The sequence below is a fragment of the Nakamurella sp. genome, from assembly GCF_048594475.1.
Taxonomy (GTDB): Bacteria; Actinomycetota; Actinomycetes; order Mycobacteriales; family Nakamurellaceae; genus Nakamurella.
Genome location: NZ_JBMDXT010000121.1, coordinates 1 through 43062, shown reverse-complemented (window position 1 = coordinate 43062; position 43062 = coordinate 1). Strand labels below are relative to the sequence as shown.

41 protein-coding genes and 1 pseudogene are annotated in these 43062 nt (G+C 72.0%); 28 read left to right on the top strand and 14 right to left on the bottom strand.

What is annotated here, in order from left to right; translation table 11 throughout:
- Nucleotides 1–15 precede the first annotated feature (15 nt).
- From ACOJUF_RS06355 to ACOJUF_RS06345, 3 genes and pseudogenes are all read left to right on the top strand, one after another.
- Nucleotides 16–1080 (top strand): ATP-binding cassette domain-containing protein, encoded by a 1065-nt coding sequence (locus ACOJUF_RS06355; protein ID WP_420121019.1) that lies wholly within the window; start codon nt 16–18, stop codon nt 1078–1080.
- Complete coding sequence (locus ACOJUF_RS06350) at nt 1077–1907, top strand: ABC transporter permease (protein ID WP_420121018.1); 831 nt, start codon at nt 1077–1079, stop codon at nt 1905–1907. Before ACOJUF_RS06355 ends, ACOJUF_RS06350 begins: the two co-directional genes overlap by 4 nt.
- Before the next feature lie 176 nt (nt 1908–2083).
- Nucleotides 2084–2146 (top strand): annotated as a pseudogene (locus ACOJUF_RS06345) (excalibur calcium-binding domain-containing protein); the annotation flags it as partial.
- 26 nt (nt 2147–2172) lie between these two features.
- Here ACOJUF_RS06345 and ACOJUF_RS06340 read toward each other — a convergent pair.
- The 6 genes from ACOJUF_RS06340 to ACOJUF_RS06315 form a co-directional block, all read right to left on the bottom strand.
- Nucleotides 2173–3024 (bottom strand): ABC transporter ATP-binding protein, encoded by an 852-nt coding sequence (locus tag ACOJUF_RS06340; protein ID WP_420121017.1) that lies wholly within the window; start codon nt 3022–3024, stop codon nt 2173–2175.
- Nucleotides 3021–4085 (bottom strand): FecCD family ABC transporter permease, encoded by a 1065-nt coding sequence (locus tag ACOJUF_RS06335; RefSeq protein ID WP_420121016.1) that lies wholly within the window; start codon nt 4083–4085, stop codon nt 3021–3023. The genes ACOJUF_RS06340 and ACOJUF_RS06335 overlap by 4 nt, the downstream gene beginning before the upstream one ends.
- 202 nt (nt 4086–4287) lie before the next feature.
- Nucleotides 4288–5316, bottom strand: a complete 1029-nt coding sequence (locus ACOJUF_RS06330; RefSeq protein ID WP_420121015.1) for an iron chelate uptake ABC transporter family permease subunit — start codon at nt 5314–5316, stop codon at nt 4288–4290.
- A gap of 11 nt (nt 5317–5327) precedes the next feature.
- Entirely contained in the window at nt 5328–6212 is an 885-nt protein-coding gene (locus ACOJUF_RS06325; RefSeq protein ID WP_420121014.1) for a siderophore-interacting protein, read from the bottom strand.
- Entirely contained in the window at nt 6209–7216 is a 1008-nt protein-coding gene (locus ACOJUF_RS06320; protein WP_420121013.1) for an ABC transporter substrate-binding protein, read from the bottom strand. Before ACOJUF_RS06320 ends, ACOJUF_RS06325 begins: the two co-directional genes overlap by 4 nt.
- A gap of 130 nt (nt 7217–7346) precedes the next feature.
- Nucleotides 7347–8126 carry an AraC family transcriptional regulator gene (locus tag ACOJUF_RS06315; RefSeq protein ID WP_420121012.1) on the bottom strand — a complete coding sequence of 260 codons (780 nt, stop codon included), beginning with the start codon at nt 8124–8126 and terminating at the stop codon, nt 7347–7349.
- A 54-nt stretch (nt 8127–8180) separates the two neighbouring features.
- On the opposite strand from ACOJUF_RS06315, the gene ACOJUF_RS06310 reads away from it, so the two are divergent.
- Both ACOJUF_RS06310 and ACOJUF_RS06305 read left to right on the top strand, forming a co-directional pair.
- Nucleotides 8181–9905: an ABC transporter transmembrane domain-containing protein gene (locus tag ACOJUF_RS06310; protein WP_420121011.1), complete on the top strand. Its 1725-nt coding sequence runs from the start codon at nt 8181–8183 to the stop codon at nt 9903–9905.
- Nucleotides 9902–11692, top strand: coding sequence for an ABC transporter ATP-binding protein (locus ACOJUF_RS06305; protein WP_420121010.1), 1791 nt, complete (start codon nt 9902–9904; stop codon nt 11690–11692). Before ACOJUF_RS06310 ends, ACOJUF_RS06305 begins: the two co-directional genes overlap by 4 nt.
- A 24-nt stretch (nt 11693–11716) precedes the next feature.
- On the opposite strand, the gene ACOJUF_RS06300 is transcribed toward ACOJUF_RS06305, so the two are convergent.
- Together ACOJUF_RS06300 and nhaA are read right to left on the bottom strand one after the other, a co-directional pair.
- Nucleotides 11717–12283 (bottom strand): DsbA family protein, encoded by a 567-nt coding sequence (locus ACOJUF_RS06300; protein ID WP_420121009.1) that lies wholly within the window; start codon nt 12281–12283, stop codon nt 11717–11719.
- A gap of 45 nt (nt 12284–12328) precedes the next feature.
- Complete coding sequence (nhaA, locus tag ACOJUF_RS06295) at nt 12329–13723, bottom strand: Na+/H+ antiporter NhaA (protein WP_420121008.1); 1395 nt, start codon at nt 13721–13723, stop codon at nt 12329–12331.
- Nucleotides 13724–14017: 294 nt separating this feature from the next.
- On the opposite strand from nhaA, the gene ACOJUF_RS06290 reads away from it, so the two are divergent.
- The 4 genes from ACOJUF_RS06290 (at nt 14018) to ACOJUF_RS06275 (ending at nt 18546) form a co-directional block, all read left to right on the top strand.
- Nucleotides 14018–15889 (top strand): beta-glucoside-specific PTS transporter subunit IIABC, encoded by a 1872-nt coding sequence (locus ACOJUF_RS06290; RefSeq protein WP_420121007.1) that lies wholly within the window; start codon nt 14018–14020, stop codon nt 15887–15889.
- 70 nt (nt 15890–15959) lie between these two features.
- Nucleotides 15960–17387, top strand: coding sequence for a glycoside hydrolase family 1 protein (locus ACOJUF_RS06285; protein WP_420121006.1), 1428 nt, complete (start codon nt 15960–15962; stop codon nt 17385–17387).
- Nucleotides 17388–17440: 53 nt separating this feature from the next.
- Nucleotides 17441–18310: a PRD domain-containing protein gene (locus ACOJUF_RS06280; RefSeq protein ID WP_420121005.1), complete on the top strand. Its 870-nt coding sequence runs from the start codon at nt 17441–17443 to the stop codon at nt 18308–18310.
- Complete coding sequence (locus ACOJUF_RS06275) at nt 18307–18546, top strand: PTS transporter subunit EIIB (protein WP_420121004.1); 240 nt, start codon at nt 18307–18309, stop codon at nt 18544–18546. The genes ACOJUF_RS06280 and ACOJUF_RS06275 overlap by 4 nt, the downstream gene beginning before the upstream one ends.
- 9 nt (nt 18547–18555) lie before the next feature.
- Here ACOJUF_RS06275 and ACOJUF_RS06270 read toward each other — a convergent pair whose 3' ends face one another.
- Nucleotides 18556–19377 (bottom strand): DeoR/GlpR family DNA-binding transcription regulator, encoded by an 822-nt coding sequence (locus ACOJUF_RS06270; RefSeq protein WP_420121003.1) that lies wholly within the window; start codon nt 19375–19377, stop codon nt 18556–18558.
- Between the two features lie 183 nt (nt 19378–19560).
- Between ACOJUF_RS06270 and ACOJUF_RS06265 the strand changes: the two genes are divergently transcribed.
- From ACOJUF_RS06265 to ACOJUF_RS06255, 3 genes are all read left to right on the top strand, one after another.
- Complete coding sequence (locus ACOJUF_RS06265) at nt 19561–20052, top strand: ribose-5-phosphate isomerase (protein WP_420121002.1); 492 nt, start codon at nt 19561–19563, stop codon at nt 20050–20052.
- A 68-nt stretch (nt 20053–20120) separates the two neighbouring features.
- On the top strand, nt 20121–20435 hold the full coding sequence (locus tag ACOJUF_RS06260; RefSeq protein ID WP_420121001.1) for a hypothetical protein: 315 nt from the start codon (nt 20121–20123) through the stop codon (nt 20433–20435).
- Complete coding sequence (locus ACOJUF_RS06255; RefSeq protein ID WP_420121000.1) at nt 20432–20755, top strand: cold shock domain-containing protein; 324 nt, start codon at nt 20432–20434, stop codon at nt 20753–20755. Before ACOJUF_RS06260 ends, ACOJUF_RS06255 begins: the two co-directional genes overlap by 4 nt.
- Before the next feature lie 6 nt (nt 20756–20761).
- On the opposite strand, the gene ACOJUF_RS06250 is transcribed toward ACOJUF_RS06255, so the two are convergent.
- Nucleotides 20762–21391, bottom strand: a complete 630-nt coding sequence (locus ACOJUF_RS06250) for a TetR/AcrR family transcriptional regulator (RefSeq protein WP_420120999.1) — start codon at nt 21389–21391, stop codon at nt 20762–20764.
- A 224-nt stretch (nt 21392–21615) separates the two neighbouring features.
- Here ACOJUF_RS06250 and ACOJUF_RS06245 point away from each other — a divergent pair, with 224 nt between their 5' ends.
- The 11 genes from ACOJUF_RS06245 (at nt 21616) to ACOJUF_RS06195 (ending at nt 34036) form a co-directional block, all read left to right on the top strand.
- Nucleotides 21616–22449 carry an enoyl-CoA hydratase-related protein gene (locus tag ACOJUF_RS06245; RefSeq protein WP_420120998.1) on the top strand — a complete coding sequence of 278 codons (834 nt, stop codon included), beginning with the start codon at nt 21616–21618 and terminating at the stop codon, nt 22447–22449.
- 34 nt (nt 22450–22483) lie between these two features.
- Nucleotides 22484–23626 (top strand): acyl-CoA dehydrogenase family protein, encoded by a 1143-nt coding sequence (locus ACOJUF_RS06240; protein WP_420120997.1) that lies wholly within the window; start codon nt 22484–22486, stop codon nt 23624–23626.
- Between the two features lie 173 nt (nt 23627–23799).
- Nucleotides 23800–24558 carry an SDR family NAD(P)-dependent oxidoreductase gene (locus ACOJUF_RS06235; RefSeq protein WP_420120996.1) on the top strand — a complete coding sequence of 253 codons (759 nt, stop codon included), beginning with the start codon at nt 23800–23802 and terminating at the stop codon, nt 24556–24558.
- A 16-nt stretch (nt 24559–24574) separates the two neighbouring features.
- On the top strand, nt 24575–26215 hold the full coding sequence (locus ACOJUF_RS06230) for an AMP-binding protein (RefSeq protein WP_420120995.1): 1641 nt from the start codon (nt 24575–24577) through the stop codon (nt 26213–26215).
- Nucleotides 26212–27426: a 3-oxoadipyl-CoA thiolase gene (pcaF, locus tag ACOJUF_RS06225; RefSeq protein ID WP_420120994.1), complete on the top strand. Its 1215-nt coding sequence runs from the start codon at nt 26212–26214 to the stop codon at nt 27424–27426. The genes ACOJUF_RS06230 and pcaF overlap by 4 nt, the downstream gene beginning before the upstream one ends.
- Nucleotides 27427–27551: 125 nt before the next feature.
- The gene (locus ACOJUF_RS06220) at nt 27552–28796 is read left to right on the top strand and encodes an acyl-CoA dehydrogenase family protein (protein WP_420120993.1); all 1245 of its coding nucleotides are present in this window, start codon (nt 27552–27554) and stop codon (nt 28794–28796) included.
- Between the two features lie 5 nt (nt 28797–28801).
- The gene (locus ACOJUF_RS06215; protein WP_420120992.1) at nt 28802–29605 is read left to right on the top strand and encodes an enoyl-CoA hydratase/isomerase family protein; all 804 of its coding nucleotides are present in this window, start codon (nt 28802–28804) and stop codon (nt 29603–29605) included.
- A 1-nt stretch (nt 29606) separates the two neighbouring features.
- On the top strand, nt 29607–30515 hold the full coding sequence (locus ACOJUF_RS06210; protein WP_420120991.1) for a 3-hydroxyacyl-CoA dehydrogenase family protein: 909 nt from the start codon (nt 29607–29609) through the stop codon (nt 30513–30515).
- Nucleotides 30512–31762: an acyl-CoA dehydrogenase family protein gene (locus ACOJUF_RS06205; RefSeq protein ID WP_420120990.1), complete on the top strand. Its 1251-nt coding sequence runs from the start codon at nt 30512–30514 to the stop codon at nt 31760–31762. The genes ACOJUF_RS06210 and ACOJUF_RS06205 overlap by 4 nt, the downstream gene beginning before the upstream one ends.
- A 104-nt stretch (nt 31763–31866) precedes the next feature.
- A complete protein-coding gene (locus ACOJUF_RS06200; RefSeq protein ID WP_420120989.1) occupies nt 31867–32799 on the top strand; it encodes a hypothetical protein in 933 nt (310 codons plus the stop codon).
- Nucleotides 32800–32842: 43 nt separating this feature from the next.
- Complete coding sequence (locus ACOJUF_RS06195; RefSeq protein ID WP_420120988.1) at nt 32843–34036, top strand: MFS transporter; 1194 nt, start codon at nt 32843–32845, stop codon at nt 34034–34036.
- A 77-nt stretch (nt 34037–34113) separates the two neighbouring features.
- On the opposite strand, the gene ispF is transcribed toward ACOJUF_RS06195, so the two are convergent.
- The gene (ispF, locus tag ACOJUF_RS06190; protein WP_420120987.1) at nt 34114–35307 is read right to left on the bottom strand and encodes a 2-C-methyl-D-erythritol 2,4-cyclodiphosphate synthase; all 1194 of its coding nucleotides are present in this window, start codon (nt 35305–35307) and stop codon (nt 34114–34116) included.
- A 40-nt stretch (nt 35308–35347) separates the two neighbouring features.
- Nucleotides 35348–35830, bottom strand: coding sequence for a CarD family transcriptional regulator (locus ACOJUF_RS06185; RefSeq protein ID WP_395728347.1), 483 nt, complete (start codon nt 35828–35830; stop codon nt 35348–35350).
- Between the two features lie 364 nt (nt 35831–36194).
- Between ACOJUF_RS06185 and ACOJUF_RS06180 the strand changes: the two genes are divergently transcribed.
- From ACOJUF_RS06180 to disA, 3 genes are all read left to right on the top strand, one after another.
- Nucleotides 36195–36794: a hypothetical protein gene (locus tag ACOJUF_RS06180; protein ID WP_420120986.1), complete on the top strand. Its 600-nt coding sequence runs from the start codon at nt 36195–36197 to the stop codon at nt 36792–36794.
- Nucleotides 36795–37024: 230 nt separating this feature from the next.
- Nucleotides 37025–38449, top strand: coding sequence for a DNA repair protein RadA (gene radA / locus ACOJUF_RS06175; RefSeq protein WP_420120985.1), 1425 nt, complete (start codon nt 37025–37027; stop codon nt 38447–38449).
- A 79-nt stretch (nt 38450–38528) separates the two neighbouring features.
- Nucleotides 38529–39617, top strand: a complete 1089-nt coding sequence (gene disA, locus ACOJUF_RS06170) for a DNA integrity scanning diadenylate cyclase DisA (protein WP_420120984.1) — start codon at nt 38529–38531, stop codon at nt 39615–39617.
- Nucleotides 39618–39694: 77 nt separating this feature from the next.
- Here disA and ACOJUF_RS06165 read toward each other — a convergent pair whose 3' ends face one another.
- Nucleotides 39695–40552 carry a hypothetical protein gene (locus ACOJUF_RS06165; protein WP_420120983.1) on the bottom strand — a complete coding sequence of 286 codons (858 nt, stop codon included), beginning with the start codon at nt 40550–40552 and terminating at the stop codon, nt 39695–39697.
- 59 nt (nt 40553–40611) lie between these two features.
- On the opposite strand from ACOJUF_RS06165, the gene ACOJUF_RS06160 reads away from it, so the two are divergent.
- Nucleotides 40612–41154, top strand: a complete 543-nt coding sequence (locus ACOJUF_RS06160) for a beta-class carbonic anhydrase (protein ID WP_420120982.1) — start codon at nt 40612–40614, stop codon at nt 41152–41154.
- The gene (locus tag ACOJUF_RS06155; protein WP_420120981.1) at nt 41138–42064 is read left to right on the top strand and encodes an A/G-specific adenine glycosylase; all 927 of its coding nucleotides are present in this window, start codon (nt 41138–41140) and stop codon (nt 42062–42064) included. Before ACOJUF_RS06160 ends, ACOJUF_RS06155 begins: the two co-directional genes overlap by 17 nt.
- Before the next feature lie 401 nt (nt 42065–42465).
- On the opposite strand, the gene ACOJUF_RS06150 is transcribed toward ACOJUF_RS06155, so the two are convergent.
- Nucleotides 42466–43062: AAA family ATPase (locus ACOJUF_RS06150; protein WP_420120980.1), on the bottom strand; the 597-nt coding region annotated here is incomplete at its 5' end.

Sequence of the window (43062 nt, the reverse complement as noted above, 5' to 3'; positions counted from 1 at the left end):
CGCCGCCCCCCCGCCGTGGCGCTCGCGGGGCGCGACCTGCGCCCGCACGCCGGGGGGCCGGGGGGCCCGGCCGGCCCGGCCGGCGTCCACGGCATCGACCTGCAGGTCGAGCCGGGCACCGTCCACGCCCTCCTGGGCCCGAACGGCGCGGGCAAGACGACCACCATCCGGATCCTGACAACCCTGCTCCGGGCGGACGCCGGCACGGCCAAGGTCGCCGGGTACGACGTGCGCACGCAGGGCCGGGCGTTGCGCCGGCACATCGGCCTGGTCGGGCAGGCGGCCGCGGTCGACGAGGTGCTGACCGGGCGGCAGAACCTGCTGTTGCTCGGCCGGCTCAACCACCTGCCGCGGCCGGCCGACCGGGCATCGGCCCTGCTCGAGCGGTTCGGTCTGACCGATGCGGCCGACCGGAAGGTCTCGACCTGGTCCGGCGGCATGCGTCGCCGGCTCGACCTGGCGGCCGCGCTGATCGTCGATCCCGCGGTGCTGTTCGTCGACGAGCCCACCACCGGGCTCGACCCGCGGGCCCGGCTGGACGTGCGGTCGGCCCTGCGGGAGCTGGTCGCGGGGGGCACGACCGTGCTGCTGACCACCCAGTACCTGGAGGAGGCGGACGCGCTGGCCGGCCGGATCACCCTCCTGCGTGGCGGCCGGGTCGCCGCGACCGGCACGCCCGACGACCTCAGGGCGAGGGTCGGCGGCGACTGGCTGGAGATCACCCCGAGCGACCCCGCCGACCTGCCCGCCCTGACCGGGATCGCCCGCCGGATCGGCGATCCGGTGGAACGGGAGGGGGTGATGACGGTCCCGGTCGCCGACCGGACCCGGGACCTCGTCGCCGTGTCGGCCGCGGTCGCGGCGGCCGGCATCGACCTGCTCGACCTGGCCGTCCGGCGACCGACCCTGGACGAGGTGTTCCTGCACCTCACCGCGCCGGCCGGTGGCCGGCCCGCGACCCGGGAACGGGACCCGGAACCGGACCGGGAACCCGGTGACGCCCCGCCGACCGCCCCGGGCGCGGGCCCGGCGACCGCCCCGGGCGCGGGCTTGGCGACCGCCCCGGAGGCGACCCGATGAGCACCCCCACCCGCCATCGCCCCGGGCCGCGCACCCCCACCCCGGCCGCCGAGTCGCTGGTCGGCGACGCCTGGATCCTGACCCGTCGGCAGTTCTCCCACTGGCGGGCCCAGCCGGGCGCCGTCGCCGTCGGGCTGCTGTTCCCCGTCCTGGTCACGGTCATGTTCGGCGCCTTCTTCGGCGGGGCGATCGCCGGACCCGGCGGCGACTACTACTCGTTCCTGATGCCCGGCATCTTCGTCATGGCCATGCTTTTCGGCCTGGAGACGACCATGGCGGGCGTCTGCGCCGACGCCGGGCGAGGGGTGACCGACCGGTTCCGGTCGCTGCCGATCCACCCGGGGGCGGTCGTGCTCGGCCGCGCCCTGGCCGACCTGGTCCTCGCCGTCCTCGGGTTGCTCGTGCTGATGGCCGCGGGCCTTTCGCTCGGCTGGCGCTGGACCGGCGGGATCGCCGGCGCACTGGCCGCGGTGGGCCTGTTGCTGGCCCTACGATTCGCGCTGCTCTGGGTGGGCATCGTCATCGGGCTGGTCGCCCCCGGCGCCGAGACCGTCGCGGCGGTCCAGATCCTGGTCTGGCCGCTCAGCATGCTGTCGAACATCTTCGTCGACCCCGCGACGATGCCGGGCTGGCTCGGCACCCTGGCGTCCTGGAACCCGTTGTCCGCCACCGCCACGGCCACCCGGGAGCTGTTCGGCAACCCGACCTGGGCGGCGCCGACCTGGGTCGACCAGCACGCGACCGCGCTGGCGATCGGCTGGCCGGTCCTGCTCACCGCGATCTTCGCCCCGCTGGCGGTTCGGCAGTACCGGCGTCTGGGTGGGTGACGAGGGAGCCGAAGCGGGGCCTCATCACATGACCTGACGGCCGGCAGGCATCCGACCCATCGAACGGGCCACGTCGGCCAGCAGTACCGTCGCTGTCGCGGCGGACGTCACCGCGATCCGGGTGACCACCACCGTCACCGCGGCAGCGGCCGACCCCGGGGCGCGCCGCGGTACCGGGTGAGCCGGGCCACCGGTCGGCCCTGGACCGGGACGACGGCGGCATCGCGTGCGAGACCTGATGTGCTGGAGAGTCTCTCGTCCCGGCTCAGGGCCGGGGCACCACGAGCGGCGTCCCGCTCACCGGGTCGCGGATGACAACGCTGCCGATGCCGAAGACCTGCTCGATCAGGTCGGCGTCGACGACCTCGCCGGGCGGGCCGGTCGCGACCACGCGTCCGTCCTTCATCACCACGAGCCGGGAGGCGTAGCGGCAGGCCTGATTCAGGTCGTGCAGCACGGCGATCAGGGTGCGCCCGGACCGGTGCAGGCGGCGCAGCATCTCGAGCAGCTCGTACTGGTGGGCGATGTCGAGGAAGGTGGTCGGTTCGTCCAGCAGCAGGGTCGGCGTCTGCTGGGCGAGCACCATGGCGACCCACACCCGCTGGCGCTGGCCGCCGGACAGCTCGTCGACCAGCCGGCCGGAGAGATCCAGCGTGTTCGTCGCCGCCATGGCCTCGACCACAGCGTGCTCGTCGGTCACCGTCCACTGCCGGAACAAGCCCTGGTGGGGATACCGGCCGCGAGCGACCAGGTCCGCGACGGTGATTCCGTCCGGGGCGGCCGACGTCTGCGGCAGCAGCCCGAGCCGCTTGGCCACCTCTTTCGACCTCAGGGAGGCGATGTCCGCGCCGTCGAGCAGGACAGAACCGGCGCCCGGGGTCAGCAGCCGGGCCATCGCGCGGAGCAGGGTCGACTTGCCGCACGCGTTGGGTCCGACGATGACGGTGAACGAGTCGGCGGGGATGGCCAGGTCGAGATCCCGCACCACCACCCGATCCTCATAGGCCAGGGTGATCCCCGACGCGGTGAGCGGCGTCGCGATCGCGCCGTACGGTCGCACGGCCGTCGCCGCGGGGGGCGGAGCGGGCGTCGACGTCGTCGTCACGTGCTCGGTCATCGGCGGGCCTGCCGGATGAGCAGCCATATCAGATACATCCCTCCGATGCAGACGGTCACCAGGCCGAGGGGCAGTTGGGTCGGGGCGAAGGCATGCTGGGCGACGAAGTCGCTGGCCGCGAGCAGGCAGGCGCCCATCGCCGCGGCACCGGACAACGTCACCCCGGCCGACCCGGTCAGCCTGCGGGCCAGTTGCGGGGCGGCCAGCGCGACGAACGCGATCGGCCCGGCGACGGCAGTGGCGGTCGCGGTGAGTGCTACCCCCACCACCACCAGCGCCAGCCGGGACGCGTCCAGCCGCACCCCGAGCGCGCGGGCCGCGTCGTCGCCGAGACCGGTCGCGTGCAACGGCCGGGCCAGCAGCCCCAAAGCCGACCACAGCACCGCCAGGACGAACGCGGACGGCACCACCTGGCCCCACCCCACGGTGTTCAGCGACCCGGCACCCCAGGCCGCCGCCGAGATGGCCAGGTGCAGATCGGCCGACAGGATCAGCCAGGTGTCCAGCGACGCGAGCATCGCCGACACCGCGATGCCGACGATGATCAGCCGGAAACCCTGGAGCCCGCGTCGATAGGCCAGCCCGTACACCAGGAGCGCGGTCAACAGACCGCCGGCCAGCGCCGCGGCGGCAACCGGCCCGGCGGCCGTCGTCCCGGCAATGATCACCAGGAGCGCACCGGTGTAGGCGCCGACGTCGAGGCCGAGAATGTCGGGACTGCCCAACGGGTTTCGGGTCAGCGACTGGAAGACCGCCCCCGCAGCGCCCAGGGCGGCGCCAAGCATCAGAGCCAGCAACACCCGCGGCATCCGCCAGTCCATCACCACCAGTTCCGCCCGCGGTGACGCGTTCCCGACGATCGCGGCCAGCACATCGGGAATCGGCACCACGAAGTCGCCGGTGGCCAGGCTGACCACGCCGATCGCCAACGCGACAACCACCAGGACGGCGGTCACCAGCACCGCCCGCAGCCCGAATCGGAGGGAGATCCGCCCACCGGCCAGGCGCACCGGCACCACCCGGTACCCCGGGTCGACGACCGGCGACTGCGCCACCGTCATCGCCTTCACGACGCCGCCCGGGCGCGTCGGTGGACCTGGGGGTTCGCCCGGCCGTCGTCACTCGGCGGCTCACCCGCCCCACCGGCCCGCAGCGGACGCGGGCCGGTGGCGCCTGGCCGGCGCCCGTGCGCCGGTCCCGCGCCGACGGGCCCGGCCAGCGGGTGCGGGCCCGGCACCCGCCGATCCGGAACGGCGATCCGCGTCACAGCCCGCTCACCTTCCGGCGGCGCACCAGCATGATCAGCACCGGCGCCCCGATGAACGCGGTGACGATGCCCGCGGGCAACTCGCCGCTGGGCAGCACCAGGCGACCGGTCACGTCGGCCACCAGCAGCAGCACCGGCCCGGCCAGCAGGCTGACGGCGACGATCCACCGCTGATCGGGCCCGACGAACCAGCGGACCGCATGCGGCACCATCAGCCCGACGAACGCGATCGGGCCGGTCAGCGCGGTCGCCGCGCCGCAGAGCAGGGTGACCGCGACGATGGACCCGCTCCGAGCCAGCGTCGTCCGCGCGCCGAGGGCGGCGGCGACATCGTCGCCGAGGGCCACCGCGTTGAGCGGGCGGGCGACCAACACGGCCAGCACCAGCCCGACCACGACGAACGGCACCACGTCGGCGATCAGGTCGAGATCGCGGCCGGCCAGGGTGCCGGCGCCCCAGTACCGCAGCCGATCGAAGACGCTGGGCAACAGCAAGCTGATCGACGCGGTGAATCCGGAAAGGACGGCGCCCATGGCGACGCCGGCCAGGGTCAGCCGCAACGGGTCAGGGCCGCGCCGGCCGGCGGCGCCGATCGCCACGACCAGCACGGTGGCCGCGATCGCCCCGGCGAAGGAGAACCAGATGTAGCCGGACGGCGAGGTCTGTCCGAAGAATGCGACGCCGACCACGATCGCGAACGCCGCGCCGGAGTTGACGCCGAGGATGCCCGGGTCGGCCAGCGGGTTGCGGGTGAACGCCTGGATCAGCGCCCCGGCGACCGCGAGGGCCGCGCCGACGACGATCCCGGCGATGGTCCTGGGCACCCGTTGTTCGCGCATGATCGAGCCGGCCTCACCGCCCGCACCCCACAGACCGTCCATCACCTCGCCGAGGGACAGGCCCTTGGAGCCCACACCCAGACTCAGGGCGACGGCGAGCAGCAGCGCGCCGACGCCGAGCAGCGCGGCGGCGAGCCGACGGGCGGCCAGTGGCCGAACCGTCGGCCGGGTCGCCGGATCGCTCACCGTTTGCGACGTCACAGCCCCAGCCGCTCCAGCGCGTCCTGGTACTCGTCCTCGATCTCTTCCTCGTCGCGGGTCGCGTCGTCCCACATCGCGGCCAGCGCCGACCGGGTCTCCTCGGGCAGCGCTTCGTACTTCTCACGCCACGCCTCGGCGTCCTCGGTCCAATAGCCGACGACCTTGTAGGCGGTGCCGGGCAGTCCGAGTTCGCGCCGCAGGTACTTTCGCACCGACCGGGCGGCCCCAGCCTCCCCGGCCACCCAGACATACCCCTGACCGGTGGGAAGCTCAGCGCTGCGGACGATCTCGTCCAGGCGGCTCGGACCGTGCCCGTTGCCGCCGTACACCCACCGCACCTCCGCGTCGGTCGGCACGTCGATCGGCTGCCGGTCCGCGGGTGAGGCCACCTCCAGCACCGCCCGGGTGCGTACCCCGGGCGGCGCCTGCTCCAGCAACCGCGCGGCCGCCGGCAGCCCGGTCGCGTCGGCGACCAGCAGCCGCCAGGTGATGTCCGCGGCCGGCTCGTACAACCCGCGCGGGGTGTTCGACGCCAGCACGTCGCCGGGCTGCGCCCGGAGCGCCCAGGCCGCCGCCACGCCGCCGTCGTGCACCACGAAATCGATGGTCAGCTGCTTGTTCTCGGCGTCCCAGGCGCGGATCGTGTAGCAACGCACGGGCGACGGTTCCGCGCCCTCCGGGAACGCCCAGTACCCGTCGTCGGTGGCGATCGGCATCGTCGGCGCGGACTGCCCGGGGCCGGGCAGGAACAGCCGGACATACTCGTCGCCGATCCCGCTGGATTCGAAATCGCCTAGGTCGCCGGTGAACTCGACCCGAAGCAGGCCCGGGGTCAGCCGCCGGGCGGACGTCACGATGATGCGGTGGATGCGGTTGATCATCCGAGCAACGCCTGCTCGACGACGTCCAGGAAGGCCAGTTGCCCGCTGGGCGAGCCGTAGATCATCTCGTAGTCGTACGGGTGCACCGCCCCGGCCCGGACCGCCGGCAGTCCCTGCCAGATGCTGTTGGCGGCCACCGTGGGCTCGTCGACGACGGTTCCGGTGATGCTGCCGTCGGCGGCCGGCGAACCCTGGCTGAACATCACGTCCACCGTGGACAGCTCGCCCAGCTGCTCCAGGGTGAACGTGCGGCCGGTGGTGTCGCTCTTGCCGTCACCGTCGCTGTCCCCCAACGGGGAGATCTCCAGCCCGAGATCGGCGAACACCAGGCACGGCACGCCGTAGCAGCCGAGGTTGACCTGGCCATCCCAGTAGGAGACGTCGGCGACGACGGGGTGGACGCCGGCCGCGGCCAGCTTGCCGCGGACCTCGTCGATCCGGGCCTGGTACCGGTCGACCCACGCCTGGTACTGCTGGGAGCGGCCGAGGTCGGCCGACAGCTGCCGGAAGCTGTCCCGCCAATCGGCGTTCTCCGCGAACGCGTTGTACGTGTAGGTGGGCGCGATATCGGACAGCCGCTGATGAAGCTCTTCCGCATAGCCCAGGCCGTTGAGGATGAAGTCGGGGCCGACGGCCAGCACCTTCTCGAAGTTGAACTCCGGGTAGTTGTGGAAGCCGGTGATGCCGGCCAGCGCGTCCTTGGGGAAGAACGAGGGAAATGCGCTGTAGTCGTCCCGGATCGGTTGTTCCTTCGCCAGCCGGTAGCCCAGGGTGATCAACATGTCCAGGTCGGTGGTATAGAAGCCGAGCGCCGCGGTGGGCTCGGTCGGCACCGCCACCGTTCCGAAGGTGGTGTCGATCGTCGTGGTGACCGGTGCGGTCGGCGCAGCCGCGGCCGACGCGGTGGACCCGGCGGCCGGCCCCGCGTTGCTGCTGCCACAGGCGGACACGACGAGGGCGCAACAGAGGCCGAGGGCCACACCGAATCGGCGGTGGACACGCATGCGGAGTTCCTCACTGTTCGGACCAGGACAGTTAGCCAAGGCTTGGCTAACTGGCCTGCCCAGTATGGAGGGATCGTCTGTCGCCAACGCGCCAGTCGGTGTCGCCGACCGGCCGAAACTGGGGCGGTTCTCAGCCCGATCGGGTGTACCGGTCCACCTCGGCATCACCGCCGGTCGCAGTGAACGCCCCTGGAGTGCAGCCGAACCGCAGCCGGAAGGCGTGCACGAACGCGCTGGAATGGCCGTACCCGACCCGCCGGGCGACAGAACCGACCGGCACCCCGGCGACCAGCAGTTCGACCGCCGCCCGCATCCGGACATCGGTGCGCCAGCCGACGAACGAGCGACCGGTCTCGGCCCGGAAGATCCGGGACAGATTCCGCTCGCTGGCGCCGACGAGCCGCCCCCACTCGGCCAGACTCCGCGGATCGGCCGGGTCGGCCAGCAGGGCCCGGGCCACCCGGCGCGCCCGGTCGTCCAACGGCGAGGTGACATCCAGGCGGGGATGAGCGACCGGGACCAGCAGCGGCGGCACCAGCCGCTCGGCCTGGTCCCGCACCGGCGGGTCGAACCCGTCCCGCCCCAACTCGGCCAGCAACTCGGCCAACAGTCGCGAGACATCCACGGTCGTCGTGCGCGTCAGGTGCGCGGCCAGGTCGGGGCGCAGGTAGCTGCAGAAGAACGTGGTGCCCGACGCGGCCGTCACCCGGTGCACCACCCGGGCCGGGATCCACAGCCCCTGGTGAGCGGCCACGGCGAAGAACCCGTCATCGGTTTCCGCCGTGAGTGTGCCGCGAGTACCCCAGAGCAGCTCATGCCACCCGTGATCGTGGTCCGACCATTCCCGGGCCTGCACCATGGCGAACTCGTGGGTGTAGATCCCGGTCTCGCTCTGTCCGGTTGACGACATCACCTGTCCGACTGTCGAATACTGTATTAACTGAGCCAATCCTAAGCTGAGCCGGTGCCGTCGGAACATTCCCCTTCCACCAGCTGGACGCCGCTTCGTCGTCGCTGGCCACTGCTCCTGGCGACCGTCGCCGGCCTGGTCCTCCATCAGGTGTGCGAGGCGCTGGTACCGGTGGTCATCGGCGCGGTCATCGACCGGGCGATCGAACCCGGCGACGGCCCGGCGCTCGCGGCCGGGCTGGCCGGGCTGACGCTCCTGTTCCTGGTGCTGGCCCTGGCCTGGCGGTTCGGCCGCATTGCCGGAGCACGGGCGGCCGAAGCGGCCGGGTTCGAGCTGCGGCACGGCCTCGTGCAGCGGGTGCTCGATCCGCGCGGCATGGCTCGCCCACGACGACCGGGCGAGGTGGTCGCCATCGCCGGCGGGGACGTGGACCGCACCGTCCGGGTCGTCTGGGTGATCGGTGGCGCGGTGGCCAAGGCGGCCGCCGTCGCGACCGTGGCCCTCTCCCTGCTGCTGATCTCCGTTCCGCTCGGCATCGCCGTCCTGGTGGCCACCCCGGTACTGCTGGTCGGCATGCACCTGGTGGCCGGGCCGCTGGAGCGACGCAGCGACGCCGAACAGGAGTCCATCGCGTACGCCGGTGCGGTCGCCGGTGACCTGCTGACCGGCCTGCGCACCCTCAAGGGCCTGGGCGCGGAGCAGGCCGCGGTCCGCCGCTTCGACACGGCCAATCAGCAGTCCTGGCGGCACGCCCGCCGGGCCGCCGACATGGTCGGCGCGTACGTCGGCGTGAGCTCGGCCCTGTCCGGATTGTTCCTGGCCGGGCTCGCCTGGTTCGCCGGGGTGCAGGCGATGGACGGCCACATCACGATCGGCGAGCTGGTCGCCGTGCTCGGCCTCGCCCAGTTCGTGCAATGGCCGATGTCCGGCCTAGCGTTCGTCGGCGCCGAGCTGGCCACGTCCCGGGCGTCCGCGACGCGCGTGGCCCAGGTCCGGCAGACCGCGCCGGTGTGGGACCGGTCGACCGATCACCACCCCGGGTCGGCCCGCGACGCGGGTGTGGAGCTGCGGGGGCTCAGCGGTGCGAAGTTCGGTCCGATCGACCTGTCGGTGCCCGCCGGGTCGATGGTCGCGGTGTGCGCCGACGAGTCCGCCGCGGCAGCCGAATTCGTCGACGTGCTGGCCCGCCGGATCCCACCCGCCGGTGGCGCCATGCTGGTCGGCGGGGTCCCGCTGACCGGGCCGGACCGGCTCGACGGCTCCCGTGCCGGCATTGCGGGGGCCGCACCGACCGGTCCGTTGATGCTTGCGCCCCCACACCACGCCGCGATCCTCTCCGGCACCATCGCCGACAACGTGCTGCCCGGTGGGCCGGTGGACGACCCGCGGCTGGCCGCCGCGTCCGCCGCGGCGGCCTTCGACGACGTCATCGGGGAGGCCGACGGCGGCTGGTCGGCCCGGGTCGGTGAGGGCGGGCTGACCCTGTCCGGTGGGCAGCGTCAGCGGTTGGCCCTGGCCCGCGCGTTGGCCGCCGACGCCGCGGTGCTCGTGCTGCACGAGCCGACCAGCGCGGTCGACTCGGTCACCGAGATCGGCATCGCCGCGGGCCTGCGCGAGCTGCGCCGGGGCCGGGCCACCGTACTGGTGACCTCCAGCCCCGCGCTGCTCGCCGCGGCCGACCATGTGCTCGTGCTGAGCAATGGCCGGGTGGCCGAGGCCGGCCGGCACCACGATCTGGTCGCCCACAGCGACAGCTACCGCGAACGGATCGCCGGATGACCACCGACCCGTCCACCGCCCTCCCGGTCGCCGATGCCCGGGCCACCCTGCGCGAGCTGGTGCGCGGCCTGCGCGCCCGGCCGGTGGCGCTCGGCGGCACCGTGCTCCTGCTGATCACCGCGTCGGTCGCCGCGCTGGCCATTCCCGCGCTACTGGGCGCGATCGTCGACGCGATCACCACCGGGGATGCGTCCGCGATCGCCCGGCTGGCCCTGCTCGTCGGGCTGGCCGGGGTGGCTCAGGGCGCACTCAGCGGCGGCGCGGCGGTCGGCGTCGCCCGCATCGGCGAGCGCATCCTGGCCGACCTGCGCGGCCGGGTGGTCGAGCGGGCCCTGTCGTCCCCGGTGACGAGGGTGGAGACGGCCGGCCGAGGCGATCTGGTCGCCCGGGTTACCGGAGACGCCCGGGTCGTGGGCGACGCGGTCTCCGAACTGATCCCGACGTTCGTCGGCGCGGCGTTCGCGATCGCGGTCACCGGTGCCGGGCTGGCCGTGATCGACGGCCGGATGCTGCTCGCCGCGCTGCTGGCCGCGCCGATCCAGGTGGTCGCGCTGCGCGCCCACCTGCGCCGGTCCACCCCGGTGTATGCCCGGGCGCGGGCCGCCGTCGGGGACCGGGCGCAGCGCACCCTGGAGGCGGTCGACGCCACCGACACCATCCGGGCGATGGGCTGGGGGCGCCGCACCGGCGAGGCCGTGGACGACGCCGGGGCGCGTGCGGTCGACCTGGAGCTCCGGGCGGTGGGGCTGGAGGTCCGGTTCTGGAACCGGCTGAACCTGGCCGAGCTGGTCGGCCTGGCGGCGGTTCTGACGGCGGGATTCCTGCTGGTCAAGGCCGGCACCATCACCGTCGGCCAGGCGACGGCGGCCGCCCTGTACTTCCACCAGCTGTTCGGGCCGATCGGCACGGTGCTCGGCGGCTTCGACGAGCTGCAACGGGCCGCCGCCGGCCTGGCCCGGCTGGTCGGTGTGCTGGAGCTGCCGGCCCGGCCGGCCGTCCCACGGCTGGTCGGCCGGCCCGCGGCCACCGTCGAGCTGCAGGGCGTCGGCTACCGATACCCGGGGTCCACCGGACCGGCCCTGCACGGCGTGGACCTCGCGCTGGCCGCCGGTGAGACCGTCGCTGTCGTCGGACGGACCGGGGCCGGCAAGACCACCATTGCCGCCCTGGTCGCCGGGGTGCTGGACGGGCACACCGGGCGCATCGTCATCGACGGCCGTCCGGTGGACGGCGCCGGGAGCGGGCCGGGTGACCGCGGGGTCGCTCTGGTCACCCAGGAGGCCCACGTGTTCAGCGGACCGCTGCGCGAGGATCTTCGGCTGGCCCGCCCGGACGCTTCCGACGCCGAGCTGACCGATGCCCTGGCCACCGCCGGGGCGCTGGACTGGTGCCGCTCGCTGCCGGACGGCCTGGACACCGTGGTCGGCATCGGCGGCCGCGCGCTGTCCCCGTTCGAGGCGCAGCGGCTGGCCATCGCCCGCTCGTACCTGACCGCGGCCCGGGTGCTGGTGCTGGACGAGGCCACCGCCGAGGCGGGCAGTTCCGGTACCCGGGATCTGGACCGGGCGGTCGAGCGGATGCGGGCCGGGCGCACCACGCTGATCGTCGCGCACCGACTCGACCAGGCTGCCCGGGCCGACCGGGTGATCGTTCTCGACCAGGGCCGGGTGGTCGAGAACGGCCCGCACGTCGAACTTGTCGCGCTGGGCGGGCGCTACACCGAACTGTGGCGGGCCTGGCAGGACGAACGATCGCCGGCCGTGGCACCGAAGCCGGCCCGGCGGTGACGAGCGGCAGTTCCGCGGTCGAGCTCAACCGCCGGCCTGCGCGACCGCCCGGCGCAGTCCGGCCACGTCGAAGCGACCCTCGTACAGGCGGTCGTTGATGAAGACCGTCGGCGTGCCCGCCACCCCGGCGGCCACGCCGAGCGCGAAATCGGCCTCCACCTTGTCGCCGTAGGGCTGGGCCGGGTCGCCGATCACGGTCGCCCCGTCCAGGCCCAGTTTGGTCGCGTACTTGGCCAGATCCCAGTCCGAGAGCCGCGTCTGGTGCGCGAACAGCAGGTCGTGCATCGGCCAGAACTTCCCCCGGGCGGCGGCCGCCTCGGCCGCCAGCGCGGCGGTCAACGCGTACGGATGGATCTCGTGCAGAGGGAAGTTGCGAAAGATCAGCCGGACCCCGCCGGCCGAGGCGGCAACCACCTCGTCCAGCACGGGCTGGGCCGCCGCACAGTACGGGCATTCGAAGTCGCCGTACTCGATCAGCGTCACCGGGGCGTCCAGGGCGCCGCGGACGTGGTCGATCAGACCATCGGCCCTGGGCACGTCGCCCTCGCGAGGCGCCGGCGTGGAGGTGGCCTCGGTCACCGGATCCGTCATGCCGTCATTATCCGGCGACCGTGCGGCCACCGACCTCGGCCGCGATCAGCCGCGGGGCACCGGCAGCGGCCGCGGGGCCCGCCAGGGCCGCGGCGGCAGGGCCAGGGTGGACTCCCCGGCTCCGGGCGAGCACATCGGGAACCGGTTGCCGAGCATCCGCAGCGTGATCGAGCCGACCACCGCGGCGACCAGCGAGCCGGCCAGGATGCCGATCTTGGCCTGCTCCATGATCGCCGGGTCGGTGAACGCCAGTTCGGCGATGAACAACGAGATGGTGAAACCGATCCCGGCCAGCATCGCCGCCGCCAGCAGGTGCGAGTAGCGGACGCCGCCGGGCAGCAGGCCCCAGCCCAGACGCAGCGTCAGCAGCGACGCCCCGGTGATGCCGACGGTGTTGCCCAGCACCAGTGCGACCACCACCCCCCAGGTCACGGCGGACGCGAACGCCGTGCCCAGCGCGGCCGGGTCCAGGGCCACCCCGGCGTTGGCGAACGCGAACACGGGGACGATGACGTACGCCGTCCACGGGTGGAGCGCGCGCTCGAGCCGATCGTTCGCGGGGATGGTGGACTCGGCGGCGAGCACGGCCAGCCGCGCCCGCTCGGCCGTCGGCGATTCCCGCAGGGCCCGGTTGTAGGCGGCGCTGCGGTCGACCACCGACCGCGGCGGCGGCATCGCCGGGATGACGAGCCCGACCGCGACGCCGGCCAGGGTCGCGTGCACCCCGGATCGGTAGACGCAGAACCACAGGGCGATGCCGGCCAGCACGTAGGGGTAGAGCCGCCAGACGCCCAGCCAGCGCAGCGCGAGCAGGACCAGCACCAGCCCGGCGGCCAACCCGAGAGCCGGCAGCGACGGGTCGTGCGAGTAGAAGATCGCCATCAGGGTGATCGCCCCGATGTCGTCGGCGATGGCCAAGGTCAGCAGGAACACGCGGATGCGGTCCGGGCAGCGCGGCCCGAACAGAGCCAGAATGCCCAGCACGAAGGCGGTGTCGGTGGACATGACGACACCCCACCCGCGCGCCGCCTCGCCCGACGGGTTGATCAGCAGGTAGATCGCGATCGGCACGAGCAGGCCACCGACGGCCCCGATCGTCGGCACGATGACCGTGCGCCGGTCCCGCAGGTCGCCCTGGGCGACCTCGCGGGTGATCTCCAGGCCGATCACGCAGAAGAAGACGGCCATCGCGGCGTCGTTGACCCAGTGCTGCAGAGACATCTCGAACGTGACCGAGCCGATGCCGAAACCCACCGGCAGATGCCAGAACTCGGTGTACGACGCCGACCAGGGCGAGTTCGCCCAGGCGAGCGCGAGCACGGTGCCGACGAGCAGGAACACCGAGCCGGCGGACTCGGTGGCCAGGAACCGGCGCACGGCCGGAGACGGGCCGCGGAACACGACTCTGGGCGGCGGTCCGGGGCGGGGAACTTCGGTCATGGCGGTCACTCCCGTGATCGGCAGCCGGACCTGCGACACCCTACCCGCGCCGGCGCGGGCGGCGGGCCCGGCGCCGGCCGGAGTCCGCCGACTCTGGACATTGCGGCCCCGGGGGGCTAACCTCATCGGCGGAAGTCATCAGATTTCCCCAAAGACTTGGGATTGTTACTGCGCAGCAGGCAAAACCCGGGCCAGATTGCCACCATTCTCGGTGCGGCAATTCCGGCCCGGGTTTTTTTGTTGTCGCAGGCATGCCCCTTGCTGCGGACCGACATGTTCTTCGAAGGAGGAGTCATGGCCACCGCCAGCAAGTACGAAATTCTCGCCGACGCGATCCTGACCGGGGTCGGCGGCGAGTCGAACGTCGCATCGGTGACGCACTGCGCCACCCGCCTGCGGTTCCAGCTCACCGACCGGGCCAAGGCCGACAAGGCCGCGGTGGAAGCGATTCCCGGGGTCATCACCGTGGTGGAGGCCGGCGGGCAGTTCCAGGTCGTCATCGGCAACACGGTCAACAACGTGTACGAGTCGTTGACGACCCGGTCGTCGGTGTCCAGCGCCGGCGCCTCGTCCGGCGGCCTGCTGGCCCGCTGCATCGACCTCATCACCAGCATCTTCACCCCGCTGCTGTGGGTGCTGGCCGGAACGGGGTTGCTCAAGGCACTGCTCGCGGTCGGCGTCAAGATCGCCCCGGAGTTCGCCACCACGTCGACCTACGCGCTGCTGTTCGCCGCCGGTGACGCGGCCTTCCAGTTCCTGCCCTTCCTGCTCGCGGTCACCGCGGCGAAGAAGTTCAAGGCCAACCAGTTCACCGCGCTGGCCGTGGCCGGAGCCCTGATCTACTCGTCCACCATCGCCGTCATTCCCGGCCCGGACGGCGCGACGATGACGCTGAAGGCCTTCGCCGACACCGCCGGCCAGCTGACCTTCCTTGGGATCCCGGTCGTGATGGTCAGCTACCTGTCGGCCGTCATCCCGACCATCCTGGCCGTCTGGATCCTGTCCCTGGTCGAGCGGGTGCTGACCCGGGTCATCCCCGAGGCCGTGCGCAACTTCGCCGTGCCGATGCTCGCGGTCGCGTTCGTCGTGCCGGTGACGTTCCTGGCCATCGGACCGGCGTCGTACTACCTCGGCGAGGCACTGTCCGGCGGCGTGAACTGGCTCTGGGAACTCTCCCCCGCACTGGGCGGCCTGATCCTGGGCGGGACCTGGCAGCTGCTGGTGATCTTCGGCCTGCACTGGGGTTTCGTCCCGGTCATGATCCAGGACATCGCCACCCAGGGGTACTCGGTGCTCACCGGCGCGCTGTTCCCGGCGGTGCTCGCCGTCTCCGGTGCGACCGTGGCCGTCTGGATCAAGACCCGCAACCACGACCTGAAGAAGATCGCGGGCCCGGCCACCATCTCGGCGTTCCTGGCCGGCATCACCGAGCCCGCGATCTACGGCGTGGTACTGCGGCTCAAGAAGCCGTTCATCTACTCGCTGATCGGCGGCGCGGTGGGCGGTGCGATCGCCGCGTCCGGCGGATCCGCGGCCCAGGGCTTCGTCATCCCCGGCGCCATCACGCTGACCTCGACCCTGAACATCGGCAACTTCGCCCTGCAGCTGATCGGCTGCGCCGTGGCGATCGCGCTCGCGTTCACCCTGACGATGACCCTCGGCTTCAAGGATCTGCCGAACCGGGAGCCGGTGGCCGAGGCCACCACCGCGCCTGCGCAGGCGCTCGTGGTGACCGCCCCGGTGGCCGGGCGGATCGTGCCGCTGGACCAGGTGCCGGACAAGGTCTTCTCCTCCGGCGCCATGGGCCCGGGCCTGGCCGTCGCCCCGACGGAGGGCCGGGCGTACGCCCCGGTCGCCGGCACCCTGGTCACGGTCATGCCGCATGCGTTCGGCCTGCGCACCGATGACGGCACGGAGGTCCTGGTGCACATCGGCCTGGACACGGTGGAGCTGGGCGGTCGCCACTTCACGCCGGCCGTCGCCCAGGGCCGGCACGTCGCCGCGGGCGACCTGCTCGGCGAGTTCGACATCGCGGCCATCGAGGCCGCCGGTTACCGGACCACCACCATCATGATCGTCACCGACCCCGGGCCGTACCGGGCCGTCGTGCCGGTCGCGGAGGGGTCCGTCACCACCTCCGACCAGGCCCTCGATCTGGTCGGCTGACCGTCCCACCGGGCGGCGGGAGCCCGCGACCACCCGGGCCCCCCGCCCCCGACATCAGGAGAAAGCAACGATGAGCACCACTTTCCCCCCCGGCTTCCTCTGGGGCGGGGCCACCGCCGCCAACCAGGTGGAGGGCGCCTACGCCGAAGGCGGCAAGGGCCTGTCGATCCAGGACGTGATGCCCAACGGGATCATGACCCCGCGGACCGCCGAGCCGACCCCGGACAACCTCAAGCTCGAGGCGATCGACTTCTACCACCGGTACGCGCAGGACATCGAACTGTTCGCCGAGATGGGCTTCTCGGTGTACCGGTTCTCGATCGCCTGGAGCCGCATCTTCCCGAACGGCGACGACGCCGAACCCAACGAGGAGGGCCTGGCGTTCTACGACCGGGTGCTGGACGAGTTGGAGCGGCACGGCATCGAACCGCTGATCACCATGTCGCACTACGAGACGCCGCTGGCGATCGCCGAGAAGTACGACGGGTGGGTGTCCCGCGAGGTCATCGGGCTGTTCGAGCGGTACGCCCGGGTGCTGTTCGAGCGCTACGGCCACCGGGTCAAGTACTGGCTGACGTTCAACGAGATCAACTCGGTCCTGCACGCACCGTTCATGAGCGGCGGCATCAACACCCCGAAGGACCGGCTCAGTGCCACCGACCTGTACCAGGCCATCCACCACGAACTGGTGGCCAGCGCGTCGGCGACCCGGATCGCGCACGAGATCGACCCCGACATCAAAGTCGGCTGCATGGTGCTAGGCATGCCGATCTACCCGCTGACCCCGGATCCGGCGGACGTGCTGGCCGCGATGGGGGCCGACCACTCGAACCTGATGTTCTCGGACGTGCACACCCGCGGTCGCTACCCGGGCTACGCGCTGCGCTTCTTCCGGGAGAACGGCATCGAGCTGCAGATCACCGACGAGGACCGCTCGCTGCTGGCCGAGCACACCGTCGACTTCGTCTCGTTCAGCTACTACATGAGCGTGTGCGAGACCGCGGACCCGAGCAAGAAGGTGGCCGGGCGGGGCAACATCCTCGGCGGCGTGCCCAACCCGTACCTGCCGGCGTCCGAGTGGGGCTGGCAGATCGATCCCGTCGGCCTGCGGCTGATCCTCAACCAGTTCTGGGACCGGTGGGGCAAGCCGCTGTTCATCGTGGAGAACGGGCTCGGCGCCAAGGATCAGCTGGTCGAGTCGGCCGATGCGGTCGACGGGTTCACGGTGCTCGACGACTACCGGATCGACTACCTCAACGCCCACCTGGTCCAGGTCGCCGAGGCCGTCGCCGACGGGGTCGAGGTGCTCGGCTACACCACCTGGGGTCCGATCGACCTGGTCAGCGCCTCCACCGCCGAGCTGTCCAAGCGGTACGGCTTCATCTACGTCGACCGCGACGACGACGGCACGGGCACCCTGGCCCGGTACCGTAAGAAGTCGTTCGACTGGTACCGCGAGGTCATCGCGACCGGTGGCGCCAGCTTGCGGCAGGGCTGATCCGGGCCGACATCGGTTCGCCGGAAGACGATCTCGACGAGGAGATGCCTGCGGTGCGGGTACTGAAGGTGTTCAACAACAATGTCGTGCTGGCGGTCGACGAGCACGACGGCGAGCTGGTGTTGTTCGGCCGGGGCCTGGGGTTCAAGGCCGCGCCGGGATCGCCGGTCGACCCGGGTCGGGTCGAGCGGCGGTTCGTTCCCGGGGCCTCGGCCAGCGCCGACCGGATCGCCGCCATGGTGCAGGAGATCCCGCCGCAGGACATCGAACTGGCCCAGCGCCTGGTCGACCTCGCGCGGACCCGGCTCGGCCAGCGGATCAGCGACCACGTGCTGCTGCCGCTGGCCGACCACCTGAGCTTCGCCCTGCGCCGGGCGGCGCAGGGGGTGGCCGAGATCGAGTACCCGTTGCGCTGGGAGGTGCAGTACCTCTACCCCGCCGAGGTCGCGGTGGCCCGGGAGATGCTGGCCCTGGTCACGCAGGAACGGGGGGTGCCCCTGCCCGACGTCGAGACGGTGCCGTTGGCGCTGCATCTGGTGAACGCGCAGTTCGACGCGGACATGTCGGCGACCGCCCAGATGACCGCGGATCTGCACCGGATCCTGGACATCATCCGCGAGGAGTACGGCGTCCGGATCGACGAGACCTCGATGGAGGTCGCCCGGTTCGTCACCCACCTGCGCTACCTGTTCCTGCGCGAGCAGCAGGGCCGCATGCTCACCGAGACCCCGGCCGAGCTGCACGCGGCCCTGCGCTCGGCGCGGCCGCGCGAGTACACCTCGGCGGGCCGGATCGGCACGTTGCTGGCCGAGCAGTACGGATGGGCCGTCAGCACCGACGAGATCCTCTACCTCGCCCTGCACGTCAGCCGGCTCGTGGACGCTGCCGCGGCCGCCGACCGGCAGGAAGGAGCGACCCGATGACCGCCGCCGCGTCGATCCTGGCCGCCGTCGGCGGGCCGGCGAACGTGGAGTCGCTGACCCGCTGCTGGGCCCGGCTCCGCTTCGTCCTGGCCGACCCGGGGCTGGTGGACCAGGCGTCGATCGACGCCCTGGACGACGTCGCGATCGCGCTGCACCAGCACGGCCAGTACCAGATCGCCCTGCGCCGCGGGCTGCTGGAGACGTTCGACGAGCTGACGGCGCTGCTGCGACGGTGACCGGGGCGTTCAGGCCGGCGGGTCGACCGGGGCGACGACCACGGTGATGCCTGCCCGCCGCATCCGCTCGATCTGGTCGGCGCCGGTCCCGGTGTCGACGATGACCGCGTCGAACTCGGCCAGCGGCAGCAGCGCGTGGAGGGCGCGCTGGCCGAACTTGGTGTGGTCGGCGAGCAGCAGCCGGCGGGCCGACGAGGTGAACATCGCTCGCTTGACCGCGATCGTGTCCAGGTTCTGGAAGAAGGCGATGTCGTCGGTGATGGCCGCCGCGGACATCACGAACGTGTCCGCCCGGATGTTGGCGATGGCGTCGACCGTGGTCTGGCCCTGATAAGCGTCGCACCAGGAGTGGTAGAGGCCGCCGACGACGGTCAGTGAGATCTGGGGCTCGCGAGCCAGTTCGGCGGCCACCGCGGCCGAGTTGGTGATGACCCCCAACGGCGCCCGGCGGGGCAGGAGACGGGCCAGCTGCACAGCGGTCGTCGAGTCGTCCAGGACGATGCTCTGGCCGGACTCGACGAACTCGAGCGCGGCGTGGGCGAGCGCGACCTTCTCGGCCAGGTTGCGGGTCGACCGGAAGGCCATGCCCGACTCGGTGAGGCTCGAGCCGAGCGCCGTGACCTGCCCGCGGGTCTTGCGCAGCAGCCCCTGGGCCTCCAACTGGTCCAGATCCCGGTGCACGGTCATCGCGCTGACCCCGAAACGCTCGATCAGATCCTCGATCCGCACGGTGCCTTCGGCGGTCACCAGCTCGGCGATCTCCTGTTGGCGCTGCCGCTGCCTGGCCGTGCGGGCCTGCCAGGCCTCGTCCCCCCGTGCCGACTGCGTCATCGCGGCATCACCTCGACCGGTGTCTATCACACCTGGTGTGACAATCCCCAGCTCAGGATGCCACCGACCCGACCCGCCGACACGAGATGATGAATCTATCGTTCTGATCTCTTGCTTGTGAGATATCTACCATGCACAATGGTAGGTATCTCACCGAGCACATCACCTCACGAAGGAGCCCTCATGTCGGACCAGTGGACGATCGTCATCGGCTGCGACGACGCGGGCGTGGACTACAAGGAGGCGCTCAAGGCCGACCTGCTGGCCGATCCGCGGGTGGCCGAGGTCATCGATGCCGGCGTCAACCCGGACGCGCCGATCGCCTACCCGCACATGGCGGTCGCCGCCGCCCGCACGGTCGCCCGCGGCCAGGCCGATCGGGCACTGCTGTTCTGCGGCACCGGCCTGGGTGTCGCGATCAGCGCCAACAAGGTCCCCGGCATCCGCGCCGTCACCGCGCACGACAGCTTCTCGGTCGAGCGTTCGGTGCTCAGCAACGACGCGCAGGTGCTGTGCATGGGCCAGCGCGTGATCGGCCTTGAGTTGGCCCGGCGCCTGGTCCGGGAGTGGCTGGACTACCGCTTCGACGCCACCTCGGCCTCCGCGGCCAAGGTCGAGGCGATCAAGGACTACGACCGGCCGGCGGGGGCGTTCGCCCTGGCCGCCGCGAGCTGACCGGACCGACGACATCCGTGGACGCCGCGACCGACGGGGCCGGATCCGCGCCGGCTTGTCGCGCCGCAATGACGGCCGCCGACCTCCCGGACGGCCGTTCGTACCCGGCGATCGACGAGGAGCTGGGGCGGCTCATGGCCGGGTACGCAGCGGTGCAGGCGGTTCTGGCCGAGAACTCGGCGGGGGCCCTGCTCATCACCCACGGTTGGCAGCAGCACGCCCCGAACGGCCGTCCCGACCGGGACGAGTTCATCGCCTCGCTCACCCCATCGGCGACCTGGTGGCGCACCGACGATCACGGTCCTGCGCAACGGTGGGCTCGAGATCCTTTCCAACGACCGGGAGTTGCTCGATCAACTGCTCCCGTAGGGTTGCACCGATGACGACCCGCGGCATCGTCCGAGTCTGGCACGACGAACAGGGCTGGGGCGTCATCGATTCCCCGGCGACACCGGGCGGGTGCTGGGCACATTTCTCCGCCGTGGCCGTCGCCGGCGACCGCTCACTCGCACCGGGCCGCGCGGTGATGCTGGAGTGGGACACGACCCCCGACCAGGACGGGTACCGGTTCGTCGCGACCCGGACCTGGCCGGTCGGCGCCGATCCGATCGACGTCACCCCGGGGACGCCCGGAGATGCCTACCGCAGCACCCTGACGATCACCGTCGACCGCGACCCGGCGGACCCGGGCCCCGCGGTCTGACCCGGCCTACGCCCGAAGCCCCTCGATCAGCAGCGCCAACTCCTGATCCATGTACTGCTCCAGGGTCAGGAAGCCGGCGACGTGCCAGTGCTTGAGCGCCCAGGCGTGCGCCACCAGGAGAAGGTTCTGCACGACGAGCCGCGCGTCGACGTCCCGGAAGGCGCCGGCAGCGACGCCGGCCCGGTAGGCACGCCGGATCGGTTCGGCGGTCTCGAGTTCGAGCTGCTTGATCCGCTCCAGACCCTCCGGGGAGAGAGTGTGACTCTCCCGGTAGGTCAGGTTCACCGCGAGCCGCTTGGCATCGACCACCCGGCAACAGATCCGGAACCCGGCGTCGAACCGCATCACCGGGTCGTCGCCGGCCGCCTCGATCGCAGCCGGCACCTGATCCCGGAAGTCCTCCAGGATGTCGACGATCACGGCCAGCAGCAGGTCGTCCTTGTTGCCGAAGTACTGGTAGATCAGCCCGACACTGATTCCGGCCCGTTCGGCCACCGCCTGCATCGCCGTGGCGTGGAATCCGGTCCTGGACATCACCTCGGTCGCCGCGTCCAGGATCTGCCGGCGCCGGCGCTGGACACGGGCGTCCGTCCGGGCCGCCCGCGCGGCAGTGCGCTGGTCCGCGACCTGACTCATGACGCCTCCCCCGGTCCGGCGAACTGAATGAGGGTTCACTGTAGCGGCCGGGGGGTGGCAACGGCGGGCACTCCAAGCCCGTCCGCGTCCCACGCGTTTTGAACCGAGGTTCAATTCACTCTTGACACCGGGCGCGGGCCGTCCTACCGTCTCCCCTAGCTGAATGAACCGTCATTCATTTCCAGCGCCTGAACTGCCCCGATGCGACTCGATGAGGAGAGCAGATGACCCAGACCGTGGCCGCACCCACCGCCCGCCGGACCCCCGAGTTCGGCGACATCCGGTACGAGATCGACGGCCCCACCGCGATCATCACGATCGACCGGCCCCACCGGTACAACGCCTTCCGCGGCCTGACCGTCGAGGAGCTCATCACGGCGTTCCGCCTCGCCTGGGCCGACAAGACCGTCCAGGTCGTCATTCTCACCGGCGCGGGCGAGAAGGCGTTCTGCACCGGCGGCGACGTCAAGCAGCGGGCGGAGACCGGCGACTACGGCCCCACCGAGTCCGGCATGTTCGAGATCGGCAACCTCCACAAGCTCATCCGCGACATCCCCAAACCGGTGATCGCGGCGGTCAACGGCGTCGCCGTCGGCGGTGGCCACGTGCTGCACGTGCTGTGCGACCTGTCCATCGCCGCCGAGACGGCCCGGTTCGGGCAGGCCGGCCCCAAGGTCGGCTCCTTCGACGCCGGCTTCGGCTCGGCCTACCTGGCCCGCGTCGTCGGCGAGAAGCGGGCCCGGGAGATCTGGTATCTGTGCCGGATGTACGACGCCGCCACCGCCGAGCGCTGGGGTCTGGTGAACGCGGTCGTGCCCGCCGATCGGTTGCTGGACGAGGCGAAGGCCTGGGCCGCGGAGATCGCCGAGAAGAGCCCCACCGCACTGCGCTTCCTGAAGCAGTCGTTCAACGCCGACACCGACCACCAGGCCGGCCTGTCCAACCTGGCCATGTCCGCGCTCGACCTGTTCACCGCCTCCCCGGAGGGTCTGGAGGGGGCCGCCGCGTTCGCGCAGAAGCGCCCGGCCGACTTCGTCCGGCACGTCAACTGGCACTGACGCAACCTCGGCCGAGACCAGAGACGAGAAGACGATGGATTTTTCGCTCACTGTCGAGCAGCAGGACCAGGTCGACGCGGCCGCCGCCTTCGCCGCGGAACTGGCGCCGGACTACCAGAATCGAGAGAGAACCGGCGTCATCGAGAAGGACGTCTTCCTGGAGATGGGTCGGCGAGGCTTCATCGGCCCCGAGATCTCGCCCGAACTCGGCGGCCGCGGGCAGACCTGCCTCACCTCGGGCCTGCTGCTCGAGCAGATCTCGAAGGGCGACTTCAACGTCGGGTACCTGCAGGTCGTCGGCTCGCTGGTCGGCCAGATCCTGGCCGGCAACGCCCGGCCCGAGGTCGCCCGGGAGTGGGTCCCGCAGATCACCGGCGGCACCGGCGTCGTCGGCATCGGCCTGTCCGAGCCGACCGGCGGGTCGGACGCGGGCAACCCGGGCATGCGGGCCGAGCAGGATGGTGGCGACTGGCTGATCACCGGGGCAAAGTCCATGTCGCTGATGGAATACTGCACCGGCGCAGTCGTTTTCGCCCGGACGTCGGACGAAGGTCGCGGCCGCGGCATCACCGCGTTCGTCGTCGACGTCACCGGCCCCGGCATCACCCGCGAGCCGTACTCGGACATGGGCACCAAGCCGGTCAGGCGCGGCGCGATCCACTTCGACCGGGTCCGGGTTCCGGCCCGGAACGTGCTCGGCGAGGTCGGCCGGGGCTTCACCTCGGTGATGCAGGGCTTCGACTTCAGCCGCGCCCTGATCGGCCTGCAGTGCGTGGGCACCGCCCAGCAGACCGTCGACGAGACCTGGCAGTACGTCGCCGGGCGCGAGGCGTTCGACCGTCCGATCAGCACGTTCCAGGGCGTCTCGTTCCCGCTGGCCGAGGCCGATACGTTGCTGGCCGCGGCGAGAGTCCTTTGCTACCAGACCCTCTGGCTCAAGGATACCGGGTTGCCGCACACCTCCGAGGCGGCCATGTGCAAGTGGTGGGCGCCGAAGACCGCCTATGACGTGATCAACCAGTGCCTGCTGCTGCACGGCCAGTACGGCTACCGCACCGAGCGACCGATCGAGCAGCGGCTCCGCGACGTGCTCGGCCTGCAGATCGGTGACGGTACCGCCCAGATCATGAAGCTGATCATCGCGCGGCAGAAGCTGGGCCGGAAGTTCGCCCCCTGACCCCCTGCCTGCGCACTCGCACTCCCCCTCCCCCCTCCCCTCCCCTCCGCACACCCCGGCCACTGCTGTTGATCATGGGAACAAGCCCGTTATCGACGCCTCAGAACGGCACTCTTCCCATGATCAACACCGCTCGGGGCGGTCGGGCACACCAAACAAAGGACGTCATCACCATGGGCAAGCTGGACCAGAAGGTCTCGATCGTCACCGGCGCGGGCCGGGGCATCGGCCGCGGCATCGCCGAGAAGCTCGCGAGCGAGGGCGCGATCGTCGTCGTCACCGACGTCGACGAGCAGTCGGCGGTCAACACCGCCAAGGAACTGGGGGGCGGCGTGAACCGCGGCCACGTCGGCCTGCGCGTGGACGTGACCGATCGCGCGTCCGTGGCGGCCATGGTCGCCACGGTCACCGACCGGTTCGGGCGGGTCGACGTCCTGGTCAACAACGCCGGCTGGGACAAGGTCGGCCCGTTCGTCGACAGCGACGAGGCCGACTGGGACCGGGTCATCGCGATCAACCTGTACGGCGTGCTCCACACCTCCAAGGCCGTGCTGCCGATCATGCAGCAGCAGGGCCACGGCCATGTCGTCAACCTGGGTTCGGACGCCGGCCGGGTCGGATCCTCGGGCGAGGCCGTGTACTCGGCCGCCAAGGGTGGCGTCATCGCCTTCACCAAGGCGGTGGCCCGCGAGATGGCCCGGCACCAGATCACCGTCAACGTCGTCTGCCCCGGACCGACCGACACCCCGCTGTTCGCCTCGATCGGCGGGGACAACCCCAAGCTGCGCGACGCGCTGACCAAGGCGATCCCGTTCCGCCGGCTGGCCGACCCGAGCGACCTGGCCAACGCCGTCGCGTTCTTCGCCTCCGACGAGGCCTCCTACATCACCGGACAGACCGTCAGCGTCAGCGGCGGCCTCACGATGAGCTGAGACAGGAACACCGGACATGAGTCTCGAGACGATTCTCACCGACGAGATCATCGCCGAGTACACCGCAGCGGGCTACTGGCCGAACAAGGTGATCACCGACTTCCTCGACGAGGCCGTCGCCCGCACGCCGGACAAGGTCGCCGCGATCGACCCCCGACGGCAGGTCACCTACGCCGAGCTGGCCGCCGAGGTCGACCGGGCCGCACTTGGCTTCCTCGAGCTGGGCATCGAGCCCGGCGACGTCATCTCGTTCCAGCTGCCCAACTGGATCGAGTTCCTGGTCGTGCACTTCGCGGCCACCCGGATCGGCGCCGTGTCCAACCCCCTCATCCCGATCTACCGGGACCGCGAGGTCGGTTTCATGGTCGAACTGGCGCAGTCGACGCTGATCGTCGTTCCGGCCGAGTTTCGCGGCTACGACTACCCGGCCATGGTCGACCGGCTCCGGCCGGGCTGGCCGGCGCTGCAGCACGTCCTGGTGATCGGGAGCGACCCGGGCCGGCCCGGGTCGTGGGCGGACTTCGCGGCCACCCCGTGGGAGGAGCGCCGCGACCCGGCCGAGCTGGCCGCGCGGCGACCGGACCCGAACGAGGTCACCCTGCTGATGTTCACCTCGGGCACCACCGGCGAACCCAAAGGGGTCATGCACACGTCGAACACGCTGGTCGCGGCCAATGCGCCGCTGCCCGAGCGGCTCGGGGTCGGCCGGGACAGCGTCATCCACATGGCGTCGACGTTCGCGCACCTCACCGGCATGCTCTACGGAGTTCGGCTGCCCACCCAACTCGGCGCCACCGGCGTGTACCAGGACGTGTGGAGCAACGAGACGTTCGTCGAACTCGTCGACCGGCACCGCATCACCTACACCTCGGCGGCGACGCCGTTCCTGCACGACACTCTCAATGCCCCCAACCTGGACGCGTACGACCTGTCCAGCCTGCAGCGGTTCTGCTGCATGGGGGCGCCGATCCCGCCCGCGATCGTCCGCGCGGCGCAGGCCCGGTTCCCCGCCATGACGGTGCTCGGCGGGTGGGGCCAGACCGAGAACGGCCTGGTCACCCTCGGCATCCCCGGTGATCCGCCGGAGATCATCGCCGAGCGGGACGGGTTCCCCTGGCCGGGGATGCATCTGCGCATCGTCGACCTCGACGGCCGGGTGTTACCGGCCGGAGAGCCGGGCCGGCTGCAGGTCCGCGGCCCGTTCCTGTTCGTCGGCTACGCCCGGCGACTGGAGATGACCCGCGAGCTGTTCGCCGACGGCTTCTTCGACACCGGCGACCTGGCCTACCTGGACGAGCAGGGCTACCTCAAGCTCTCCGGACGAACCAAGGACGTGATCATCCGCGGCGGCGAGAACATCCCGGTCGCCTACGTGGAGAACGCCCTGTACGAGAACCCCAAGGTCGCTTCCGTCGCGGTGGTCGGCATCCCCGATCCGCGGCTGCAGGAACGGGCGTGCGCCTGCGTCGTGTTGCGGCCGGGCGTCGAGGGGTTCACCTTCGAAGAGATGAAGGCATTCCTGGACGAGCGGGGCGTCGCCAAGCAGTACTGGCCGGAGCGGTTGGCGGTGCTGCCGGCCCTGCCGGCGACGGCGAGCGGCAAGATCCAGAAGTTCAAGCTGCGGCAGCTGGTTCAGCCGGACAAGGAGAACGCATGAGTACCGCCTACCTGGTCGACGGGGTCCGCACCCCGTTCGGCCGGTATGCCGGCGCCCTGTCAACGGTCCGCCCGGACGACCTGGCCGCGCACGTGCTGCGCGGCCTGGCCGGCCGGCTCCCGTCGGTCGACTGGGACGCCTTGGACGACGTGGTGCTCGGCTGCGCGAACCAGGCCGGCGAGGACAACCGGAACGTCGCCCGCATGGCGGCGCTGCTCGCCGGCCTGCCGGTCACCGCCCCCGGTTCGACGGTCAACCGGCTCTGCGGCTCCAGCCTGTATGCGATCGCGATCGCGTCCAGGGCGGTCCGGGCCGGCGACGCCGACCTGGTGCTCGCGGGCGGCGTGGAGAGCATGAGCCGCGCGCCGTTCGTCCTGCCCAAGGCCACGTCGGCGTTCGCCCGGTCCACCGAGATCCATGACACCACCATCGGCTGGCGGTTCGTGAACCCGGCGATGCGGGAGCGGTTCGGCACCGACTCGATGCCGGAGACCGCGGACAACGTCGCCGCCGAGCTCGGCATCGCCCGGGAGGACCAGGAGGCGTTCGCGCTGCGCTCCCAGGATCGGGCGGCCGAGGCCATCGGCTCGGGACGGCTGGCCCGGGAGATCCTGCCGGTGACGATCCCGCCGGGTCGATCCCCGCGGGGCCGCGGGGAGCCGGTGGTCGTCGACACCGACGAGCACCCGCGGCCGACCTCGCGGGCGGCCCTGGCCACCCTCGCGCCGATCAACCCGGGCGGCACCGTCACCGCCGGCACGGCGTCCGGCGTGAACGACGGCGCCGCCGCCGTGCTGATCGCGTCGGAGTCCGCCGTGCAGCGGTTCGGGCTGACGCCGCTGGCCCGGGTCACCTCGGCCGCGGTGACCGGTGTTCCGCCCCGGATCATGGGCCTCGGTCCGGTGCCGGCCACCCGTAAGCTGTTGTCCCGCAACTCACTCTCGGTCTCCGACCTCGACCTGATCGAGCTCAACGAGGCGTTCGCCGCGCAGGCCATCGGGGTGCTGCGGCAGCTGGGCCTTCCGGACGACGCCGAGTACGTCAACCCGAACGGCGGAGCCATCGCCCTGGGTCACCCGCTGGGTGCCAGCGGGGCCCGGATCGCCCTGTCCGCGGCGATCGAGCTGCACGACCGCGGCGCCGCCCGCGCCCTGGCCACCATGTGCATCGGCGTCGGTCAGGGCATCTCCGTCCTGCTGGAGGCCCCCTGACCCTGCCCGCGCGGATCAACTACCCCGGCGCGGCCGAAGTAGTCGACTTCCGTCCCATCCGCCACATTTGACCTCAGTTGATCCGCGCGAGTGTCCCCACCCGCGCCCGACACCTGGAGCACACCATGACCACCACCGAGGCCGTCAGCGGGGATGACCGGCCGGTCGGCATCTACGCCGGAGCCGTCACCCAGCCGCCGACCCCGATCTCCGATCGGGCCCGCGACTACCTGAACCTCGACTCCCTGTTCACCGCCGACGAACTCGCGCAACGGGACAGGGTCCGCGCCTTCGTCGACGCTCGCATCCGGCCGAACATCGCCCGGTGGTACGAGGACGCGCACTTCCCGGTGGAGATCGCCAAGGAGTTCGGTGCACTCGGCCTGCTCGGCATGCATCTGACGGGGTACGGCTGCCCGGGCCGCAGTTCCGTCGAGTACGGCCTGACCGCGCTGGAACTGGAGGCCGGCGACTCCGGCCTGCGCACCTTCGTCTCCGTGCAGGGCTCGCTGGCCATGAGCGCCATCCACAAGCACGGCTCCGAGGAGCAGAAGCAGCAGTGGCTGCCGGGCATGGCCAAGGGTGAGGTGATCGGCTGTTTCGGGCTGACCGAGCCCACCGCCGGGTCCGACCCGGCCGGCATGGTGACCACCGCCGTTCGCGACGGGAGCGACTGGGTGCTCAACGGGGCCAAGCGGTGGATCGGGCTTGCCACGGTCGCCCAGGTCGCCATCATCTGGGCCAGGACCGAGGAGGGTATCCGCGGCTTCATCGTCCCCACCGAGACGCCCGGGTTCACGGCGACGCCGATCGAGCCGAAGCTGTCGATGCGCGCCTCCATCCAGTGCGACATCACCCTGACCGACGTGCGGCTGCCCGCCGACGCGGTGCTGCCGAACGTCGTCGGCCTCAAGGGTCCGTTCAGCTGCCTGAACGAGGCCCGTTACGGAATCATCTGGGGCGCGATGGGCGCGGCCCGCGACTCGTACGAGACCGCGCTGCGGTACACGCTGGACCGCAAGCAGTTCGACGTGCCACTGGCCAGCTTCCAGCTGACCCAGCGCAAGCTGGCCGACATGGTGCTGGAGATCCAGAAGGGCATCCTCGTCGCCCTGCAGACCGGGCGCCTCAAGGACGCCGGAACGCTGCACCCGCAGCAGATCTCGTTCGGCAAGCTGAACAACGTGCGCGAGGCCATCGAGATCTGCCGGGAGGCCCGGGAGATGCTCGGCGGCAACGGCATCACGCTGGACTACGCGCCGCTGCGGCACGCCAACAACCTGGAGTCGGTCCGGACGTACGAGGGCACCGACGAGGTGCACACCCTGATCATGGGGCAGGCCATCACCGGCCTCGCCGCGTTCCGGTGACGACCGTGACCACCGCTGCTCCGGTGGCCCGGGTCGACTTCGAGACTCTGTTCACCGAGGTCTCGGACGGCATCGCAACTCTCACCATCAACCGGCCGGCGGTCCGCAATGCGGTGAACCGCCAGGTGCAGCTGGACATCCGGGCCGCCCTGGACGCGTTCCGCACCGACGACGCCGTGCAGGTGGTGATCGTCACCGGCGCCGGCGACCAGGCGTTCGTGGCCGGCGCGGACATCTCCCAGGTCCGCGGGTACACCCTGCACACCGCACTGGCGTCCGACCTGCAGCGGCTCTACGACGACGTCGAGGCGTTCGAGAAGCCGACGATCGCCGCGGTCAACGGGTTCGCCCTCGGCGGCGGCTGCGAGCTGGCCATGGCCTGCGACATCCGGATCGCCGCCGAGACGGCCCGTTTCGGCCTACCCGAGGTCAACCTGTCGGTACTGCCGGCGGCCGGCGGCACCCAGCGGCTGGCCCGGCTGATCGGCACCGGCCGAGCCATCGAGCTGATCCTGACCGGACGGCTGGTCACCGCCGACGAGGCACACCGGATCGGGCTGGTCACCTCGGTGGTTCCCGGCGACGAGCTGCTGGCCACGGCCCGCCAGGTCGCCGGGCAGATCACCGCCAAGGGCCCGCTGGCGATCCGGCTGGCCAAGCTGGTCATCCGGTCCGGCATGGACGCCGACCAACGCACCGGACTGGTGGTCGAACGGCTGGCGCAGGCGCTGCTGTACACGACCGAGGACAAGAACGAGGGCGCGGACGCGTTCCTGAACAAGCGCCCACCGCGCTTCACGGGGCGATGAGATGACCGTCAACCACGTGCTGGTCGTCGGGGCCGGAGCGATGGGGTCGCAGATCGGCATGGTCTGCGCCCTGGCCGGTCTGACCGCGACCGTTACCGACATCGCCGCACCGGCGCTGGCGACGGCGGACGCCGCACTCCGCTCCCGGCTCTCCCGGGACATCGAGAAGGGGCGACGGCTTCCGGCCGAGGTGGAAGCGGCCTTCGACCGCCTGACCTTCAGGACCGACCTGGCCGGCGCCGCGTCCACCGCCGACTACGTCATCGAGGCGGCGGTGGAACGCCTGGACGTCAAACGGGCGCTGTTCGCGGAGCTGGACAAGGCGGCCCCGCCGCACGCGATTCTGGCGACGAACTCGTCCAGCATCGTCTCGTCCCGCATCGCCGACGCCACCCGACGGCCCGAGAAGGTCTGCAACCTGCACTTCTTCAACCCCGCGCTGATCATGAAGTGCGTCGAGGTGGTTCGCGGTCCGGCGACCTCGAACGCGACCGTCGACACCTCCATCGCGCTGGCCAAGCGGCTGGGCAAGGTCCCGGTGGTGTTGAACCGGGAGATCCCCGGGTTCGTCGCCAACCGCATCCTCAACGCGGTGCGCGACGAGGCGATCTTCCTGCTCGAGAACGGCGTCGCGTCGGTGGAGGACATCGACACCGCCTGCCGCACCGCACTGGGTTACCCGATGGGACCGTTCGAACTGATGGACCTGACCGGCATCGACATCGGGTACCTGACCAAGCAGGACCGGTTCGCCCAGAGCGGCGACCCGAAGGACCGTCCGAGCCGCAGCGTCGCGGCCCTGGTCGAACGCGGTGAACTCGGCCGCAAGACCGGACGGGGTTGGTATTCCTACGACGAGGCCGGGACCCGGACGCCCCGGCCCACCGCCGAAGTGAGCGTGACATCGTGAGCAGCACACTGAACCTCGCGGCCGAGCAGGCCAAGGACCTCGCTCGTGACCTGACAGCGGCCCGCGGGACCGACTACTACCTGCTCAACGATCTCCTCACGGACTCCGAGCGGGAGATCCGCGACCGGGTCAGGTCGTTCGTCGACGCCGAGGTGCTGCCGATCATCAACGACTACTGGGAACGGGCGGAATTTCCGTTCGAGCTGGTGCCCAAGCTGGCACGGCTGGGCGTGGTCGGCGGCCCGATCACGGGCTACGGCTGCCCCGGCCTGTCCCGCCTCGCGCAGGGCATGGTCACGCTCGAACTGTCTCGCGGCGACGGCAGCGTCAACACGTTCCTGGGGGTGCAGACCGGCCTGGCCATGGGCTCGATCAACCTGCTCGGCTCCGCGGAACAGAAGCAGCGCTGGCTGCCGGGCATGGCCAGGCTCGAGCTCGTCGGCGCGTTCGCCCTGACCGAACCGGATCACGGCTCCGACTCGGTCGCGCTGGAGACCACCGCTCGCCGGTCGGGCGATCACTGGGTCCTCAACGGCGCCAAGCGCTGGATCGGCAACGGCAGCATCGCGCACGTCGTCGTCGTGTGGGCGCGGGACGAGGCCGACGGCAAGGTCAAGGGTTTCGTCGTTGAAAGGGAGGGCGAAGGATTCGACTCGTCCTATCCCGAGGGCTACACGGCCGAGCTGATCACCGGCAAGATCGGCAAGCGGGCGATCTGGCAGCCGGACATCGTGCTGGACGACGTCCGGGTGCCCGAGGCCAACCGGCTCGCCAACGCCAACGGGTTCCGGGACGTCAGCCGGGTGCTCACCGCGACCCGCGGCGGAGCGTCCTGGGAGGCGGCCGGCCATGCCGTCGCCGCGTACGAGGCGGCCCTGACCTACGCCACCAACCGGCAGCAGTTCGGCAAGCCGATCGCCTCCTACCAGCTGGTGCAGGGCAAGCTGGCCACCATGCTCGCCGAGACCACCACGATCCAGCTGATGTGTTTCCGGATGGCGCAGCTGCAGGAGCAGGGCAGGCTGACCGGACCGATGGCGTCACTGGCCAAGATGCACACGGCCAGGGCGGCGCGCTCGGTCTGCGCGCAGGCCCGGGACATTCTGGGCGGCAACGGGTTGCTGCTGGACTTCCACGTCGCCCGGCACATGACCGACATGGAGGTCGTGCATACGTACGAGGGCACCGACAGCATCCAGTCGCTGATCATCGGGCGGGACGTCACCGGCATCTCGGCGTTCGACTGATCGCCGCGGGTGATGGTGGAGCCCGACCCCGGTGGCGCGGCCGGCGGCGTCGGCGGCGCGCACGGCCGGCGGCCGGCGGCCGGCCGGACGGGTACCGTCGTCCGATGCAGACGCCGGGGTCGCCGCACCTCCCGCCGACGTTCGACCTCGCGCGGGAGCAGTTGTCGGTCCGCCCGATGGGCGCGCTGACGCTGCAGCTGCGGCACTTCCGGCTCGCCCTGCAGGGCGCCGCGGCCGCCCTGGACGTCGTGCAGCCGATCGCGGCCGACCTGTGCGTCGGGCCGTACGCGGATCTGCCGGACGCGGACGTACCGCTCTCGGCGGATCAGCTCGCCCGCTGGGGCGTCACGCTGCCGCAGGTTCTGGATGCGGCGGTGGTGGCCGGTTTCGGGCGGCCGGTCCCGGCGGCGCAGCGGGTCGAGAGCGTGCACCTCTTCCAGGACGTCCGGTTCGCCGGGACCGCCCTGCTCCGACCGGAGCTCGTGCGCGGCCTGCCGGTCGACGGTGACCCGGTCGTCCTGGTGCCGACGGTCGGCGACCTGCTGGTCGGTGGTTCGCAGGACCCCGTCGGGCTGACGTTCCTGGCCCGCATGGCCGACCGGCTGATCCAGTCCCCGGCGCTGCCGGTCTCCATCCAGCCGGTGACGCTGCGCGGACCGGGTTGGGTGTCCTTCGCTTGGCCGGAGGCGGCGCAGCCGTTCGCCGACGCGCTGCGCCGGCGCTGGGACACCCTCAGTTACGCCCGGCAGCGCCCGCTGCTGCAGCAGCACTACGAGCGGGTCGGGCCGCCGACCGCGGTCCCCGAGGTGGGCCTGTACGAGCGGGACGGCGCGACCGTCACCGTGACGTCGCTGACCGAGGGCGTGCCGGCCGTGCTGCCGATGGCCGACCTGGTCAGCCTGGTCCGCACGGCCGGGGCGGCGACGCCGGTGCCGATGGACCGGCTTCGGGCGGTACCGGGGCTGCTGGTCCCCGTGCCCGGCACGGCCCCGCCCCGGGTCTACGCCACCCGCTTCCCGATCGAGCTGACCCGCTGACGCCCGCACCGGCCGAGGCCGTCCCCGGGCCCACGGCTCGCGAATGAGCCGGCCCGGCCGCACCCTGGTCACGGTCGCCGTGCTGCTGCTGGCGATCAACCTGCGTCCGGTGGTCAACGCGCTCGGCGCGGTGGTGCCGGAGCTACGGGACGCCACCGGGCTGCCCGCGTCGACGACCGGACTGCTCCTGTCGCTACCGACCCTGGCGTTCGCCGCCATGGGGTTGCTCGCACCGGTGCTCGCCGCACGCCTGGGCGCCCACCGCACGGTGGTGACCGCCCTGCTCGCGTTGCTGGCCGGTCAGGTGGTGCGGGCCGCGGTGCCCGGCGCGCCCGCCCTGTTCGCCGGCTCGCTGCTGGCCCTGGCCGGTATCGCCGTCGCCAACGTGCTGATGCCGGGCCTGGTCCGGCTGCACTTCCCGGACCGCATCCCGACGATCACCGCCGCCTACACCACCCTGCTGACCATCGGCGGCGCGGCCGCGGCCGGGTTGACCCTGCCGGTGCAGCGCGGCCTGGGCGGGGACTGGCGGCTCGGCATCGGACTGTGGGCGGTGACCGCGGCCGTCGCACTGGTCCCCTGGCTGCTGCTGATCCGCCGGCCCGGTCCGGCCGGACCCTCCGGGCCGGGCCGCCGCCTGCCGCTGCGCACGCTGGCCCGCAGCCGGATCGCCTGGTCGCTGGCGGTGTACTTCGGCTGCCAGGCGATGGTCGCCTACGTGGTTTTCGGGTGGCTGGCCGAGATCCTCGTCGAGAGCGGCATGACCGACACGGCCGCGGCGGCGCAGGTCTCCATCGCGATCGCGGTGGGCATTCCGCTCGCCGCGGTGGTTCCGCCCCTGCTCGGCCGGTCGCGGCGCCCGGCCCTGGTGGTGGGAGCGCTCGCCACCTGCTACCTGCTCGCCCTGGCCGGGCTCATCGTGTCGCCGACCGGCCCCGTGGTGCTCTGGTCGGTGCTGATCGGCATCGGCACCGGGGCCTTCCCGCTCGCCCTCACGCTGATCGCGCTGCGGGCGCGGACCGGGCTGGCCACGACGTCCCTGTCGGCGTTCACCCAGTGCACCGGCTACCTGATCGCCTCGGTCGGACCGCTGGGCTTCGGCCTGCTGTTCGACCTGTCCGGCGGGTGGGTCGTGCCCCTGCTCGCGCTCGGCGCGGTCGTGCTGGTGCAGATCGGCGCCGGGGTGCTGGCGGTCCGGTCGCGGTACGTCGAGGACGAGCTGCCGGCGTCAAGCTGACCGCCCGGCCGCGTCGGCCGGGGCTGGCCGGCTCGGCCGCGCCGGCTCGGACGCGCCGGCTCGGCCGCGCGCTGAGGTCAGGCCGGTCCGAGCAGGGCGCTGGCGATGGCCGCCCGACCCTCGCCGCGGCCGGTCAACCCCAGGCCGTCGGTGGTCGTCCCGGTGACCGCCACCGGCGCGCCGACCACCCGGCTCAGCACCTCCTGCGCCTCCAGGCGCCGCGGGGCGAGCTTGGGCGTGTTCGCGATCACCTGCACCGAGGCATTGATCACCCGGTGGCCGGCCGCCGTGAGCCTGCGGACGACCTCGGCGAGCAGGGTCACCCCGGCCGCACCGGCCCACCGGGGATCCGACGTGCCGAAGACCGCGCCCAGATCGCCCAGACCGGCCGCCGACAGGATCGCGTCGCAGAGGGCGTGCGCGGCCACGTCACCGTCCGAATGGCCGGCGCAGCCGTCCACCCCGGGGAACCGGATGCCGGCGACCCAGCACTCGCGGCCCGCCTCGATCGGGTGCACGTCCACCCCGGTGCCGATCCGCAGCCCCGCGACCGTGGTCGAGTCCGACCGCTCCGCGGCCACCCCGGCCGGCGCCACCGCGCCCCGGGGGTCGGCCGGACCGGACTGTGCCGTGACCATGCGTTCCGCCGCCTCGATCTCGTCCGTCGTGGTGATGCGATGGGCGGCGCGGTCGCCGTCCACCACGCTGATCGGCACGCCATCGGCGGCGACCGCCGCGGCCGGATCCCATGATTCCGTCGCGCCGTCCGTCGTGGCCGCCAGCAGCACCGCGGGCCGGAAGGCCTGCGGCGCCTGGACGATGCGCAGATTCGAGCGGTCGACGACCGCGGACAGGGAGCGACCCGCGCCGGTGTCCCGAATGGTGTCGACGACCGGCAGCACGGGAACGACCGCATCGGCGCCCGCACGGACCCCGGCGATGACCCGCTCGATCAGGGACACGGGCGCCAGACCCCGCTGCGCGTCGTGCACGAGCACGACGTCGATCGGCCCGTCGGGCGACGCACCGTCGGCCACGGCGGACGACACGGCTTGCCGCAACCCACCCGTGCGGACGGTCGCGCGCTCGCGGACGAGGGCGCGGACCTGGTCGGCCCGGGCGGGCGCGGCGAGCACCACGATCACACCGACCCCGGACGCGCACAGGCGGTCGAGAGCATGCGTCAGCAACGGGCGACCGGCGACCCGGACGGTCAGCGCCGAACCGTGGTCGTCGTCGGCCATCCGCAGCACGGCGGCCACCGTCGTCACTGCCGGCTCCGACGACCGAACCCTGCGGACCCGGCTGACGTCAGGAGGCCAGGACCTCGTCGAGGATGCCCTCGGCCTTGACCTCGTTCGTCCCCTCGGCCAGGGCCAACTCGGAGACCAGGATCTGTCGCGCCTTGGCGAGCATCCGCTTCTCACCGGCGGACAGACCGCGCTCGCGGTCGCGCCGCCACAGATCGCGGACCACCTCGGCGACCTTGTTCACATCGCCCGAGGCGAGCTTCTCGAGGTTTGCCTTGTAGCGCCGCGACCAGTTGGTCGGCTCTTCCGTGTGCGGCGCCCGGAGCACCTCGAAGACGTGATCCAGACCGGTCCGGTCGACCACGTCCCGAACACCGACGATCTCTGCGTTGTCGGCCGGCACCTTGACCGTCAGGTCGCCCTGGGCGACCTTGAGGACGAGATAGAGTTTCTCGACGCCCTTGACGGTCCTGGTTTCGGTGGCCTGGATGAGGGCCGCACCGTGATGCGGGTAGACAACGGTTTCGCCAACGTTGAAAACCATGAGAGTTCAAGACCCCTTTCGCTCCGGCCATCCTACCACGTCTTGGCCGCGGCTTCAGCCGTTGTCGCAGGTCAGGGGCTATACGGTCACTTGACAAACCGTTGCGCCGCGTGCATGTCGTTGCCCCGTCCGGGTTTTCCGGGCCCATTCGGGGGCCCGCCCACCGAGCTCGGGAGACGCGACACGGGCCGCTTGGACCTCCCACCGAGCAGAGCCGTTCCCCCGGCGACTAACCTTCTACCGAACGTCGCTCTTCACCGATCGACGCCGCAGGATCCAGACTGACCCGTCCGACCGAACCGCCGCCAGCGCCGCCCCCGCATCCGAACGCCGTCGGGGTCGGGCCTTCAAGAGGGGAACCGCCGTGACCCGCACCGCCCGGTTGCCGCGCCGAGTGCTCGCTCCCGCCGGTCTGGCCCTGTTCGCCGCCATGACGCTGGCGGTGAGCGGATGTGCGGCCGGCCAGTACTCGCAGACCGCGCAGCAGGTGGCCGCCATCGACGGCGCCAACGCCACCGTCGGCGACATCGCCGTGCTCGACGTCCGGCTCGCACCGACCGAACGCGAGTACTACCCCGCCGGCTCGAGTGCCCGCGTGCTGCTGTACATCTCCAACGACGGCTTCACGGCCGACTCCCTCGAGGGCGTCTCCACCAGCGCCGCGACGTCGGTCAAGATCACCGGTGACGCCACCCTGCCGCCGCAGGCCCTGTCCGACTTCGCCAGCGAGAACGGCACCGAGGTCACCGTCACCGGGTTCCTTCAGGACCAGTACTACGGGGTCTCCATCCCGATGACCTTCTCGTTCGCCAACGCCGGCACCGTCGACGTCAACGTGCCGATCCAGCTCCCGAAGGAACGCTCCACCAACCGGGAGACGGTCAACATCCTGCCGCCGCACCCGACGCCGCTCTGGGAGCAGGACGAGGTCGCCGAGGGAGACGTCGGGCCCGGAGGCCACTGACCCGTCCAGGACCGCTCGTCGCCGGTCCCCGGCCCGCCCGACCCGTACGAGGGTCCGGCGGCCACTGACCCGTCCAGGACCGCTCGTCGCCGGTCCCCGGCCTGCCCGACCCGTACGAGGGTCCGGCGGGCCGCCCGTGTCGGCTCGGTCGGCCGACCCGAACCCCCGTCCGTGGGCCGTCCCGGTCCGGTTACCGGGCACTGTCGGACTCGTGCCCTAGCGTGCCGGGCATGAGGTCCACATCCGCTCCCCGCGGTCCCCGGCCGGCCTTCCGCTGCAGCGGGTGCGGCCACGAAACCAGCAAGTGGCACGGCCGCTGCCCGGAGTGCCAGGCGTGGGGCACCCTCGACGAGGGCCCGGCCCCTGGCTCCGTCGTCCGCCGGATGAGCGCGGGCCCGGTGACCCATCCGGCCCGACGCATCGGTGAGGTGTCGGCGGACGTCGTCCGCCCCACCGCCAGCGGCGTCGCCGAGTTCGACCGGGTGCTGGGCGGCGGGCTCACCCCGGGCGCGGTGATCCTGCTGGCCGGCGAGCCCGGCGTCGGCAAGTCGACCCTGCTCCTGGCGACCGCACGGGCCTGGGCCGCTCAGGGACACGGCCCGGTGCTGGTCGTCACCGGCGAGGAATCGGCCGCTCAGGTCCGCCTGCGGGCGGAGCGGATGAAGGCCATCCACGACGACATCTTCCTGGCCGCGGAGGGCGATCTGGCCGCCGTGCTCGGTCAGGTCGACGCGGTCCGGCCACGCCTGCTGATCGTCGACTCGGTGCAGACCATCGCCTCCGGCGCGGTCGACGGAACCGCCGGCGGGGTCAGCCAGGTCCGGGCGGTGGCGGCCGCCCTGACCGCCGTGGCCAAGGAACGCAACATGGCCTGCGTGCTGGTCGGTCACGTCACCAAGGACGGGGCGATCGCCGGGCCCCGCGTCCTGGAACACCTGGTCGACGTCGTGCTGCACTTCGAGGGGGATCGGCACTCGATCCTGCGGACCGTCCGGGGGGTCAAGAACCGGTACGGGCCGGCGGATGAGGTGGGCTGCTTCCGGATGGTGCCGGACGGCATCGCCGAGATGCCCGACCCGTCCGGCCTGTTCCTGAGCCGGCGGGCGGCACCGGTCGCGGGCACCTGCACCACGGTCGCCCTCCAGGGGCGGCGGGCCCTGCCGGTGGAGCTCCAGACCCTCATCACCCCGGCCGGCGGCGAGACCGGGCGGCGCACCGTCTCGGGGCTGGATTCGTCCCGGGCGGCCATGGTGGTGGCGATCCTGCAGCGATGGTCGGGCGTGGGTCTGGCCGGCAAGGAGGTGCTCGCCGCCACGGTCGGCGGCTGGCGGATGACCGAGCCGGCCGCCGATCTGGCCCTGGCCCTGGCCCTGTGGTCCTCGGCCAGGGACACTCCCCTGCCGGGCGATCTGGTGGCCGTCGGCGAGCTCGGGCTGGCCGCCGACATCCATCCGGTCCCCGGCATCGCACAGCGCCTGGCCGCGGCCGCCCGAGCCGGTTTCGAGCGCGCGGTGGTGCCGCCCGGATCCGCCGCCGAGCGACCCCCGGGGATGCGCCTGGTCGAAGCGGCGACGCTCGGTGAGGCCCTGGGCGTCGTCAGCGGCGAGGGTGTGAGCTGGATCCGCCGGCCGTCCAAGGGGGAGCGGACCGGCTGAGGCGTCGTCATCCGGCGAGAATGATTTCGCCCCCGGACGTCGGCCCTAAACTGTCCGGTGGACCGAGGGAGGACTTGGGGTGGAGGATCGCACGAGCGTGGCCGCGCATCGTGCCGTGCTGGCCCGGGTCGCCCCGGGCACGCCGCTGCGGGACGGGCTCGAACGCATTCTGCGCGGACGCACCGGGGCCCTGATCGTGCTGGGCTTCGACCAGGCGGTCGAGGATCTCTGTGACGGCGGCTTCCGCCTCGACGTCGAGTTCTCGTCGACGCGGGTGCGCGAGCTGTGCAAGATGGACGGCGCGGTGGTGCTCAGCGACGACGCCACGCGCATCCTGCGGGCCAACGTGCAGCTGACTCCGGACCCGACGATCCCGACGGTCGAATCCGGCACCCGGCACCGCACGGCCGAGCGGACCGGCCTGCAGACCGGCCATCCCGTGATCGCGGTCAGCCACTCGATGTCGATCATCAACCTGTACTTCGGCGGTCGCCGGCACGTCGTCGCGGACCCGCCGATCATCCTGTCCCGGGCCAACCAGGCGCTGGCCACGCTGCAGCGCTACAAGTTCCGGCTGGACGAGGTCGCCCGCGCCCTGTCCGCGCTGGAGATCGAGGATTTCGCGACCCTGCGCGATGCGATGACCGTGCTGCAACGGCTGCTGATGGTCCGGCGCATCGCCGACGAACTCACCGGCAACGTCATCGAGCTCGGCACCGACGGCCGGCTGCTCGGCCTGCAGCTGGACGAGATGCTCAGCGGTACCCAGGGCCTGCAGGAACTGCTGATCCGCGACTACCTGCCCGGCGACCAGAGCCCGGACTCGATCGACGAGATCGTGGAGGCGCTGGACCAGCTCGACGAGGTCGCGCTGCTCGACCTGTCGGCGGTGGCTCGGGTCCTGGGCATCAACACCCCCGGCGACGCCCTGGACTCGGCGGTCAGCCCCCGCGGCTACCGGCTGCTGGCCGGCATCCCGCGCGTCCCGCCGGCCGTGCTCGACCGGCTGATCGTGCACTTCGGCAACCTGCAGGGGCTGCTGGCCGCCACGGCCGCCGATCTGCAGGCGGTGGAGGGTGTCGGCGAGGCCCGCGCCCGGGTCGTCCGGGAGGGCCTGTCGCGACTGGCCGAGTCATCGATCGTGGACCGGTACGGCACCGCCCTGTAGACGCCGTCCCGGCTGGGCCGCACCGGGACCGGCGCCCGCACCGTGCGCCCGGACACCGTGCGCTCGGGCCGAGCCGGTCAGGCCACGGTGAACGCGGCCGGTGGGCTCGACAGCGCCCCCAGCTGGGCGATCAGCGTGTAGCCGCCCGGGGCGAGCGGTGTCCGCTCACCGGTGCAGCCCGGGGCGGACGTCGTGCCCGACCACTTCACCGTGTACTTGAGCGTCTGCCCGGGCGCGAGCTCACGGACGTCCGTGCCCTGGCCGGGGAAGCAGTCGGCCGTGGACCACAACCGGGTGCCGTCGGCTCCGAACACGGTGTACACCTGGGCGGTGCCGGACACGTCGCGCCGGCACTGTTCGGTACCGGTGTTGGTGACGACCATCCCGACGATCACGGTGGCCCCGGACCGGACCTCGGCCGGCACCTCGGCGGCCACGCCGATCGCGGAGTCCGGGCAGAGCAGGCGACCGTCCGCGTCGTAGGCGGGTGGCGCAGGGGCCGGCGCCGCCGGTGTGCTCGCCGGAGCCGGGTCGGCCGGGGCGGCGGCGACGATCGACCCGTTCGCCGAAGTGGCGGCGGCGTCCGGGGCCGGCGCCGCGTCGGCCGCGGAGGCGGCCGTGGGCGCCGGCGAATCGGTCGGCGCCGGGGGCGCGGCCGCGGCGGGCGACGGGCTGGGCGACGGGCTCGGGGACGGGCTGGGCGACGGCACCGTCGAGCGCGACGGTGCGGTCGAATTCGCCAGCACGCCGGTCATTGTCGGCGCGGCGGAGGTGACGGCGGCGGCCGCGGAGGAGTCCTGCCCGGCCGACGAGCGGGACGTGCGGCCGGCCAGGAACCACACGATCGTGACCAGGACGGCGACGGCCAGGACCACCACGAGTACTCGACGGATCCAGTACGTGGTGGGGCTCGACGGGCCGACCGGTTGCATCACCCGAACGACGGTAGTCTCGCTCCAAGACCATCCCGGGGAGCAACGCCGAAGGAGTCACTGTGACGGCGATCGACGAGATGCTGCGGCGCAACAAGACCGCGGCCATGTACCACCCCTCGGGCCTCGGCCCGTCGCCGCTGAAGCATCTGGCCGTGGTCATGTGCATGGATTGCCGGGTCGACGCGCACGTCGCCTTCCGCCTCAATCCGGGCGAGATCCACCTGATGCGGAACGCCGGCGGCATCATCTCCGACGACGTCATCCGTTCGCTGGCCATCTCGCAGCATGCGCTCGGTACCCGCGAGATCATGATCGTCCACCACACCGACTGCGGCCTGGCCAAGCTTCAGGAGGACGAGTTCCGCGAGCAGCTCGCGAAGTTCGCCGGCTACCGGCCGACCTGGTCCGTGCAGGCGTTCAAGGATCCGCACGATTCGGTCCGTGAGTCGATGCGCCGCGTCCAGGACTCCCCCTTCCTGCACCACACCGACAAGGTGCGCGGTTTCATCTTCGACGTGGAAACCGGCCTGCTGGAAGAGGTCACGGAGGAGGACGAGGCCGCCGCCACGGAGAGCCAGGAGAGCGGTGCCGCCGCGAGCTGACCCGCTCGACCACGGCCTCATCCTGGATTTCTACGACCGCAACGCCCGCGACCTGCCCTGGCGCCGGCCCGACGCGACCCCGTGGGCGGTGCTGGTCAGCGAGGTCATGCTGCAGCAGACTCCGGTCGGACGGGTGCTGCCGGTGTACCGGCGGTGGCTCGATCGATGGCCCGCGCCGGCCGATCTGGCCGCCGAGCCGGCCGGGGAGGCGATCCGGGCGTGGGACCGGCTGGGCTACCCGCGCCGCGCCCTCCGGTTGCACGCGGCCGCGGTCGCCATCACCACCGAGTACGGCGGCATCGTGCCGTCCGAGGTGGACCGGCTGCTGACGCTGCCCGGCATCGGCGAGTACACCGCACGGGCGGTCGCGGCCTTCGCGTTCGGGGCCCGGGTGCCGGTCGTCGACACCAACGTGCGCCGGGTGCTGGCCCGGGTGGTTCGCGGGGTCGACGAGCCCCGGGCGTCGGCCACCGCGGCCGACCGGGCCGAGTTGGCCGCGCTGTTGCCGGCCGAACCGGCGGTCGCGGCCCGCTTCTCGGTCGCCGTGATGGAGTTGGGTGCCCTGGTGTGCACGGCGGTGAACCCGGCGTGCGACCGGTGCCCGCTGCTGGATCGCTGCACCTGGCGCCGGGCGGGTGCCGTGGCCGGTGTCGCCCGCCGGCCCGTGCAGGCCTGGCACGGCACCGACCGGCAGGCCCGCGGCCGGATGATGGCGCTGCTGCGGGCCATGCCCGGGCCGGTACCCCGGACCGAACTGCTGGCCACCACCGAGGACGCCGTCCAGGCCCGTCGCTGCCTGACCACGCTGCTGGCCGACGGTCTGGTCGAGGCCGCCCTCGACGGCTGGTACGGCCTGCCCGGAGCCACCCCGGCCGACGCTCGGCCGGCGCCGGGGGCTCGGCCGGACTGACGCCGGACCGACGGTCACGCTCCGGACGTCAGGCGCATCACGCCGTGCCGCCTCCGTGCCGCCTTCGTGCCACCCCGTGCCGCGTCCGTGCCGCGGCCGGGTCTGGTCGGGGCGGTGACGGCCCTTCCCTGCGCGGCCGAACTCGGCGACTTTGGCCTCGCCCGTCACATCCGGCGGTCGTTCGTCCGCGCCGGCGGTGATGATCCGCGCGGCTGAGGCCCGCCTAGGCGGTGATGATCCGCGCGGCAAAGGGCCCGCCCAAGCGGTGATAGTCCGCGCGGCCGAGGGCCGGCCCAGGGTCGCCCCGGCGGGCTGCGGTCGAGCCCGGCGGTGGGGAGCAGGAACGGGAACGCCCCGCCCCCCCGGGATGGGGGGCGGGGCGTTCCGTGGTGCGGTCCGGGTCAGCCGGTGGTGCTCTCCGGGCCGGCGTCGATGGCCAGGCCGGCGGGCACCGAGTCCGGCACCGACGACGGCCGCTGCTCGCCGCGGAAGGTGAATTCCTTGGTCGGCTTGCCGGTCAGCGTGTCGGTCACGTCCTGCACGTCGACCAGGACGATCTGGCCGGGCCGGATCTCGTCGAACAGGATCTTCTCGGACAGCTTGTCCTCGATCTCCCGCTGGATGGTCCGGCGCAGCGGCCGGGCGCCCAGGACGGGATCGAACCCGCGCTCGCCGAGCAGCGTCTTGGCCGCGTCGGTCAGCTCCAGCGACATGTCCTTGTTCCGCAGCGCCGCCTCGACCCGCTTGAGCATGAGATCGACCATCTGGTTGATCTCATCGGTGGTCAGCTGGTGGAAGACCACCACGTCGTCGATGCGGTTGAGGAACTCGGGACGGAAATGCCGCTTGAGCTCGTCGTTGACCTTCTGCTTCATCCGCTCGTAGTTGGACTCCGAGGTGTTGCCCTGCTGGAAGCCCATCCCGACGGCCTTGGAGATGTCCTGCGTCCCCAGGTTCGAGGTGAAGACGATGACCGTGTTCTTGAAGTCGACCGTGCG

What these genes read in the sequence shown, in the direction of transcription:
- ACOJUF_RS06325 (WP_420121014.1), bottom strand. Translation starts at nt 6,212, where the DNA reads ATGATCAACCGCATCCACCGCATCATCGTGACGTCCGCCCGGCGGCTG.
- ACOJUF_RS06300 (WP_420121009.1), bottom strand. Translation starts at nt 12,283, where the DNA reads ATGACGGATCCGGTGACCGAGGCCACCTCCACGCCGGCGCCTCGCGAG.
- ACOJUF_RS06195 (WP_420120988.1), top strand. Translation starts at nt 32,843, where the DNA reads ATGAGCCGGCCCGGCCGCACCCTGGTCACGGTCGCCGTGCTGCTGCTG.
- ACOJUF_RS06275 (WP_420121004.1), top strand. Translation starts at nt 18,307, where the DNA reads ATGACCGCCGCCGCGTCGATCCTGGCCGCCGTCGGCGGGCCGGCGAAC.
- ACOJUF_RS06200 (WP_420120989.1), top strand. Translation starts at nt 31,867, where the DNA reads ATGCAGACGCCGGGGTCGCCGCACCTCCCGCCGACGTTCGACCTCGCG.
- radA (WP_420120985.1), top strand. Translation starts at nt 37,025, where the DNA reads ATGAGGTCCACATCCGCTCCCCGCGGTCCCCGGCCGGCCTTCCGCTGC.
- ACOJUF_RS06210 (WP_420120991.1), top strand. Translation starts at nt 29,607, where the DNA reads ATGACCGTCAACCACGTGCTGGTCGTCGGGGCCGGAGCGATGGGGTCG.
- ACOJUF_RS06265 (WP_420121002.1), top strand. Translation starts at nt 19,561, where the DNA reads ATGTCGGACCAGTGGACGATCGTCATCGGCTGCGACGACGCGGGCGTG.
- ACOJUF_RS06240 (WP_420120997.1), top strand. Translation starts at nt 22,484, where the DNA reads ATGGATTTTTCGCTCACTGTCGAGCAGCAGGACCAGGTCGACGCGGCC.
- ACOJUF_RS06335 (WP_420121016.1), bottom strand. Translation starts at nt 4,085, where the DNA reads ATGACGGTGGCGCAGTCGCCGGTCGTCGACCCGGGGTACCGGGTGGTG.
- ACOJUF_RS06285 (WP_420121006.1), top strand. Translation starts at nt 15,960, where the DNA reads ATGAGCACCACTTTCCCCCCCGGCTTCCTCTGGGGCGGGGCCACCGCC.
- ACOJUF_RS06270 (WP_420121003.1), bottom strand. Translation starts at nt 19,377, where the DNA reads ATGACGCAGTCGGCACGGGGGGACGAGGCCTGGCAGGCCCGCACGGCC.
- pcaF (WP_420120994.1), top strand. Translation starts at nt 26,212, where the DNA reads ATGAGTACCGCCTACCTGGTCGACGGGGTCCGCACCCCGTTCGGCCGG.
- ACOJUF_RS06350 (WP_420121018.1), top strand. Translation starts at nt 1,077, where the DNA reads ATGAGCACCCCCACCCGCCATCGCCCCGGGCCGCGCACCCCCACCCCG.
- ACOJUF_RS06340 (WP_420121017.1), bottom strand. Translation starts at nt 3,024, where the DNA reads ATGACCGAGCACGTGACGACGACGTCGACGCCCGCTCCGCCCCCCGCG.
- ACOJUF_RS06320 (WP_420121013.1), bottom strand. Translation starts at nt 7,216, where the DNA reads ATGCGTGTCCACCGCCGATTCGGTGTGGCCCTCGGCCTCTGTTGCGCC.
- ACOJUF_RS06230 (WP_420120995.1), top strand. Translation starts at nt 24,575, where the DNA reads ATGAGTCTCGAGACGATTCTCACCGACGAGATCATCGCCGAGTACACC.
- ACOJUF_RS06245 (WP_420120998.1), top strand. Translation starts at nt 21,616, where the DNA reads ATGACCCAGACCGTGGCCGCACCCACCGCCCGCCGGACCCCCGAGTTC.
- ACOJUF_RS06250 (WP_420120999.1), bottom strand. Translation starts at nt 21,391, where the DNA reads ATGAGTCAGGTCGCGGACCAGCGCACTGCCGCGCGGGCGGCCCGGACG.
- ACOJUF_RS06185 (WP_395728347.1), bottom strand. Translation starts at nt 35,830, where the DNA reads ATGGTTTTCAACGTTGGCGAAACCGTTGTCTACCCGCATCACGGTGCG.
- ACOJUF_RS06255 (WP_420121000.1), top strand. Translation starts at nt 20,432, where the DNA reads ATGACGACCCGCGGCATCGTCCGAGTCTGGCACGACGAACAGGGCTGG.
- ACOJUF_RS06220 (WP_420120993.1), top strand. Translation starts at nt 27,552, where the DNA reads ATGACCACCACCGAGGCCGTCAGCGGGGATGACCGGCCGGTCGGCATC.
- ACOJUF_RS06315 (WP_420121012.1), bottom strand. Translation starts at nt 8,126, where the DNA reads ATGTCGTCAACCGGACAGAGCGAGACCGGGATCTACACCCACGAGTTC.
- ACOJUF_RS06290 (WP_420121007.1), top strand. Translation starts at nt 14,018, where the DNA reads ATGGCCACCGCCAGCAAGTACGAAATTCTCGCCGACGCGATCCTGACC.
- ACOJUF_RS06235 (WP_420120996.1), top strand. Translation starts at nt 23,800, where the DNA reads ATGGGCAAGCTGGACCAGAAGGTCTCGATCGTCACCGGCGCGGGCCGG.
- ACOJUF_RS06260 (WP_420121001.1), top strand. Translation starts at nt 20,121, where the DNA reads ATGACGGCCGCCGACCTCCCGGACGGCCGTTCGTACCCGGCGATCGAC.
- ACOJUF_RS06305 (WP_420121010.1), top strand. Translation starts at nt 9,902, where the DNA reads ATGACCACCGACCCGTCCACCGCCCTCCCGGTCGCCGATGCCCGGGCC.
- nhaA (WP_420121008.1), bottom strand. Translation starts at nt 13,723, where the DNA reads ATGACCGAAGTTCCCCGCCCCGGACCGCCGCCCAGAGTCGTGTTCCGC.